The organism is Syntrophaceae bacterium (assembly GCA_013177825.1).
In the GTDB taxonomy this organism is placed as follows: Bacteria; Desulfobacterota; Syntrophia; order Syntrophales; family PHBD01; genus PHBD01.
This window is the reverse complement of the sequence record JABLXX010000006.1, coordinates 230,000-286,607: the sequence shown is the minus strand read 5'-3', so window position 1 is coordinate 286,607 and position 56,608 is coordinate 230,000. Positions and strand designations below refer to the sequence as shown.

Sequence of the window (56,608 nt, the reverse complement as noted above, 5' to 3'; positions counted from 1 at the left end):
TTCCGCGCCTTCATCGCCCAAGAGCTCCGCGTCTCCGTGGACAACATCCATGCGACCGTGCTGGGCGGCCACGGCGATACCATGGTCCCCCTGCCCCGCTATACGACCGTCGCCGGAATTCCCCTGCCGGAGATGCTCCCGCCGGAGAGGATCGAGGCCCTCGTGAACCGGACGAGAAGCGGCGGCGCGGAGATCGTGAATCTCCTCAAGACGGGCAGCGCCTACTACGCCCCTGCCTCGGCGGCTGTGGAAATGGCCGAGAGCATTTTAAAGGATCGGAAAAAGATCCTGCCCTGCTCGGTTTTCCTTGAAGGGGAGTATGGAATCCATGGATTGTTCGTCGGAGTCCCCGTCAAGCTGGGGCGGAGCGGCGTCGAGGAAATCCTCTCCCTCCCGCTGACGGAACGGGAGCGGGAGGATCTGCAGCGGTCGGCCGCGGCCGTCCGGGAACTGGTGGACATTCTCTCCCGTCTGTGAAGCGCGCGGAACAAAGGAATGAAAGTCCCTTGACATTGCCGGTCCGGGCTCCTATAACGCCTTCAACAGAAGGATGGATCCCATGAACACACCCGTCAAGACACGATTCGCCCCCTCTCCCACGGGTTATCTCCATATCGGCGGCGCCCGGACGGCCCTCTTCAACTGGCTGTACGCCCGCCGCCACGGCGGCGTATTTCTGCTGCGCATCGAAGACACGGACCAGATCCGCTCGACGGAAGAATCCACCAAGGCCATCCTGGACGCCATGACATGGCTCGGCCTGACCTGGGACGAAGGTCCTTTCTTCCAGGCGGAGCGCGTCGGCATTCACCGGCAGATGGTCGATAAGCTGGTGGCCGAGGGAAAGGCCTACTGGTGCACCTGCACCCAGGAGGAGCTGGAAGCGAAACGAAAATCGGCCCTGGCCGAGGGCCGGAAGCCGAAATATGACGGCACCTGCCGGGAACGGCACTTGGCTCCAACGCCTGGTGCCGTGGTGCGGTTCCGCTGCCCCGAAGGCGGGGCCACCCGGATGCAGGACCTCATCAAGGGGAACATCCTCTTCCAGAACGAGGAGTTGGACGACCTGATCATCCAGCGGGCCGACGGATACCCTACATACAACTTCGCCGTCGTCGTCGACGACGCCCAGATGGGGATCACCCACGTCATCCGGGGGGACGATCACGTAAACAACACGCCCCGGCAGATCCTCCTCTATGAGGCGCTCGGATTTCCCGTGCCCTTTTTCGCCCATGTCCCCATGATCCTCGGATCCGACAAGGCGCGTCTCAGCAAACGCCATGGTGCGACCTCCGTCATGGCCTACCTGGACATGGGCTATCTGCCGGAGGCCCTGGTGAATTACCTGGTGCGTCTCGGCTGGTCACACGGAGACCAGGAGATCTTTTCCGGAGACGAGCTGACGAGCCTGTTCGACCTGGATGCCGTGGGCAAGTCCCCGGCGGTGTTCAACCCGGAAAAGCTATTGTGGCTCAACCAGCACTACATCCGGTCCTACTCGCCGGATCGGCTGGTGGAAGCCCTCCGGCCCCTCTGGCCGGCGGCATCCGATCCTTCGCAGGAAGCCCTTGTCCGCGGAGTGGTCGGGGATCTCCAGTCCCGAAGCAAAACACTTCTCGAACTGATCGATGGGGCCGCGTTTTACTTTGCCGATGAAGTCACCTACGATCCGAAGGCGGCGGAGAAATTCCTGACGCAGGCATCCGCCGTTCACCTGGAGGCCGTTCTGCAGGAACTGCCCCTTCTCGAGGACTTCTCGAAAGAGGGACTCGAGGCGTTTCTCCGCTCCCTGGCGGAATCCCGCCAGATGAAGCTCAAGGACATCGCCCAGCCGCTGCGCGTCGCCCTGACGGGCAAGGCCGTCAGCCCCGGCATCGACGAGGTCATGGTGACCCTCGGCCGGGAGCGAACGCTTGGCCGCATTGCCCGGGCCTTGTCGTCCATCCGCACCGGGAACTCCTCCTGACATCCGAAACGCCCGGAAGCACTGCAAGGTCCGCGGGAATGGCCGGATTTTCATTGACCTGCCCTGCTGATTGTGGTTATTTAGTTGCCGTTGTTGTTGAACCCATTCACTTTGAATCCCTATTCAAGAAAGGAGATTGGTATTATGAAGAGCCGGTTCGTTCGGACCATGGTGATTCTCGCCTGCCTGGTTCTCCTCTTCACCGTGGGCTGCGCCAAGAAGGCCGTCAAGGAAGACACAGGCATGCAGGAACAAAAGGTCACCGCCCAGGCGACGAAGGCGGATGACGATGCCGCCCGGAAGGCGGCGGAAGCCGCGGCCAGGGAACGCGCTCTGAGGGAAGAAGAAGCCCGCCGGGCCGAACAGGAACGTCTCGCCCGGGAAAAGGCGGAGAAGCTTGCCGCCCTGTTCGCGGACGTCAACTTTGATTTCGACAAGTACAACATCAAACCCGATTTCCGGGATCGCCTGAACGAGCAGGCCGCCTGGCTGAAGAGCAACGCCGCGGACATGCTCCTCGTCGAAGGCCACTGCGACGAACGGGGAACCGCCGAGTACAACTTGGCTCTGGGTGAGAGACGCGCAAACGCCGTCATGAAGTACCTGATCGATCTCGGAATCGACAAGGGACGGATCAAGACGATCTCCTACGGGAAAGAGCGTCCTCTCGACCCGGCTCAGACCGAGGAAGCCTGGGCCAAGAACCGCCGGGCGCACTTCGAAATAAACCCGAAATAACGCTGCAATGTCTCCTCGCTTGAGGAAATTATTTCTTGTTCTTGCTGTTCTGGTCGGTCTGGCCGGGGTGTCCGGTTGCGCCACCTCGAAAGACCTGAGAAGGGTTCAGGGTGAATTGCTGAACCGGATCGAGGCGGCGGAGCAGAAAATCGCCGCCTTGGATCAGACCGACCAGGCCATCAAGGGCGATGCCAGGAGTGTGACGGATTCCGTCGCACTCCTGCAGAAGCGGCAGGCCGAAACGGGCGCTGACCTGGCGGATGCCAGGGATCAGTTGCGGCAGATCCGCGGACTCGTCGACGGCATGAAGAAGGATCTCGCCACCGGCATCGGCCGCCAGGACGAGATGAAAGAAAAGATCGACGCCCTGTCCTTCAAGATCCAGTTCCTTGAAAACTATCTGGGCGTAAGCAAGAAGGACGACGGCAGCGAGGCCGTTCACAAGAACGGAAATAACGGCAAGGAAACGAAAGGCAAATCCGAGCGGGAGATCCTCTACGGGGCGGCCTATGCCACCCTGAAAGAGGGAAAATATGAGAAGTCCCGCGGGGAATTCCAGAATTTCCTCAAGAAATATCCCGGCACGGAGCTGTCCGACAATGCTCAGTTCTGGATCGGCGAGAGTTACTTTTTCGAAGGCAAGTTCGAGAAGGCCATTCTGGAGTACGAAAAGGTCATCAAGAACTATCCCGAGGGGGACAAGGTTCCCCAGGCACTCCTGAAGCAGGGACTGTCTTTCGCCCAGTTGGGGGACAAGACCAGCGCCCGCATCATTCTGCAGCAGATCATCAAGGACTATCCCAACACGAGTTCGGCCCGGACGGCCCGGACGAAGCTCAACGAGTTGAAATAAAAGGGAGAGGTTCAGGCAGGCATCAAAGGAGACGGCGCATCCGCCGGTCTCCTTTTTTTATGGATTCCCGCCGCCGAGTTCCCGGATCTTGCGCAGGAGTTCCACACTCGAGGGGCTCAGACGCAGGGCCTTACGATAGGCCGACAGGGCTTCTTCCTTCTGCCCCGCCTTCGCGAAGGCATCTCCCAGGTGCTCGGCGATGGTGGGATCGTCCGGGACCGCAAGGGCGGCCTGCCGGAGATACTGAATGGCTTTCCCCAGGTCGTTCTTCTTGAAATAAACCCATCCCAGACTGTCGGTGATATACCCGTTGCCGGGCTTGACAGCCAGTGCCTTCCGGATCAGCCGCTCCGCTTCGTCGAGGCGCATCCCCCGATCCGCATAGCTGTACCCGATAAAATTGAGTGCCTCCGCATGATCCGGCTCGATGGCGAGAATGCCCTCCATGAGGGCGATGCTTTCCGAAAACCGGCCGCCCTTCTCGAAGAGCATTCCAAGGCTGTAAGGCAGATCCACGTTCCGGGGGTGGACCGCCATTCCCTGCCGCAGCACCTTTTCCGCAGCCGCCGGGTTCTTCATCTCCTCATGCAGGGAAGCCAGATACAGGAAAAGCCCCGGGTAGTCTTTCCGCTTCTCCAGTGCCTCGCCGGCTGTCCGGAGGGCTTCTTCCTTGCGGCCGGTCTTGTTCTGAAGCATGGCCATCCGGACCCGGGCGTTTCCGAAGAACTCCGATTTTGCTGTCACATCACCATAGGAAGCGATGGCTCGAACCGTATCGCCGCTCTCTTCATAGGCGGATGCCAGAAGATACCGGAGTCGCGCCTCCGCCGGATATTCCTGCACCAGGGTCTCCAGCAGGCGAACGGCCCGGGGATAATCCTTCTTTTCCAGGTAAAGGAGTGCCAGGGTCAGCCTCACATCCCGGTTGTCCCGATCGATGTTCAGGGCGTCCATCAGGGTCTGTTCGGCCTCGTCAAAGCGCTGCAGTCGCAGGAGCATCTCCGCCAGCCGGAGGCGGATTCCAATGCGCATGGGATGCAGCTCCATGAACCGGCGGTAAGTCTCCACCGCTTTTTCCGTCTGTTTGCGAGACTCGTAGAGCTGCCCCAGTTCAATCCAGGCCGCTTCAAAAGCCGGCCTCAGTTCCAGAACCTTCCGAAGCCCCGCTTCGGCCTCGTCATCCCGCTTCAGTTCCCGATGGATCCTCGCCCGGTGGTAAAGGGCCGCCACGTGGTCCGGATGAATCTTGAGGAGGCGATTGTAACAGTCCAGGGCTTTTTCATATTCCCGGGATTCCGTGTACAGGGCCGCCAGATGCAGCCAGGCGGTCTCGTTTTCCCGATCCAGTTCAAGAACTTTCCGGAAAGACCGCTCGGCGGCGACGGCCTCTTTCCTGGAGGCCTGGGCTCCCCCGAGAAGGAGGAAAACCATGGGTTCACGGGGATGCTGGCGCGCCGCCTCCTGAAGGATGGCGGTCACCCTGTCCGAACTCCCCTTTTCTGCATAGAGAACAGCCAGCTCAAGGGTCAGATCGAGGGATTTTTCATCGTAGCGTCGTGCGGTTTCCAGCTCCGCGATGGCCTCGTCCAGCTTCCCGTCCAGCATATACTGAACAGCCACGGAATAATGAAACATCGCCTTGGCGTCGCCCCGACCCGGCGGTATCGCATACCCCCCCTCCCGCAGGGGGGACGTCGCACATCCGCAAAGGGCAAGGAAGCCGCAGATGAACAGAAGCAGCAGTGAAACGGAAAGGGCTTTCTTTTTTTTCATCGCCTCGCTCTGTCGCCGGAATCCACCGGCCGGACCGCTTCCGACGCGGAAACGACCCGGATTCCCTGCCGCTGGAGGAGCGGCAAAACATGCCGGAGGGTGCGGATGGTGTCGGGATAGGGATGCCCGATGATGACCGGGAGCTGTGCAGAATCGGTCGTCTCGGCCAGGTGGCGGATCTGATTCAGGGTGTCGTCATCGGAACGGCCGTCGATAAACAAATCCCGTTTTGCGAAGGGAATGCCCGTCTTCCGGGCCGCTTCCCGAACGCTGCTCCGGGACGACGTCCGGCTGTCGATAAAATAGATCCCCTTTTCCCGGAGCACCTTCAGCACAACAACCATTTTGTCCTGATGCTCCGTGAAAAGGGATCCCATGTGGCTGTTGACGCCGCACGCATAGGGCACTCTTCGCATCCCCTGCTCCAGCCGGTTTCGGATCTCATCATCCTTCATGTTCGTCCGGAGGACCAATGTCCCCGGGTTGGCTCGTGTTTCCGAACGGGGTTCCAGGGGCAGGTGAAGAATCACCTCTCGTCCTTCCCTGTGGATCAGATCGGCGGCCTGCACCGAATGGGCGCTGTCGGGAAGAACGGCAAACGTAAGGGGAACCTTGAGCGACAGGAGTTCCCGGACCGGGGCCAGGTCGTGTCCGATATCGTCAATGATGATCACGACCCGCCGCGAAGCCGCAGGCCTTTCCGGTTCAGGCAAAGCCCGGCCCGTCTCCCGGCGGCTCTTGCCCGTCTCGGCGGGCACGGCTTTCGGAATGACTTTGACCGGAGCGGCTTTGCGCGGGGGGACCTGCGCTCGGCGCGTGTCCCGCTGCCGCTCGTGATGAAGGAAATAGGCGATGGCGACGATGGCCGCGACCGCTGCGAGGAAAGCGATCCACGCCAGCGCCTTTCCTTTCTTCCTGCCTCTTCTGCGTCCCATCCGTCCGTTCCGGCCGCTTCGGCTCCGTCCGCACCGGAGATCTCCCCGAACGGGGCGTCCGGGGGACGTTATCCGTGGTCCTTAACCGCTTCGGGCGCCTTTCCGGAAAAGGTCCCAGCTCTTGAGGATATCGATGGCGCTCTTGAGCTGGTTGTCCTGGGATGCGTCCTCGATCACATCCCGTCTCGACAGGGGCGGCGCCTTTGGTCGGATTGTGTCGTTCTTGCCGTCCTTGACGTCCCCGTTCTCCCGGGGAGATCGGATATGGCCGGCCAGATCTTTTTCCCGCAGCGGTTCCTCTGCCGGTTCCTTACCGTCAGCTGTTTTTGTCCGGCGGATGACGATGTCCGGCTGAATTCCCTCCGCCTGGATGGAGCGTCCCTTGGGCGTGTAATACTTGGCCGTGGTCAGCTTCAGGGCCGATCCATCGTCCAGGGGAATGACCGTCTGCACGGACCCCTTGCCGAAGGTCTGCGTTCCCAGGACAAGGGCGCGGCCGTTGTCCTGAAGGGCGCCGGCTACGATCTCCGCCGCGGAGGCGGTGCCCTCGTTGACCAGGGCCACGATGGCGCAGGTCGGCTCGTTCCCGTTGTCACGGGCCTTCGCCGAGCTCTCCACGGATTTCACGCGGCCCCGGGTGGACACGATGGTTCCCGATTTCAGAAACAGTTCCGATACCTGTACGGCCTGGCTTAGAAGTCCGCCCGGGTTGTTCCGGAGGTCAAGGACAAGCCCCTTGAGGGGATGGGCCTTCTTTTCCAATTCCGACAGGGCCTTGCCCAGGTCTTCCGCGGTTCTTTCCTGAAAAGAGGAAACCCGGACATAGCCGATTCCGTCCTCGAACACCTTGGACCGAACGCTCATGATCTGGATGATGTCCCGGGTGATCGTGATGTCCTGGAGCTTCGTGGTCTCGTCCCGCATGATGGTAATGGTGACGTTGGTTCCTTTCGGCCCCCGGAGCTTCTTGACGGCATCCATGATCGTGATGTCCTTGGTGGACGTGCCGTCGATCCGGATAATCATATCACCCGCCTTGACTCCCGCCCGATAGGCCGGCGTGTCCTCAATGGGCGACACGACCGTGAGGACGTCTTTGCGGATCGTGATTTCGATGCCGATGCCGCCGAAACGTCCCTTCGTCTCCACTTCCAGTTCCTTGTACATGTCTGCCGTCATGTAGGAACTGTGCGGATCCAGGGACCGCATCATGCCGTTGACGGCCCCCTGGAGGAGGGTTTTGGTCTCGACCGGCTCCACATAATTCTTTTCGACGATATCGAGGATTTCGTTGAAGGTCTTGAGGCTCCGATAGGTGCTCCGGTCCAGCGCCGCAACCGGGCTGTCTCCGGCAAGCCCCATGAAGATCGCCAGGGCCGCCAGACCCAGCAGAACGATCCCCGTCTTCACCGTTTTCCGTTTCATGCCTACCTCCACCTGTCCGGAATCTCTATCAGGGATTAAGGTTTGATTCCTACTTCTTTTCCTTTTAAAATTCCATTGCTATTTCAGGGAGGGCCACGCCTTCCGGAACCGTTACCGGGAACGCCGGCCCGGATCCGGTCCCGGCCGGCCCGTGGCCCAGTCGATCTGGCGGCAGATTCCGCGGACGATTTTCACCTCACGGGCATGAAGCTGAACCCTTGAGAAGAGCCGCCGGACATGGAGCATCCAGTATTCGGGGTTCTGCTTGTTGATGAAGCCGATCCGGGTGAGGACGTCCCGCAGGTGCCCGTACATGCCCTCCAGTTCCGCCGACGAGGCAAGCCTCGGCCGGAAGGTGGCTGGAGGAGCGGCGGCGGCGACGAACAGCTCATAACAGAGGATCATCACGGCGTGAGACAGGTTGATGGATCGGAAATCCTCGGAGGTGGGGATGTTGACGATGGTCTGGCAGAGGCGGAGCTCTTCGTTGGAAAGCCCTTTGTCCTCGGGACCGAAAAGCAGGGCGATGCGGTTGTTCCGGCTGAGGTCGGTCATCCGCCGTGCCATCTCCCGCGGAGATACGGCAGGACCGCGGGCGGAGCCGCGGCGGCCGGTCGTTCCCACCAGCCAGGTGAATCCGGCCACGGCCTCCTCCAGATTCTCATGGCATTCCATGGCATCCACCAGGTCCCGTGCAGCATGGGTGGATCGCTGGAGCACCTCTTCCAGGTCGAGTGGCTCCCCCCCGACGACGACCAGCTTGCCGATTCCCATGTTTTTCGCGCACCGGGCGACCGACCCCACATTTCCGGAAAATTTCGGCCGGCAGAGCACAACCGCCACGTTCTCCATCCGCACCCGGATTTCCTGATCCTCTTTCATCTTCTTCCCCGTATCCTTAAGTTTTCGGCGGAGACCTGATACCACAAAACCGGAACGGGCGCATTTTTTGATTGTTCGCATCCCCGGCGTCTGCTATCGGGCACGGGAAAAGGCATTCCTCGCGGCGCGTCCTCGGACGCGCCGGAAACAGTGACCCATAATCCGACACGACCCATGGACGAATCCCATCTCCAGATGCTGGCCGACGGAGCCCGGATCGCCGGCGTCCCCCTGGACACGGCACAGAGGGAGCTATTCCGCCTGTATATCGACGAGCTTCTCCTCTGGAACCGCCGCTACAACCTGGTCGCAGCGGCCGATCCGGAAGAAATCGTCGTCCGGCATGTCCTCGACTCCCTGGCGGTCGTCCCCCTGCTTCCCCGCCGTGACGGGCTCCTGCTGGACATCGGAAGCGGTGCCGGCTTTCCGGGCATCCCCCTCAAGATCGCCTGCCCCTCCCTGGAAGTCCGCCTGCTGGAGGCCTCCAGGAAGAAGTCGTCGTTCCTGAAGCGGGTCGCAGGGATCCTGAACCTGGAAGGAATCGGCGTCCTCTGGGAACGGACGGAGGATTGTCTCCGGCGGGACGGAGTCGCCGGTTCCTTTGACATGGTGATCTCCCGGGCGGTTCTTCCCCTGTTGCGTTTTGCCGAAATCGGCTCCCCGTTCCTGCGCCCGGGAGGATACCTCGTCGTCATGGCCGGACCCGCTACCGACAGCCGGATCTCCCCCCCGGAGAAGGCCGGCCTTTCACCGATTTCGATCCACGAATACAGGCTCCCCCTCTCGGGGGACCGGCGAAAAATTTTTCTCTATAAAAAATCAATGCAAATCAAGTAGTTATCTAAAAAAATCTCCTTTGAAAAAACCTTGATTTGTGTTACCTTTCCGTCGCGTCAGGGGGGTGAAAACGTTCCAGTCCCTTTCCCCAAAATCATGCGTAAAATCATAAGCATCGCGAATCAAAAAGGGGGGGTCGGCAAGACCACCACCGCCATCAACCTGGCGGCGACCCTCGCCGCGGCGGAACGGAAGACGCTTCTCATCGATGCGGACCCGCAGGGGAATGCCACGAGCGGCCTGGGCATCGATCCGGCGGCATTGAAGGAGCGCAATCTTTACGACGCCCTTAGCGGAGAGGGCACCCTGGCCGAAGTGGTCCTGGGCAGCCGCCTTCCCTTCCTCGATGTGATCGGCTCCGACCAGGACCTGACCGGTGTGGAGATCGAGTTTGTCGAAATCGAGGACCGGGAGAAAAAACTTCGCCGGCTGATCCGCTCCGCGGATCTCGGTTATGAATACGTCATTATCGATTGTCCGCCCTCTCTGGGCTTTCTCACCCTGAATGCCCTGGTGGCGGCGGACAGCGTCATCGTGCCTTTGCAGTGCGAGTATTTCGCCCTGGAGGGATTGGGGCGGCTCCTGGCAACGATCAAGCTCGTTCAGGCGCGGCTCAATCCGTCTCTGGCGCTGGGGGGAATCCTCCTGACCATGTTCGACGGGCGGAACATTCTGTCCCGGCAGGTCAGCGAAGAAGTCCGGCGGCACTTCGGGACCAAGGTCTTTCAGACCGTCATCCCGCGGAATGTAAGACTTTCCGAGAGTCCCAGCCACGGTCTCCCGATCATTCTTTACGATGTCCGTTCCCGGGGCGCCATTTCCTACATGGAACTGGCCAAGGAAGTCATGGGGAACGGAGGAAGCGGGTCCTGATGTCGACAAAAACATCCCTTGGAAAAGGCCTGGGCGCCATGTTCCCGGAACTGCTCAAGCAGGTTGGCGAACGGCCTTCCTACATCCTGTGCGGCATCGAGGAGCTCACGCCCAACCGATTCCAGGCCCGGAAATCCTTTCGAGACCAGGAGCAGAAGAATCTGGTCGCCTCCATCCGCAAAAGCGGTGTGATCCAGCCCATCATCGTCCGGCGGGCGCCGGAAGGGTACGAAATCATTGCCGGAGAGCGGCGCTGGCGGGCGGCCCAGCAGGCGGGGCTGAAGGAAGTTCCGGTGGTCATCCGGGAGGCCGGAGACCTTGACGCGGCGGAATGGTCCATTGTGGAAAACATTCAGCGCGAATCCCTCAACCCTGTGGAAGAGGCGGAGGCCTTCCGGATCCTGGCGGATCAGTTCGGCCTTTCCCAGGAGGACATCGCACAGAGGGTCGCGAAAGACCGGTCCACCGTGGCGAATTCACTTCGCCTCCTCCGGCTGCCTTCGGAAATCCTGGATGGCCTCGTGGCAAGGAAGATCTCTTCCGGCCATGCCCGCTGTCTCCTCCCTCTGGAACAACCCCAGACCCAGCTTCAGGCGTACCGGACCATCGTTCAGCGGGCGCTGAATGTTCGGGAGACCGAACGGCTCGTCAAAGGGCTCCTGAAAACAAAGGGCAATAAAGAACGGAAAAAAGAACCCGCCGGCGGACCTCATCTGCGGCAACTGGAAAATTCCCTCACGGAGCGTTTTCTCAGCGCAGTCCGGATCCGGCCCGGCCGGAAAAGCGGGCGGATTGAAATCCGCTTTTCCGGAGAGGAAGAACTCAGCCGGCTGATCCGTCTGCTTCTGGACGGGAAACCCTGATTCGAAAAGCGTCCGGGAAAACTCGAATCCCATTCACTGTCATTTATCCACAGCTGTTGAAAACCTTGTGGATGAGGTAATTAAGTAGTGGATTTAATCTGGGAAAAAGCGACAAATATCATTCGAAAGCAGGTGAGCCAGCAGAACTTCGACACCTGGATTCAGCCGGTTCGTGTCACGGCTGTGGAGGGGAACAGCATTCAGTTCGCTGTGCCCAACAAGTTTTTCAAAGACTGGCTGAACGACAATTACCTGCCCATCATCAAGGAAAGCCTGAAAGAGGTCTCGGGAATCGACCTGAGCGTTCATTTCACCGTCAGCAAGGGAGACGGCCGAGCAGCGGAAACGCCGGCGGAAGCGAAGAAATCGGACGGGAAATCCGAGCGAAAACCTCCGGCTACGAAGTACGAATCGAACCTGAACCCAAACTACAGCTTCGAACGATTCGTCGTCGGCTCATGCAACCAGTTCGCTCACGCCGCCGCCATGTCCGTGGGAGAAATGCCGGCGAAAAACTACAACCCCCTATTCATTTACAGCGACGTCGGCCTGGGAAAGACACACCTGCTCAATGCCATCGGACTGCACACGCTGAATCTCTACCCGGACACGAACGTCGTTTATGTCTCGGCGGAGGAGTTCGTCAACGAGCTCATCGGTTCCATCCGGTACGACCGGACGCCGAAGTTTCGAGAAAAATACAGAAAAATCGACTGTCTCCTGATTGACGACATCCAGTTCATTGCCGGGAAGGACCGGACACAGGAAGAATTCTTTCATACGTTCAACACCCTCCACGATGCGGGAAAACAGATCGTCGTCACCAGCGACAAGTTTCCGAAAGATATCCCGAATCTGGAAGACCGTCTCCGTTCCCGCTTCGAATGGGGGCTCATCGCCGATATCCATCCTCCCGACATCGAGACCCGGATTGCCATCCTGCAAAAGAAAGCCCACGACAACAGCATCCACCTTCCCAGCAACGTAGCACACTACGTGGCGTCCAACGCCCATTCGAACATCCGGGAACTGGAAGGCTTTCTGGTCCGGATCAGCGCCTACGCCTCCGTGACGGGGCGGTCCATCGACATGGACCTGGCCAAGGAAGTCCTCCGGAAAATCGTCCGGCAAAACGAGCGGGAGGACATCACGGTGGACGAGGTCATCCGTGCCTCCTCCGGAAAATTCAACGTGAAACTCTCCGATCTAAAGTCAAAAAAGAAAAGCAAAAACATCGTCCTTGCCCGTCAGTCCGCCATGTTCCTGTGCCGGCGGCTGACAAACGCCTCCTTCCCGGACATCGGAGAAAAACTCGGTGGACGCGACCACTCCACCGTGATTTACGCCGTCAACAAAATCAGCGCTCTGATCGAGAAGGACTCAGCCCTGAAAAAAACGATCCAGGACATTGAAGACACACTTCAGCAGTCTTCATAACAGCGGCATCAACGGACTATCCACAACGGCATGATCGATTATATATATGATGTCATTCATAAATTTCAATTTGATCAAGGTATCAACAGCCCTTACTGTAACTACTGATTCAATCTAATAGAGAAAAAAAAGAAAGGGAGAGAAATATGGATTTCTGTATCAAGCGGGAACTTCTTTTGGCCGGAATGCAAAGGACCGCGGGAATCGTAGAAAAGAAAACGACCATGCCGATCCTGAACAATGTCCTGATTGCCGCCCAGCCGGAGAAGGTCACCATCAGCGCCACGGATCTGGAAATTGCCGTGATGGTGGGATACGGAGCGGACGTCAAAACGGAAGGCCGGGTGACCCTTTCCGCCCGGAAGCTTCACGAACTGGTCCGGGAAACCCAGGGCGAAACGGTTCATTTCGTCAAGAACGAGAAGGAACTGGTCACGATCACGTGCGACAAAGCCGTTTACCGAATCCCCGGTCTGGGGGCGGGAGAATATCCGAATGTTGCTGAAGAAGAAGGAATCCAGTACTTTGCGATCTCTTCAGAGGATGTCCTGGAGTTGATCAGGAAAACCTTTTTTGCCATTTCCACGGATCCCCTCCGCAAGAATCTGACGGGGGTTCTTTTCGAGTCGCAGAAGAAGGAGTCGGGGACGGAGATCCGCATGGTGGCGACGGACGGTCACCGGATGGCGATGGCCTGGACCCTGATGGACCCGGAGAAGGCGTTTCTGGAGCTGGAAAAAGGAATCATCCTGCCCAGAAAGGGACTCGGAGAGATCCGCAAGCTTCTGGACGATTCGAACGGCGAGGTTCGAATGGGAGTCCACCAGGGAATGTGCGTCTTCAAGACGGAAAATACGATCCTGAAAGTGAGGCTCATCGACAGCGACTATCCCGATTACCGGCGGGTCATTCCCGTTGAGAAGGGATACATCGTCCGGTTCGAGCGGGACAGGGTTCTTCATGCCCTGCGGAGAATGAGCGTCATTTCCAGCGAGGGTTACAGCGGGGTCATCGTAAAGATGACGACGGACAGGATGGTGCTTCACTCCACGAATCCGGACGTCGGTGAGGCCAGCGAGGAGGTGGAGGTTTCCTATCAGGAGCCGAACGTGGAGGTGGCCTATAATGTGAATTTCCTGATCGATGCCATCGAGGTGATCGGAGAAGGAGACGGAATGTTCGAGATCGGCGGGGCAAAAAAGCCGGGAATCGTCCGTCCGTCCGATTCGGACCGCTACCTGTGCATTATCATGCCTCTGAAGTTCTGAGACATTGATTCTATTCATATTGATTCGTTTTAGAAGGAGCGAAACAGACAGTTTATGGCGGAAAATTACGATGCGGAAAGCATAAAGGTTCTGGAGGGACTCGAAGCGGTGCGCCGGAGGCCGGCCATGTACATCGGGTCCACCGGCAAGGAAGGCCTTCACCATCTCGTCTACGAGGTGGTGGACAACAGCGTGGACGAGGCCTCGGCCGGATACTGCGATACGATCGTCGTCAAAATCCGGTTGGATAACAGCATCCTGGTATCGGATAACGGGCGGGGAATTCCCGTGGACATGCATCCCACGGAGGGCGTATCCGCCGCCGAGGTTGCACTGACAAAACTGCATGCGGGAGCGAAATTTTCCAACGAGAGCTACAAGATATCCGGCGGTCTTCACGGCGTCGGTGTTTCCGTGGTCAATGCCCTATCCGAGTACCTGGAACTGGAGGTTCGCCGTGACGGCTACCTCTGGACCCAATCCTATGCAACAGGAATTCCCAAGGCTCCTCTGGAAAACATCCGGAAGTCGAAGGGCCGGGGAACAACGGTCACCTTCAAACCGGATCCACAGATCTTTGAGGAAACGGAGTTCAGCTTCGATATCCTGGCCAACCGGCTCCGTGAACTGGCCTTTCTGAATTCAGGCATCCGGATTACGCTGACGGACGAGCGGGACGAGCGGACCAGCGAGTTTTATTACAAGGGCGGCATCGTATCGTTCGTGGAGTACCTGAATCGGCACAAGAAGGTTCTTCATGCCAAGCCGATCTACGTGGACGGTGCCCGGGAAGACTGCCAGGTTGAAGTGGCCATTCAGTACAACGACACCTACGCGGAAAATATTTTCTCCTATGCCAACAGCATCAACACGACGGAGGGCGGAACCCACCTGAGCGGCTTCCGCTCCGCCCTGACGCGGGCCTTCAACAACTACGGAACGGCCAGCAACATCCTCAAAAACGGGAAAGAATCCCTGAAAGGGGAGGACCTGCGCGAGGGACTCACCTGCGTCATCAGCGTGAAGATCCGTTCGCCCCAGTTCGAGGGGCAGACGAAGACCAAGCTGGGAAACAGCGATGTGAAAGGACTCGTGGAAGGGATCGTCTACGAGAAGATCAGCACCTATCTCGAGGAGAATCCCTCCGTCGGCCGGCAGCTCCTCGGAAAATGCCTGGATGCCTCCCGCGCCCGGGAAGCGGCCCGGAAAGCCCGGGAACTGACCCGGAGAAAAAGCGCCCTCGAAGTCGGAGCCCTTCCGGGAAAGCTGGCGGACTGCCAGGAACGGGATCCGGCCCTGAGCGAGATTTTCTTTGTCGAGGGAGACTCGGCCGGAGGCTCCGCCAAGCAGGGCCGTGACCGGAAAAACCAAGCCATTCTGCCGCTCCGGGGAAAAGTCCTCAACGTCGAGAAGGCCCGATTCGACAAGATGCTCCAGAACGAGGAGCTCAAGGTCATCATCACGGCCCTGGGAACCGGAATCGGACAGGAGGACTACGATGTGACCCGGCTGCGGTACCACAAGGTGATCATCATGACCGACGCCGACGTGGACGGCCTCCATATCCGGACGCTCCTGCTCACGTTCTTCTTCCGCCAGATGAGGGAACTGATCGAGCGGGGCCACCTGTATATCGCACAGCCGCCCCTGTTCCGGGTCGTCGACAAGAAGCGGGAGATCTACATCCACAACGAAGAAGAGATGCGGAATTTCGTTCTCGAGAACGGCGTCGAGCGGATTCGCCTGGTTACCGAAAGCGGAGCCGTCTTCACCGGGGGAAGGCTTCTGGCGATGATCCGGAAAATCATGAGGATCCAGAGCATCGGCGAGCGCTTCGAGAAAGACGGCGTCGACCACGACGTGATCCGTCTCCTGGCCGCCGATTCTGCTCTCTCCTCCGGTTCCTTCCGTTCCCAGGAGTCCCTCCGGGAAATTGGAGACCGCCTGTCCGCCCGGCTGGGGGGAGACGGCTGCGACATCTCGTTCGTGGGCGATCCCGAACAGGAAGACAACGCCCTGGGGCTCCGGATTGTCCGTCCGGGAAGGAAAAACGCCACTCTGCTCCAGCCGGAGATCGTCAAGTCAGCGAAGTTCATCGAGCTCAAGAACCTGCTCAGCCAGGTGACCGCCCTCGGGGAACCTCCGTTCAAGCTGTCCCTGGAAGGTGACGAGGCGGGGACGGTGGAGCTTCCCTCTCTGGATGCCCTGGTGGAGAGCGTCATGGCCGCCGGGAAAAAAGGCTTTGCCGTGCAGCGCTACAAGGGCCTGGGCGAGATGAACCCGGAGCAGCTCTGGTCGACCACCATGAACCCGGAAAAGCGGACGCTTCTTCAGGTTCGGGTGGATGACGCCATCGTGGCCGATGAAATATTCACCACCCTCATGGGGGATCAGGTCGAGCCGAGACGGGAATTCATCTACCGGAACGCCCTGTACGCGTCGAACCTGGACGTATAGCGGGCGAGAGCCCGAGTTTTCCGACAGGTCAGGACCGAAACGGTTCTGGCCGCGTTTTTTTCAAGAGGATCAAGAGGATAACGAGGAATGGAACAGTCTTTCCTGCAGAAGAGCCTTCCCATCAATATCGAAGACGAGATGAAGAAGTCCTACATGGACTACGCCATGAGCGTTATCATCGGGCGCGCCATTCCGGACGTCCGGGACGGGCTCAAGCCGGTCCACCGGCGGGCCCTGTTCGCCATGCACGAGATGGGGAACCGCTGGAACAAGGCCTACAAGAAATCGGCCCGCATCGTCGGGGACATCATCGGAAAGTACCATCCCCACGGAGATTCCGCCGCCTATGACACCGTCGTCAGGATGGCCCAGGATTTCTCCATGCGCTACCCCCTCGTCGACGGCCAGGGAAACTTCGGCTCCATCGACGGGGATCCCCCTGCGGCCATGCGCTATACCGAGGTCCGCATGTCCCGGATCGCCGAGGAACTCCTGGCGGACCTGGAAAAGGACACCGTCGATTTCACCCCCAATTACGATGAATCCCTGGAAGAGCCGACGGTCCTGCCCGCCAGGATACCGGAGCTCCTTCTGAACGGAAGCGCAGGCATCGCCGTGGGGGTGGCCACGAACATCCCTCCCCACAACCTGGGGGAACTGGTGAACGGCATCATCGCCCTGATGGACCGACCGGATATCACCGTGGAAGAACTGATGCGGATCATCCCGGGGCCCGACTTCCCGACGGCCGGTTTCATCAACGGACGGGACGGGATCCTCGACGCATATCGCACCGGCCGGGGGATCATCCGGCTCCGGGCCCGGGCCCTCATCGAGCGGAACGCCCGGACGGACCGCGAGAGCATCGTTGTGACGGAGCTGCCGTACCAGGTCAACAAGGCAAACCTCATCGAAAAGATCTCCGAGCTGGTAAAGGAGAAAAAGATAAGTGGAATAGCAGACTTAAGGGACGAATCCGACCGGGAGGGCATTCGTGTGGTCATGGACCTCCGGAAGGACGAAATCGCCGGGGTCGTCCTGAACCAGCTCTACAAGCACACGCAGATGGAGAGTTCCTTCGGCATCATCCTCCTGGCCATCGACGCGGGGCAGCCCCGCGTGTTCAACCTCAAGGAAATCCTTGAGCGCTTCGTCGATTTCCGCCGGGAAGTGGTGATCCGCCGGACCACCTTCGATCTGGCCCGGGCCAGGGAGCGGGCCCACATCCTGGAGGGGCTCCTGATCGCCCTCGCCCGGATCGACGAGGTCATCGCCGTCATCAAGGCCTCCGGCAGCCCCGCCGAGGCGTCCGACGCCCTGGTCGGCACCTTCGGTCTCTCGGAGGCACAGGCCAAGGCGATCCTGGAAATGCGGCTCCAGCGGCTCACCGGCCTGGAGCGGGACAAGATCCAGCAGGAATACGACCAGACGATGACCCTGATCGGCGAGCTCCAGGCCATTCTCGACGATCCGGCAAAGGTCCTGGAGGTCATCGAGAAGGAGCTGGTGGAGATTCGCGACCGTTTCGGCGACGAGCGGCGGACGGAGATCGTGGCCAGCGTGGACGATATCGACGTGGAGGACCTGATCGTCGAGGAAGACATGGTCGTCACCGTTTCCAAATCAGGCTATATCAAACGGAACGCCGCGACCCTCTACCGCAGCCAGCGTCGCGGCGGACGGGGCAAGGTAGGGATGGCCACGAAGGAAGAGGACTTCGTGGAGAACGTCTTCATCGCCAACACGCACCACTACATCCTGATTTTCTCGACCCAGGGCAGGGTCTACTGGCTCAAGGTCTACCAGATCCCCCAGGCGGGCCGGGCCGCCAAGGGCAAGGCCATCGTCAACCTGATCTCCATGTCCCAGGAAGAGAGGGTGGCGGCGATCCTGCCGGTGCGCTCCTTCGAGGAAAAGAAGTCCGTGGTCATGGTGTCCAAGAAGGGGGTCATCAAGAAAACGGAGCTGGAGGCATTTTCCAACCCCCGCTCGACAGGGATCATCGCCGTCTCGGTCGATGAGGGGGACGAGCTGATGGACGTGAAGCTCACCTGCGGCGGGCAGGACATCTTCCTGGCCACCCTGCGGGGGATGTCCATCCGTTTCCAGGAAGACGAGGTCCGCGACATGGGGAGAACCGCCCGGGGAGTGCGGGGAATCCACCTGGAGGAAGACGACGAAGTGGTAGGCGTCGACATCCCCGTCGAGGGCAGCACGATGCTCACCGTTTCCGAGAAAGGCTACGGGAAGCGGACGGACATCGCCGAATACCGGCTTCAGGGACGGGGAGGACGGGGGACCATCAATCTAAAGACGGTGCCCCGGATCGGGAACGTCTCGGGGATCCTGCAGGTGATGGGAACGGAGGACATCGTGCTCATCTCCAGCGCCGGCAACATCATCCGCGTGAAGGTGGAGGAGATCCCCGTCATCGGCCGTTCCACCCAGGGGGTGAAGCTGATCGACCTGGCCCCGGAGGAAAAGCTCGTCGGCATAGCCAGGGCGGACAAGGAAAGCGACGAGAAGGAAGAGGGAGACGGGAACAGCTTTGCCGGAAACGGCGAGAACGGCCATGACCTGCCCGGTGAGGGTGCATGAAGCGACAATCCCGGTCGTCCGTGCGTCCGAACCGGATGATTTGAGACGGCCGGGAATCGGCGGTGCAAAGCAGTGTCTTCCCAACCGCCGCCATGCTCCTTTCCGTGGCCGTCCTGACCGGACAAGATACCACTGTTTTTCAGCGGGTCGGCGTCCGAGACCGAATGGATGGTTTTTTCGTCGATGCGGTCCGACCGATCCTTCCCTGAGGCAGGATGAAAAACCGACTGTGGTGGAGGCTGATTCTCCTGGCGGTCCTGGTGGCCGCGGCGGCCTGGATTTTTATTCACTTCAACCTGGCCGCCTTTTTCGGAGACCGGCAGCGGACGATCCGCCTGCTGGAGTCCTACGGGCCTCTGTCGGTGGTCGTTTTTATCGTTCTGCAGGTCCTGCAGGTCATCCTGGCGCCGATCCCCGGGGAAGTGACGGGATTCATAGGAGGCTTCCTCTACGGCCCCGTCCTGGGCACAGTCTACTCGACCATCGGACTCACCATCGGTTCCTGGATGGCCTTCGGGCTGGCCCACTGGTTCGGGCTGCCCCTGGTGGAGCGGTTCGTCAAGCCCTCCCTGATTCAGCGGTACGACAAATTCATGGCACGCCAGGGGACGGCGGTAGCCTTCTTTCTGTTTCTGATCCCCGGATTCCCGAAAGATTCCCTCTGCTACATCCTGGGTCTCAGCCACATGAAGGCGGGACCCTTCCTGGTCATTTCCACGGTCGGCCGGCTCGTCGGCACCATCGGACTGTCCATCAGCGGCATGATCGCCCGGGATCCCTGCCGGGAAAACGTGCCGTGGATGATCGCCCTGGGGGTCGGATCGCTCCTGTTTCTCCTGGCCTATTTCTGGCGGCACGAGATCATCCGCTTCGTCCGGCGAGCGAAGCCGCCGGCCCCCCCGCGGGGGACGCCGTGAGCTTCTACCGGATCATCGACCATACGGCGGATCTGGGAATCGAGGTTTCCGGGAACACCCCGGAAGACGTCCTGGCCCGGGCTGCCGAGGCCCTTTTCGACCTGCTGGCGGAGCGGGACGGGATCCGCGAAGCCGAATCCCGGGTGATTCGCGTCGATGGGGAGGATCCGGCGGATCTCCTGGTCAACTTTCTCCGGGAGTGCCTCTATCTCTATTCGGGGGAGGGGTTCCTCATCCGGACTGCCCGGGTCCGGATAGGGGAGAAGACGACCCTGGAGGCCGAGCTGAGGGGCGAGCCGTACGATCCGGGACGCCACCGGATCCGGATGGAGATCAAGGCCGTAACCTGGCACTGCGCCTCCCTGGAGGAGATGCCGGGAGGACCGGCGGGATGGAAGGGAAGGGTGATCTTCGATGTCTGAGATCCCGCTGAAGCAAATCGACGCCTTCCGCTGGATGATCGAGCCGACCGGCGGCATGCGGGTTCCCGGGATCATCTATTCGAGCCGGGAGCTCTTGAAGACCGCCGATGAAGGGGTCCGCCAGGTGGCCAACGTGGCCCATCTCCCGGGGATCGTGAAGGCCTCCCTGGCCATGCCGGACATGCACTGGGGATACGGATTCCCCATCGGCGGCGTGGCGGCCTTCGACCTGGAGGATGGCGTCGTGTCCCCCGGGGGGGTCGGCTACGACATCAACTGCGGCTGCCGCCTGGTGGCCACGCGCCTGTCCTTCCCGGAGATCCGGGATTCCCTGAAGGACCTGGTGGCGGCGCTCTTCCGGAACATCCCCTCCGGCGTGGGTTCGACGGGCGTCCTGAAGCTTTCCGAGAAGGAAGAGCGGCGCGTCCTGGTGGAAGGAGCCCGCTGGGCCGTGGGGCAGGGATACGGAACCGAGTCGGACCTGGAAACGACGGAAGACGGAGGATGCCTGGCCGGGGCCGATCCGGACCGGGTGAGCCCCCGGGCGCTGGAGCGGGGGAGACCGCAGCTCGGGACCCTCGGCTCGGGGAACCATTTCCTGGAAATCGAGGTCGTGGAGGATATCTTCGACCCCGAGGCGGCCCGGTCCTTCGGCCTGGAGCGGGGGCAGGTCGCCGTCATGATCCACAGCGGATCCCGGGGCCTGGGTTACCAGGTCTGCGACGACTTCCTGTCCCGGCTGGTGAAGCACGTCCGGACCCTGGACCTGAACCTCCCGGACCGCCAGCTCGCCTGCGCCTACATCCGCTCAAGGGAAGGAAAGGACTACCTGGCCGCCATGGCCTGCGCCGCCAATTATGCCTGGGCGAACCGCCAGATGCTCATGCACTGGACCCGGGAGACCTTCGAGCGAACCCTGAAAAAAAGCCCCCGCGAGCTGGGAATGCGTCTCCTCTACGATGTCTGCCACAACATCGCCAAGATCGAGACCCTCCCGGTGGAGGGCCGGGAACGGACCCTGTGCGTGCACCGGAAAGGGGCCACCCGGGCCTATCCGCCGGGCCATCCGGACCTGCCGGACCGCTATCGGGCGGTGGGCCAGCCGGTCCTGATCCCGGGGGACATGGGAACCGGATCCTATGTCCTGTCCGGTACGAAAAGGGCCATGGCGGAGACCTTCGGAAGCTCCTGCCATGGCGCCGGTCGGGTCATGAGCCGCACCCAGGCGGTCCGGTCGAGCCGCGGCCGGGCCGTCGCCCGGGAGCTGGCCGAGCGGGGCATTCTGGTCATGGCCAGCGGAAAAGGGACCCTGCAGGAGGAGATTCCCGAGGCCTATAAAGACCTGGAGGCCGTCGTGGACGTGGTCCACCGGGCGGGGATCGCCCGCAAGGTGGCCCGCCTGCGCGCCGTCGGCTGCATCAAGGGATAGGGTCAGGAGGGACCCCGGGCCGGCTGATCCTTCCGGCTCGACCCGGGGCGAGGGGGGTCATCGCCTGTCGCTTCCCCGGCGGACGGGCCGTCCTGACCCGCCCGCCGGGCAATCACTTTTTCCTCTTTTCTTCGAATTCCTTCTTCATCAACTCTTCGAACTTCTGGACAAGGATGTACACTGCGTAGTCGAACATCAGGATCGTGCGGCTCTGGCTTTCCGCCGCGTGGTGGTGCTCCACCGCCGTGATGAAGACGGCCTGGGATGTGGAGAACAGCCACATGTGGCGCCGCATGAGCGTCATGGCGTAGACGGCCTCGGGGAGGGGGATTTTCTCCCGGTAGCGGGCCTCCGCATACTTGGAGAACAGATCCTGCGCCTCCTCGAAGGGATTGTCCGAATAGAAGAGCTTCCGGAAATTCGTGTAAAAGTACATCGCCTGCTTCTTGGCCTCGTCCTCCGGGATCTTGTGGTACGAAGGCGTCCGGGGATTCATTCTCACGTTATTATACCATTGCTGGGCGATCGTCTCGGCGTTGCGCTCGGTGATCTCGATCAGCTTTGTGGCATAGGATGTGGTCATGGCCTGCCCCTCCTTTTCTCGGGAAATTGTCGTATGCGGAAAAACGGATCTGCCGGGCCGCCTCCCGTAGCATCGTGCCGGATCATTTCTTCACCCGGGCCGCCTTCTTCAGGCTTTCTTCCGCTTCTTTCTGCTCCGTGATGTCCTCCAGCGTCTCCACAGCCCCGACGAGGTCCCCGTGGGAGTCACGGATCGCCGCGGCGGTGAAGCGGAGCCAGCGTCCCTTCTTTCCCAGGACGGGGAAGAAGTCCGTCGCCTCGTAGGACTCCTCGATCAGGTCCGATTTCCGATACTTCCCGGAGTACCATTTCGGGACCTTGGCCAACGCGCTGTCCACCAGGAGGTCCGCCATGCAGGGCCGCTCCTTGTCGTAGAAGGCCCGCCAGTGCTGGTTGGTTCCGATGACCTCCGAGGCGGGGATCTTGCTCAGCCTCGCCAGGGCCCGGTTCCAGTAGAGGACCTTGTGGTCTTTCCCGATGACGAAGGCGGGAATGGAAAAGCCCTGGATCACGCTGTGAAGCCGTTTTTCGCTGTCGATAAGCGACTGCTCGATCCGCTTGCGATCGGTGATGTCCTCCAGGGTCTCGATGGCCCCGAGAAGGACTCGCTGGGAGCTGCGGATGGGGACGGCGATGAAGCGGAGCCAGCGGCCGCCGATGCCCAGATCGGGGAAGAAGCCTTCCGCCTCGTAGGTCTCGTCGAGGAGTTGCGATTTCGACACCCCCCGGTACCATTCCTGGATGATTTCCGGCGTTTCGTTGACCAGGAGGTCAGCCATGCAGGGCCTTTCCTTGGCGTAGAAGGCCCGCCAGTGGCCGTTCGTGCCGATCATTTCCGCCGCGGGAAGCTTGCTCAGCTTTTCCAGGGCCCGGTTCCAGTAGAGGATTTTGTGGTCCAGGCCGATCACGAAGGTGGGCATGGGAGATCCCTCGATGACGTGGAAGAGCCGCTGTTCGATTTCCCGCTGGTTCAGTTCGGCAACCTTCTGCTCCGTGATGTCCTCCAGCGTCTCCAGGGCCCCCACGAGCTTGCCGCCCTCATCCCGGACGGCCGCCGCGGTGAAGCGGAGCCAGCGGCCGTCCTCCCCCAGGTCGGGGAAGAAGTCCGTCGCCTCGTAGGCCTCCTCCAGGAGGTCCGATTTCCGGTACTTGCCGGCGTACCACTTGGGGATCCGCTCGTTGATGCCGTTGAGGATCAGGTCGGCCATGCAGGGCCGCTCTTCGGCGTAGAAGGCTCGCCAGTGCTGGTTGGTGCCCACGATTTCCGAGGCGGGGATGTTGCTCAGCTTTTCCAGGGCGCGGTTCCAGCAGAGGACCTTGTGGTCCTTCCCGATGACGAAGGCGGGAATGGAGAACCCCTGGATGACGCTATGCATAAGGCTCGACACCGCCGGAACGGTGACGGCCTTGCCCTGGCGTTTCGCGCTTTCTTTCCCGCCGGATGTCCGCTTGGTCACGGATTTCCCTTTCATGAAGCCCTCCTTTCTTGAAACGACCATCAACTGCGACAAGGACCGCGTTGAGAACCCGATTCGATCCCGTCCGGGCAATCGCCGGTCGGCGGATCACGCCGCGCGCCGCGTGGCCGGCGGGCACCGTTCGGGCCAGGAAATGCCCCGGGTCGGCGAAGGCCGGCGGCCGGCCCGGGGGTGGTGCCGGGGATGGCGCAACCCCGGCGGGATTACGGAAACTTGGCCCGGAAGGACGCCTTGACGATCTCCGTGGCCTGGTCTACGGAAAGGCCTGCCGTGTTGAGGACCAGGTCGTAATGGGACGGGTCGGCGATATCCTCCCGGAAATATTTCTTGATGAAGGCGGCCCGGTCCGCATCGGCCTTGATCACGTAGCTCTCCGCATCGTCCCGGCTGCATTTCCGGTCTTTCATGATCTTGGCAATGCGTTGCTCCAGGGGGGCGATGAAGCGGACCCGGAAGAGCCTCTCCGGCGGCAGAATGAACTGGGCGCCCCGGCCGACGATGAGGGCGTTGCCGTGCTCCCCGATCGTGCCGATGACCTTCGTCAGGTGCTTCAGGTAGACGTCGGGCCAGAGGTGGCGGGCCGTGAAGAGCGATGTGAGCCAGGTGTCCAGCGTGGTCACGCGCTTCTCGTCCAGGGTGGCCACGACCTTTTCGCTCATGCCGGTGCTTTCGGCCACCCGGGAGATGATCTGGCCTCCCATCAGGTCCATCTTGAGGTCGGCTGCCAGTTTCCGGGCGATCTCGCTCCCTCCCGCGCCGGGCTCCCGCGAGACGGTAATGCACGGGCGGGGGCCCGCCAGCCCTTCCTTGCGCCACTTGTCCAGGACGGCCTCCACGACCTGCTTGTCCGCTTCCAGGTCTCGGATAGTATAATCTCTCGTGAAATCGGGGCAGTGGATGTTGAGCGACCCGTTATAGGTTACGCTGAAACGCTTCTGGCAATGTTCCCGCCAGGCACAGATCACGCACAACCGTCTTTCCGTCGTCATGATGTGGTCCCTCCTTTCCGGGACGCCACCGGTCCGTCCCCGACCTTGACTTCCTTCATTGCTTCAAATCCGCTCACGATATCGAGCAATTCCTCCGTGATGGTCATCTGGCGCTGGCGGTGGAACTGGACGTGGAGTTCCTCGAGACGCTCCTCGATGTTCTTTTCCGCGTTCTGCATCGCCGCGAGCCGGCTTGCGTTTTCACTGGCCAGCGAGTTGGCGAAGGCCTGGTAGAGGGAGACGAACAGGTATTCCCGGATCATGGCCCGGAAGAGGGGCTCCCAGTCCATGGTGAACAGCGGGAGGGTGCGGGATTCCCATTTCCGCTTCCGGATGTTCGTCAGCCACTCCTTGTCGACCGGAAGGAGCTTCAACGTCCGCGGCTGGTAGTTGGCCCCGGAGACATATTCGTTGTAGTAGAGAACCATGTTTTCCACCTGGTTCCGAAACCGCCAGGTCTCCAGGAAGAGCGTGATGTCCTGGACCATCGGCGTGATCCCCGCCGTCGAGCCCGGCGTCGCCAGGGTCTCGAAGACCCGCTGTCCTCCGTCCTCCAGCAGGTCCGTGGTCTTTATCCCGATGGCGATGACGATCCGATTCTCCCTCGGGATGCCCGTCCGGTCCATCTCTTCCAGGGCATGCTGGACAATGATGTTATTGAGCTGGCCGCAGAGCCCCTGGTCGGTACCGAAGACGATCGCCCCGAGGCGGGGGACCTTGGAGTGGGACGACGACAGGGCGTCGCGGCGGTCCTTCAGGAGAATCTGCAGGCCCATCTCGACGGTCCGGTTGTAGTCCATCAGGGACTCGACGGCCCGCTGGTACTGGCGGATGCTAACGGCCGCCAGGGCCTTCATGGTCTTCACAACCCCCAGGAGATCCTGGGCGCTCTGGATCCTGCGCTTCAGGGCTTCAGCGGTCAGCACGTTCGGGCTCCTTCCGGAAACAGACGGCCGTTTCCCGGGCCACGCAGACGATCGCTTCCCGGTCCTTGTCGCTGAATTTCTCTCCCTCGCTGATACGGGAGCAAAAACCGGCCTGATTCTCCGCCACGTCCTTCCGGAGCTTGTCTTCGGCCGTCCGGATGTCCTCCACGGCGACGGAGTCGAACTGCCCCGACGTGACGGCCAGGATCGCCGCGACCTGCTCGGCCACCGGGATCGGCTTGTACTGGGGCTGCTTCAGGATTTCCCGGAGCCGCCAGCCCCGGTCGAGTACCTTCCGGGTCGCTTCGTCGAGGCGCGTTCCGAAGCGGGAAAAGGTCTCCAGCTCTTCAAACTGGGAATAGGAGATCCGGACGTCTCCGGCGACGGCCCGGTATGCCGGAAGCTGGGCCTTGCCCCCCACGCGGGACACCGACTTGCCTACGTCTATGGCGGGGAGAATCCCCTTCTGGAAGAGGCGGGGCGACAGGTAGAGCTGCCCGTCGGTGATGGAGATCAGGTTCGTCGGGATGTAGCCCGAGATGTCCTGGGCCTCCGTCTCCACGATGGGGAGTGATGTCAGGGACCCTCCGCCATACTCCTTCCGCAGGTGGGTCGACCGCTCCAGGAGGCGCGAGTGGATGTAGAAGATGTCTCCCGGGAAGGCCTCCCGGCCCGGGGGCCGCCGGAGCAGCAGGGACAGTTCCCGGTAGGCCCGGGCGTGGCTGGTCAGGTCGTCGTAGATGATCAGGACGTCCCGCCCCTGGGCGATGAAGTACTCCGCCATGGAGGTGGCGGCGTAGGGGGCGATGAACTGGAGGCCCGGCGGGTCTTCCGCGCTGGCGACGACGACGGTGGTGTAGGCCATGGCGTTGTGCTGCTTCAGGTCGGCGATGACCTTGGCCGTGTCGGAGGTCTTCTTGCCGATTGTGCAGTAGATGCAGAGAACGTCCTTGTCGGCCTGGTTGATGATCGCGTCGAGGGCAATGGCCGTTTTGCCCGTCTGGCGGTCGCCGACGATGAGCTCCCGCTGTCCCCGGCCGATCGGGAAGAGGGCGTCGATCACCTTGATGCCCGTCTGGAGCGGCACCGTCACCGGATCCCGGGCCATGACGCGGGGCGCCTCGCGCTCTACGGGGAGCCGCTTCACCGTCCGGACCTCTCCCCCGTTGTCCAGGGGCCGCCCCTGGGCGTCCACGACCCGGCCGATGAGGGATTCGCCCACGGGGACATCCAGGACCCGGCCGGTTCGTCTCACTTCGGCCCCCGTCGAAAGGTGTTCGCTGGGCCCGAGAAGAATGACGCCGATCTCGTCGGGGTCGATGTTGAACACCAGTCCCTGCAGATTCCCGGGAAACAGGACCAGTTCGTCGGCCCGGATGTTGGGCAGGCCGCTGACCTGGACGATTCCGTACCCGACGTACGTGACCGTCCCGATCTCGAGGTCCTTCAGTTCCGCCTCCTGGTTGGCGAGGACGGCGTCCATGGTCCGGAAGGTCCCGTCCAGAAAGGCCTTCATCTGTTCTTTTTCCGGTGTCGTATCCGTCATGATGTTTTCTCCTTGGACCGGTTTGGAGCCCTGTTACCGTTCCGGCGTGTCCTCGTAGAGCGCCGTGTAAAAGCTCTCCTCCAGGGTGTCGATGTAGTCCTTGATGCTCCAGGCGATCTTGTGGCCGTCCGACCGGAGCTCGCAGCCGGAAAGGATGTCGTCGGACTCCTCGTAGACCAGCTCGATGTCGGGGGCGATGTGCCGCCGGAGCGCGGCGGACAGTTTTTCCCTTCTTTCCGGGGAGAGGTCGAAGGCGCTCGTGACGGTGACGACGCCTCCGTTCTCCAGGGGTTCCCGGAACTTCAGCCGCTCCCGATCGTCCATGGAGGCGATCCGTTCCGCCAGGATCTCCACGATCCGCTCCTCCAGGTCCAGCTCCGCCAGGTCGTAGAGTACACGACGGGTGATGGCGTAGGTCTGCTTCCCCGCCAGGTGCCGCAGCTCCCGGAGGAAGTTCTCCCGCTCCGACTTCACCGCGTCGGTCCATCGGTTCTTCAGGAAGTCCGTCTCCTCCCGGGCCTTCTCCTCGAGCCGCTCCCGGAACTTCTCCGCGTCCTGGCGGGCCTTCTCGGTCATCGCCTCGTAGCCCTCGTCCAGTTCCCGGAGCTTCCGCTCGTGGGTCAGGGCCGCGGTCTCGGCCTCCCGGCGGGACTGCTCGGCCTCCTCGAAGAGGGCCGCGATCTTTGCCTCCCGGGCATCGATGGCCCCGATGATCCGCCCGTAGAGAAATTTCTTCAGCAGGAACATCAGGATCATCAGGTTGACGATCTGGGAGAAAAAGACGAACCAGTCGATGTGCATGGAATCATCCTCCCGCCTTCTTGATGACGTAGGCCCAGAAAGGATTCGCGAAGACCAGGATCATGGAGATGACGAAGCAGTAGATGGCGATGGATTCGATCATGGCGAGACCGACGAAGAGCGTTCTCGTCAGGGAATTCCGCTCATCCGGCTGCTGCGCGATCGATCCCAGGGCGCCCTGTACCGCCCGCCCCTGTCCGAGGGCGGGGCCGATGGCGCCGATCCCCATGCAGATGCCTGCGGTAATGATCGAGGCCATTGCTATGATTGTCACGCTGTCCATACCGATACCTCCTCTGGTTTTGATGGTTACGATGGCGTTTTGGGAGGATGCTCCCCTTCCTCGTGCGTCTGGGTGGCGGACGCAATGTAGACCATGGCAAGAACCGCAAAGATGTAGGCCTGGATGAGCCCGATGAGAAGGCCCAGGGCCTGCATGACGATGGGAAAGAACAGGGGGGTCACGGCCAGCAGGATGGCGATGACCTTCTCGTGGCTCATCAGGTTTCCGAAGAGTCGGACCGCCAGTGCCAGGGTGCGGGACAACTCGCCCATGACGTGAAAGGGGAAGAAGATGGGGTTCGGGCGGATATACTCCTTCAGGTATTCGATGATTCCCTGCTTGCTGATCCCGTAGATCGGCACGGCGAAGAAAACCAGGATCGCCAGGGCCGAGGTCGTCGTGAGGGACGAGGTCGGGGCGACGTAGCCCGGGATGAACGTGAGCAGGTTGGAGAGCAGGATGAAGAGAAAGATGGTGCCGATGAAGGGGAAGTACGTGTCCACCCCGTCCTTCACCATCTCCCGGATCTCTCCGCGGATTCCCGTGACGATCACCTCCATCAGGTTCTGCCACCGGGACATGGTCCGTTCCGTGGACAGGTTCCGGGTGATGAGGACCGACCCGACGACCAGGACGCCCATGATGAGCCACGTGTACAGGAGGGTGGCGTTGATGGTGACGAACTTCCAGGCGAAGAAGATGACCTGATCGGGACTGATCTGGTTGATGGCTACGATTTCCATGCCGGGACTCCTTTCGGCGGAGGGGGGATCTTCGGGCCGAGGCCGCGGACCATGACGGTACGGAGCGTGAGGAAGCCGATTACGGCCGCCACCGGGCGCTCCCAGGAACCGTCCATGAGCAGGTAGAATCCGCCCAGCGTGGACGCCAGCCTGGCGGCGTAGCTGACGACGAGGAGCCGCCAGGGATGCCGGGCACCGGGGAGGCGCTTCACCGTCTGCCAGAGGCCGGTGAAGTAGAAGAATCCGAGCAGGCACCCCGCCAGGAACGGAACGATCAGCGTCGACAGCGAATTCATGGACTGCACCTCCCGCGTTTCGTCGTCTGCCTGGAAACCGTGCGTTATCGGTAATGTACGCCGGTCAGTCCTTGATGATGTTCTCCCGGGCCTTCTTCACCCAGTACCAGGCGTTGAGGCTTCCCAGGGACACTCCCAGGATCAGGAGCATCAGGGTCCAGGAAAACCGGCTCGGCCAGGACTTGTCGATCCAGAGCCCGATGGCCACCCCGATGAGGGTGGGAATGGCCACGGACCAGCCGACGACGCCGATCATCCCGAGGCCGAACCAGACCGTTTCGTCCTTGTGGGTCTTGCCCTTGATGCGCCGCTTCTCCTTGGTCCCCACCTGCCTGGTGAAGTCCTCCTCCTGCTTGCGGCGCCTTTCTCTCGGGGTCAGCTTGTCTTCACTCATGTCTCAGCTCCATGAACCTGCGCAGCAGGTCTATCTCCAGCCGGGCGGCGGCGGCGCGGGCCTTCTTCTCCCGCTCGTCGATCTCCTCGAACTGGCGGATGACCACATCCTTCAGGTGACCCAACTCCGGGCTCTGGAAGGCGCTTCGGGTCGAGACCAGGATCTCGCCCCCCTTTTTGACCAGGGTGCCAACGTCGACGGCCAGGTAGTGCTCCCCGCCGTCGGCGGCGGTATAGGAAAACACGCTGGGGACGAGAGCGGCCGTGAAGTCGACGTGCTGGGGCATCAGGCAGAAGAATCCGTTTTCGGCCTCGGCCACCACTTTGGTCACCTCCGCGGTGAGAAAGACTTCCGACGGGAGCAGGACCTTCAGTTTCATGACGCTTCTTCCTTCTGTTTCAGGGCCTCGTCGATGGCGCCGATCATATAGAGGACATTTTCCGGGGTGTCGGCGAACTCGTCGTTGAGGATTCGCTCGCAGCCGTCCAGGGCGTCCTGGAGGGAGACGGTCTTGCCCGCCTTGCCGATGAACTGCTCCGTCACATGGAAAGGCTGGGTGAAGAACCGCTCCAGCCGGCGGGCCCGGTAGACGGTGCGCTGGTCTTCCCGGGACAGTTCGTTGATCCCCAGCATGGCGATGATGTCCTTCAACTCCTCGTAAATGGTGAGGTTTTTTCTGATTTCCTGGGCGATCCGGTAGTGCCGCTCGCCGGCGATGTTGGGCATGAGCATTTTCGATCCGGACTGGAGGAGATCGATGGCCGGGTAGAACCCCTCGCTGGCCCGCTTCCGGGACAGCACGATGGAGGCCGTCAGGTGGCTGAACGTGTGGGTGGCCGACGGGTCGGTGAAGTCGTCGGCGGGGACGTAGACGGCCTGGATCGAGGTGATGGCCCCGGTGGTGGTGTTGCAGATTCTCTCTTCCAGCGCCGCCAGGTCCGATGCCAGGGTGGGCTGGTATCCGAGGCGGGAGGGGAGAAGCCCCATGAGGCCCGAGACCTCCTGGCCCGCCTGGATGAAGCGGAAGATGTTGTCGATGAGGAGGAAGACGTCCTGTCGCTCCTCGTCCCGAAAGTATTCGGCCATGGTGAGTCCCGTATGGCCCACCCGGTAGCGGGCCCCCGGCGGCTCGTTCATCTGGCCGAAAACCATGACGGTGTTGGGGAGGACGCCGGCCTCCTTCATCTCCCGGTAGAGTTCCTCGCCCTCGCGGCAGCGCTCGCCGATACCGCAAAAGATGCTGATGCCGTGGTGATGGCCCACCATGTTGTGGATCATCTCCGTCAGGAGGACGGTTTTGCCCACGCCGGCGCCGCCGAACAGCCCCGCCTTGCCGCCCCGCTCCAGAGGACAGAGGACGTCGACGGCCTTGATCCCCGTTTCGAAAATCTCCGAAACGGTGGACTGCTGGGTGATCGGAACGGGAACTCCGTGAATGGAGCGGACCTCGCCGCCACCCTGGAATTCGAGGTTGTCGATGGGTTCGCCGAAAACATTGAAAACGCGCCCCAGAAGTTCCTTGCCGACGGGGATCATGAAGGGGCTGCCCATGTCGGTGATGGTGGAACCCCGGGCCAGACCCTGGGTCGGCATCAGGGAGATACCCCGCACGATTTCCGCGTTAAGCTGGACCATGACCTCGATCCGGGTCCGGCCGTCATCCCCGGTCGTGAGGACGTTGCCAATGGACGGAAGATGGCCCGCCGAAAAGCGGGCGTCCACGACGCTTCCCCGGATGGACAGAATGACCCCTTCGTTTGCTTCCCGTTTCATCGATTTGTTCCCTCCGCGCTTCGGGATTGGTCGTCCGGTTCCGCCATCGCGGACACCGATGCTACATGGCATTGAGCCGATAGATTTCTTCCGCCGAGGTGATTCCTTCGCTCAGGAAGGCCACCACCGTTCCGATCACCAGGAACATGGCCGCCCGGACCACGTCGTCGGAGAGGGGCGTTCCCCCGAGAAAGACGAGGTGGCTCAGGATCAGGAAGATCCCCAGGATCGCCGCCACGACGATCCCCGTGCGCTTCCACCAGATCCCGCTCAGGACGACGGGGATGTAGAACAGGTGGGTGAAGATCACGTTGGATCCCATCACCGCGTGGTAGTAATACGTCAGGAGGAACGAGCCGATCAGGAGGATCGTCATGATGGCCGTCCGGTACGGGGAAAGACGTGTTCCGAGAGGGCTCTCCAGGCGGATCATGTTGAGGAGCGCCAGCCGGTCGTTGAGTTCGCCGCGGATCAGCCCCTGGTAACTCTGGCTCAGGAAGGTGATGGCGTAGTCGAACATCAGGATGGTCCGGACCAGGCTGTCGACGGCCTGCTTCTGCTCCACGGCGGTGATGAAGATGACCTGGAACTCGGCGTAAAGCCAGATGTGGCGGCGCATCAGGATCAGGGCGTAGATGGCCTCGTGAAGGGGGATCTTCGTAGTGTACTGTTCTTCCGCATATTGGAAGAAGAATTCCCGGGAGGTTTCCGCCGGCTTGTCGGCATAGAACATCTTCCGGAAATTGTCGTAGAAGCGGACGGCCAGGGGAACGAGCTTTTCCTCCGGCATGTTGTGATAGGATGCGGTCCGGGGATTCCTGCGCACGTCCTTCGCCCAGGCGCGGGCGATGGGATCGGCGTGCTTCTCGATCAGTGCGATCAGCTTCAGCGATCCGGTCATGGCCTGCCCTCCTTGTATCCCTCGGCATCGCGAGGACGAGGGGGGTGCCCCGGGTACCGGCGGTCGGCCGGCCCCGAGGCGGGGGGATTACGTGTTGGGGGCCTCGAACCACTCGAGCTTCATCAGCTCCCGGTATCGCTTGGAAATGAAGTAGACGGCGTAATCGAACATCAGAATGGTCCGCGTGATGCTTTCCACGGCCAGATTCTGTTCCACGGCGGTGAGGAAAAGCACCTGGAACTCGGCGTAGAGCCAGATCTGCCGCCTCATCAGGATCAGCGCGTAGAGGGCCTCGTGAAGGGGTACGCCCTGCCGGTAGCTCTCCTCGGCATAGCGGGTGAAGTACCCCTTGGATGCCTCCACCGGCTTCGGCTCCATGAACAGGTTGCGGAAATTCGTGTAGAAAACCTCCGCCTGCGGAACCAGCCTCTTTTCCGGTACGTTATGATAGTAAGGGGTGAACGGGTTCTTCCGCACGTTTTTGGCCCACTGCCGGGCAATCGGTTCCGCGTGCGTCTCCACCAGGTCGATCAGCTTCATCCCCATGTACATGTCCGCCACCTCCTCTCTCAGATTTTGTCCTTTGCCCTTTACAGTGCAACGGACATGCCAGGGACAGCCCATCGACCGCGGGTGCATAGCAAACTGAATTTACTGTGGAATATGTTTTGGCTGCTGGGCCGGACGAAAAGGGCATTCCGGTCTCCGCTGCTGCTCCCGGAGATCAGACAGTTGTCGAACAGGCACCAAAGGAAGCTAACAAGTTGAAATAAAAGAAACAAAAAGGGGCGACGAAAAGGTCGCCCCTTTGGTGACGGAAAGGTCGCCGAAATCAGGGGGCGGAGCTGTCGTCCAGGTAGGCCTGCCACCCCGTGTCCCGTCGCATCTGGGCGAGCTTTCTCTGGAGCTGGCGGACGGTGATCCCGAGGATCCGGGCGGTCTGTTTCCGGTCTCCGCCGGTATTCATGAGGACGTAGGCCACGTGGGCCTCGTCGTTTTCCTTGAGGGTGCACAGGCGCCGGGCGAAGGGTGCCGGCCGGAGTGCCGCCGCTCCCAGATGCCGGGGCAGGATCCAGGGCGTATCGGCCAGCAGCACGGCGTTCTCCACCGCCTGGGCCAGCTCCCGGACGTTTCCCGGATATTGCCCCTGCATGAGAATTTCCATGGCCTCAGGGCTGAACCCCGAGATTTCCTTGGCGTATCGTCGACCGGCCTCTTTCAGGAAATGGTTCGCCAGGAGGGCGATGTCCCCTTCCCGTTCCCGGAGGGGCGGAAGGTGGATGTGGGCCGACTTGAGTCGATAGAAAAGATCGAGGCGGAAGCGACCTTCCTGGCAGGCCCGGTCCAGGTCCATGTTGGTCGCCGAAATGACCCGGACGTCCACCTGGACGGCCCGGCTGCTTCCCAGGGGGGTGAAGGTCTTGTCTTCGAGGACGCGCAGGAGTTTTGCCTGGAGACCCGGGGGCAGCTCGCCGATCTCGTCGAGAAAGAGGGTTCCCCCGTCGGCCTGCTCGAAGAAGCCGCGGTAGCTCGACTCGGCCCCGGTGAAGGCCCCGCGGGCATGGCCGAAGAACTGGGTCTCGAACATGGTCGTGGGGATGGCGCTGACGTTGACGGCGACGAATGGGCCCTCGGGCGACGGACCCGCCCGGTGGATGCCCTGGGCCACCAATTCCTTCCCGGTTCCCGATTCCCCGGTGATCAGGACCGGGTTGCCGCTCCGGGCCATGACCTGGGCGTAGGCAAGGAGCGACCTCATGCGCGGGCACTTCGTGACGATCGCCGTGAAGGCCTCCGGCGTGTCGGAGACGCGGCCCGCCGCTACGGGGGCCAGGCTGTTCAGCAGCCCCCTTCGCTCGAAGGCGCGCTGGATCGTGAGGATCAGAAGCTCGTTGTCCACGGGCTTCACCAGGTAGTCGTAGGCCCCCGTCCGGATGGCCCTGACCGTTGTCGACAGGTCGTCCACGGCGGTCAGGATGATGAACTCCGTTTGCGGCAGGTAGGGCTTTACCGTTTCCAGAACCGTCAGCCCGTCCACCTCCGGCATCAGGAGGTCCAACAGGACGATGTCGAAGTCCTCCATCCGGAGCCGGCGGATGGCTTCGGCGCCGCTGCGGCAGGTCTCGACATCTTTGTAACCGCGCCAGTTCAAAAGCCTTTTGATCGAGGAGAGAGAGATCTCCTCGTCGTCCACGGCCAGGATTCTCACAGTCTCAACCTCCCCTTTTCTTCCAGGATTTTCTGCAGCCGCCTCGCCGCGGAGGGCTTGGCAAGAATCTCTCCGGTGGCTCCCTCGGCGGACAGCTGCCGGACCTCCTCCTCGGAGGCGCAGAGCAGCACCTCCACCAGGGGAAACCGGTTCCGGACGGCCTTGACCAGATCGCGCCCGTCCAGATCCGGGAGGTTCCGTTCCGTGACCACCGTGTCCACTTCCGGGTGCTCATCCAGGTATTTCAGGACGGTGGGTGCGCCGATCCCGGAACCGGCCTCCCAGGTTTCCACCTCCACCAGGGCGGCCTTCAGGGTGCCGAGAAATTCAAGGTCCGTTCCCAGGCACAGGATGGACGGCAGGACCTTCGGCAGGGTCTTGCCCTCGACGGGCAGAAAGACGGAAAAACGGCTCCCCGCACCGGGCCGGGAGAGAACGCCGATGAGGCCGTTGTGCTCCCGTACGAGGCCGTAGGAAATGGACAGGCCCAGCCCGGTTCCGCCCGAATCCCGCCGGGTGGTGAAGAAGGGATCGAAGAGGTGCCCCAGGTTTTCCCGGGGGATGCCCCGGCCGTTGTCTTCCACCTCGAGGAGGACCGCGTCCAGACGGGGAACGGAACGGGCCGAGACGGTGATGCGGCCCTTCCGGCCGCCGCCCGGCATGGCCTGGTGGGCGTTGATGAGCAGGTTCGTCAGGACCTGCTCCAGCTTCTGGATGTTTCCCAGGATCGGGGGCAGGTCGGGCTCGATGCGCTGCTCGATCGTGGAGACGGTCCGGCGGATCTGGCCGCCGACGATCAGGAGGGCTCCCTGGACGGCCTCTGAAACCTGCAGGGGCTTCATCCGGGTGGAGCGCTCGTCGGAGCGGGAAAACTCCTTCAGGTTCGTGATGACCCGGCTGATCCGGTTGGAGGCGACGCGGAAGGCCTCGATGATCTCCCGCATGTGCCGGATGATCTCTTCGGGCTTGACGTCCCGGTTCTTCCAGCGCGGGTCGATCTCTCCGAGGCGGTGGATACTGGGCTCGACGGCGCTCCAGATCTCCTCCAGGAGGGGAATGTTGTAGGAGATGAAACTGACCGGGTTGTTGATCTCATGGGCCACCCCGGCCACCACCTCGCCCAGGGCGGTGAGCTTGTGGGTCTGGATCATCTGCTGGAGCCTGAGTTCCGCTTCCTGCCGCATCCGCTTCTCTTCCGTCACGTCCTGCCAGACGCCGGCGATCTGGGGAGGCGGTCCCCCGGAGTGGCGGAGCAGGCGCCAGTAGTCGGAGAACCATCGGTAGCTTCCGTCGGCGATGCGGAAGCGGTACTCCGATCGGCCCTGATGCCGACGCGCCTTCGGCACCTGCGGAAGCCGTGCCCGGTCGTCCGGATGAACGCGGCTTTCCCGGAATCCCGGGTCCTCCAGGAAGCGCTCGGGGTCGAAACCCGTCATTTCCCTTGCCGTGGCGCTCACGTACGTGAGGGCGAAGGGTGGCTCCGCCTGGCGGCTGTATGAGACGATCGGCAGGGACTCGAGGATCAGGGAGAGATGCTCCGTGGTCTCCTTGAGGGCGAGGTTGGCCTTGGCCAGCTCTGCGGTCCGATCCCGGACCCTCGATTCCAGTTCCTCGTGGGCGGCACGAAGAGCTTCCTCGGCCTGGCGCCGCTCCGTGATGTCCTCCAGGGTCTCCACGACCCCTACGAGACTGCCCCCGGCGTCGCGGAGTACGGCGGCGGTGAACCGCAGCCAGCGCCCCTCTTCTCCCAGTTCGGGAAAGAAGTCCGTGGCTTCGTAGGCCTCGTCGATGAGCTTGGAGGGAATGTATTTCCCGGTGTACCAGGTGGGAATGGCCTTCAGGGCACCGTCCACCAGGAGGTCCGCCAGGCAGGGCCGTTCCCGGGCGTAGAAGGCCCGCCAGTGCTGGTTTGTGCCCACGACCTCGTCGGCGCGGATCCGGCTGAGCTCCTCCAGGGCCCGGTTCCAGTAGAGGATCCGGTGGTCCCGCCCGATGACAAAGGCCGGAATCGGGGAGCCGCCGATGATGCTGGCCAGGAGGGCCTCGCCGGCGTGGCGGACCTGTTCCGCTTTTTCCAGGTCCGCAATCCTTCGCCGGAGGCCGGCCAACTCGTCCGCCGGATTCTGCTGTGCCGTGTTCTTCGCCACGAGGGATTCCTGCCGCCTTTCCGGGGCTTTCCCGCCGAATGGTTGCCGCCATTCTGACGTTTTTCCCCCGGGCCGTCAACCGGTTTGGGACGGCACGCTTTCCCGGAGAGACGAAAATGCCCCGGATTCCTTCCCGGAATCCGGGGCGCGTGTCACACCCGGGTTGAACGGCCGGAACTTCAGCCGGCGAGCTTCCGCCACGCCGCATAAGCGGATTTGACGCTCTCCACAACGCCATCGATGCCGAGGCGGCTCGTGTCGAGGATCATGTCATAGTGGGCGGGGTCGCCGATGTCGGCATGGAAATATTTCCGCACGAAGGCATTCCGGTCCGACTCGGTGCGAACGACGTATTCCTCCGCCTCGCTCCCGGAGACCTTTTTGTCTTTCATGACCCGGGCGATGCGGGCCTCCAGGGGACCGATCAGGCGGATCCGGAAGGTCTCCTCCGGCGGGAGCATGAAATTGGCGCCCCGGCCTAGGATGACCGCGTTTCCGTGCCGCCCGACGGTGCCGACGACTTTCGTCAGATGGCGGAGATAGCTGTCCGGCCAGAGGTGGCGGACTTCGAAAAGGGATGTCAGCCAGTCGTCGCGGCGGGTGACCTGTTTTTCGTCCAGGGAAGCCACGACCTTTTCGCTCATCTCGGCGCTGTCCGCCACCTTCTGGATGATCTGGCCGCTGACCAGGTCCATGCCGAGCGCTGATGCCAGCTTGCGGGCGATGGCTGTGCCCCCGCATCCGGGTTCCCGGGAGACGGTGATGACGGGAGCGGGTCTTTCCTTCGTTTTCCTGGTCTGAACCGGCAGGCCGTTCCATTTGTCAAGTTGCTCTTTCACCAGTTGTTCGAGGGAGCGGGGCTTGGCTTTCATGGGACCTCCTTTCGCGGGCATGTTCTGCGGGCCGTGCAGGGGCGATGTCCCTGTACGGCGTGGCCGTTTCATCCCTGTCGGCCGGCAAGGACGACAAATCCCTGCCGTGGCGGGTTCACATGGAGTAAAGCTTTTCTCCCGAGAGGACGGAGAATCCCTTCTTCTGAAGGACTTCGATGGCCCGGTCGGGGTTGTCGTACCGGAAGATGATGACGGCGTTTTCGCCGCTTTTCTCCACGAAGGCGTAGAGGTACTCGATATTGATGGCCTCGCCTCCAAGGGCTTCCAGGATGGAATGCAGCCCTCCCGGCCGGTCCGGCACCTCCACGGCCACCACCGTGGTGCGGCTGACCCGGAATCCCTTGGCCTTGAGGATCGTGCTGGTGGCCGTGACGTCGTTGACGATGAGCCGGAGAATGCCGAAATCCGATGTGTCGGCCAGGGACAGGGTGCGAATGTTGATGTTGGCTTCCTTGAGCGCCTTCATCACCTCTTCGAGCACCCCCGGCTTGTTTTCCAGAAATACGGAGATCTGTTCCACCTTCATGAAGACACCTCCCGTCAGATTTTCCGTTTGTCGATGACCCGGCTGGCCTTGCCCTCGAAGCGCTGGAGGGACTTCGGTTCCACCAGTTTGACCTTGGCGGAGATGCCGAGATAATCCTTCAGGTCCTTCACGATCCGCCGCTCGGTCCGTTGGAGAACCTTTACTTCATCGGCGTTGGCGAACGCCTCTTCCCTGACCTCGACCTGAACTTCCAGTGTGTCCAGGGTGCCTTCCCGATCCACCAGGAGCTGGTAATGCGGCTCCAGCCCGTCGATGCCGACGAGGACGGCCTCGATCTGGGAGGGGAAGACGTTGACGCCGCGGATGATGAGCATGTCGTCGCTCCGTCCCATGACCCGGTCCATCCGCACGTGGCTGCGGCCGCAGCGGCAGGGGTCCTGGACGAGGCGCGTAACGTCCCGGGTCCGGTACCGGACGAGGGGGAAGGCCTCCTTCGTGAGGGTGGTGAAGACCAGTTCGCCCTCTTCCCCGGGCGGCAGGACCTCACCCGTTAAGGGGTTGATGATCTCGGCGAGGAAATGGTCCTCGAAGATGTGCATTCCCTGGCGGCCCTCGGTGCACTCCATGGAGACGCCGGGGCCCATGACCTCCGACAACCCGTAGATGTTCATGGCCTGGATGTCCAGGGCGTCCTCGATCTGGTTGCGCATCTCGTCGCTCCAGGGCTCCGCCCCGAAGACGCCGACCCTGAGCCTCAGGGACCGCATGTCGATGCCCATGGCCTTTCCCTGTTCCGCCAGGTTCAGCGCGTAGGAAGGGGTGCAGCAGATGGCGGTGGGGCCGAAGTCCTGGAGGATCATGATCTGCCGCTTCGTGTTGCCCCCCGAGATGGGGATGACGCTGGCTCCCAGCCGCTCCGCTCCGTAGTGGGCGCCGAGGCCGCCCGTGAAGAGGCCGTAACCGTATGCGTTGTGGATGATGTCGTTTTTCGTGAGCCCGGCGGCGACGAAGCAGCGGGCCATCAGCTCCGACCAGTGCTCGATGTCCCGCTTCGTGTAGCCCACCACGGTGGCCCGGCCGGTCGTTCCGGAAGAGGCGTGGAGACGGACGACGCTGCTCATGGGGACAGCGAAGAGGCCGAAGGGATAATTATCTCGCAGATCCTGTTTGGTCGTGAATGGAAGTCGCTGGAGGTCCGAGAGGCTCTTCACGTCCTCGGGCTTCACCCCGGCCTCGTCGAAGGCCTTCCGGTAAAACCCGACTGTATGATAGACCCGCTGGACGACCTGCCGGAGCCGCTTGAGCTGCAGCGCTTCCAGAGCCTCCCTCGGCAGCGTTTCGAACTCTTCATTGTAGATCATGCATCATGCCTCCCTGGGGTGGTTTCCGTGCCGGGCCTTGCGGACTTCGTCAGAAGACGGGCGCTTCCGGCATATGGGATATTAAAATAGCAGAAGACGCCGGCTGGGGCAACCCGCAAGTGCCCGCCATTTCCCCGGGATTCGGACGTTTTTGGCCTTCAGGAGGAATGGGGGATCCGCCCCGACAGCCGGTACCACAGGCGGATGAGCCAGACCGTGAGGATCGCAGCCACGAGCCGCGGCAGGTAAAGCCAGACGGGATTGAGGCCGAGGGCGATGAAATAGGACGGATCCTCCACCATCGAGTGATTCATGCCGATGGAAAGATGCAGGGTCTCCAGGTCTTCCCGGGTCAGGTGGCCCTGCCGGGCCTCCTCGACGATGACGGCTCCCCCGTAGGAGAGGCCGAAGACAATGGCCGTCATCCACAGGATCCCCACCTTTTCATCGAGGCCCATGAGTCGGAGGATCGGCACGCAGGCCCGGACGATGGGGTGAATCCAACCCAGGCTTTTCATGATTTCCAGGACGGAGAGAAGGGCCATGATGACAACGAAGATGATCGCCGTCAGCTTCACCGTTGAGACCAGCCACTCCAGCAGGGCCTGGCCCAGGGGACCTCGCACGGAAGCAGGGCCGGCGAGAGCGGCCGCCTCCCCGGACGGAGCGTATCCCATCAGCGCCGCGACGGCCATTACGGTCAGGCAGGCGGAGACCAGGCGGAAGAGGGTTGCCTTGAACGGGTGGATTCCCGACCGGGCCTGAATGATCCCTTCCTGGATGAGGTTGTGGGCCATCAGGGCAAAAATCGCCACGAGGGTCATTTCCGCCTGGTTCATCGGCAGGACGGCCATGGCCGCGATGGCGCCGTAGATTCCCGCGAACATGCCGATCACCAGCGGCAGGGCCGCCATGGCCGGGAGGCTGATGGCGTTCATGAGGGGCCGGACGATGAAATCGATCTCCCGGAGCCAGCCGCTCCAGGCCAAAAGCGACGTCAGCAGGGAGACGGGTACAATGATCTGGATCATCCAGACGAAGCCGTCCCATCCCTTGCCGAGGCCGTTTCTGAACCCCTCCCGGATTGCCGCGTTCATTTTGCTGCCTCCGCGGCTCTTGTAGCAGAGGCCGGCAGGCAGGAAAAGAGCAATTTCACGATTGCCTACGCTGCGGGGATATGATACGGATTGGCCTATTTTCAAAGGCTTCCGGACGCGTTCATGAAACTGACCATCCGCCGAAAACTGCTTCTTGGCTACTTCGCCATGGCCTTTCTGACGGTCCTGGCCAGTCTCTACGCCGTGCTCAGCCTCGGGCGGCTGAGCGATCTGGCCTACCTGATCATCAATGAGGACGTTCCGGTGGTGGAGACCGCCAAGGGCCTCTCGGAGACACTCCTGGCCCAGGAGAGCGCGGAAAAGAAGTTCCTGATCCTCAAGGATCCCCAACTGACGGAGATCTTCTGGAGCCTGAGCCGGGAATTCAAGACGGGCCTGGAATCCATGGGGAAGAACCGCTCGACGACCATCACGAAGCGGGTATCCCTGATCGGCCTTCTCCACCGGCAGTACGGGGAGATTTTCCAGAAAGAGATTGCCCTCGTTCAGGAAAACAAGGTCGACGAAGCCCGGGTCCTGTCGGAGCAGGAGGGCAAGCCGCTTCTGGACCAGATGGCCTCTTCTCTGCGGGACTGTCAGAAGCGGGGGGAACGGGACGTCGACTCCCGAATGAACCTGATCAATGAACAGGGCCTCCGGGCCTCGCGAATCACGATCCTGCTCAGCCTCGTCAGCCTCTTGGGCGGGATGATCGTCGCCCTGTTTATTACCTACAACATATCGATTCCGCTGAGGAAACTTGAGAAGGCCACGGGGGTGATCGCCGAGGGGAACTTCGACCCGGCCATTCAGATGGAGCGGGACGATGAGATCGGCTCCCTGGCCCAGGCCTTTGGAGTCATGACGGAGCGACTGAAGGAACTGGAGGCCCTGAATCTTGACGCTTCGCCCCTGACGGGGCTCCCAGGGAATCTGGCCATCGAACGGGAACTGGAACAGCGAAGGGGGGAAGGAAAAATGTTCTCCCTCTGCCACGTGGACCTTGACAACTTCAAGCCCTTCGCCGACAAGTATGGATACGCGTGGGGCAGCGAGGTCATCAAGGAGGTGGCCAAGATCCTGACACAGCATCTGGATGCGGCGGGCGAGGAGGAAGTCTTCGTCGCCCATATCGGCGGGGACGACTTTGTACTCATTGCCGAGCCGGTGGTCGCCGAGGCGATGAGTCGCCAGCTCGTGGAGGAATTTGAGGGGCACATCCAGTCCTTCTACAGCGCCGAGGACCGGGAGCGCGGCTCCATCGAAGGGAAAGACCGAAAGGGACAGGCTCAGAAATTCCCCCTGATCACCGTGAGCGTGGCCATCGTTACGGACGACGGAAGCCGTTTCCCGAGTGCGCTGTCGATGGCGAAAAAGGCGGCGGAGCTCAAGGAGTACGCCAAGACACTGCCGGGAAGCAACTACGTGAAACAGGAGACATTGGGAAAGGCGATCTCATGAGACCGTGCATGCGGACGATAGCCGTTCTTCTCCTGCTGCTGGGAATCGCCGCTTGCGCCCCGTCAGCGTCGGTGGTGACCGAAACGCCCGTTCCCAAGCCGCCTTCTTCCGACACGGAGCTTTTTGAGGCGGGACTCATGGCCCTCGAGGCAGGCGGACCGGAAGCGCCGGTCCGGGCGAGAAACATGTTTGCGGAGCTGACGCTGACTTACCCCGAGAGCCGCTGGGTAAGGACTTCGGAAGTTCTGGCTCGCCTGCTCGACGAGCAGGAACGCCTGAACGAGTCGATCCATGCAGGAACCCGGACGGCCGCCGAGACGGTGGCGGAGAACAAGCGCCTCCATCGGGAGAACGAGCAGCTCCGCAAGGAAATGAACCAGGTCAAAGAGCGCCTCCAGACGGAACTGGGGACGCTCCAGCAGGAAAACGAACAGCTGAGGAAAGACCTGAAGCTCCTCAAGGAACTGGAAATCCAGCTTCACCAGCGGAACCGGACGACACGGTAAGCCGTACGATCCCCCCTTTCCGGCGCTTCGCGCTGATTCCTTTCCAATCGTCCCGCCGGCCGAAGGCCTTCCCAGGGCACGGGTTGACTTCCGTTGCCCGTCAGGGGTCTTGAGGCCTCACTCCTGTTTTCCCGGGAGTAAACGCAGGATCGTCCGGGCGTTTTCCCGGATTTTCCGGTCGCTGAACCACCAGGAACGCACCTCCCCATTCATGAAGGGTTCCACCTGGTCCTTGCTGTGAGGGTCGAAGAGGCGGCCGGAGACGCCACCGGGAAGAACGGCCATGACCTTGTCGGGATCCCCCAGGTCCATGACCATGCGCAGGGACGCGGAAAGTGTTACGTCATGGGGATGGTTGTAATCGTAGCTGGCGCGGTAGAGGGTTTCCTGGGAGCCGCCCATGGCATGGGACCCGCCGCCCAGAAGGGCCGCCGCAAACCCCTCGCGGCGGATCGGAGACACCAGGGTCAGGCGATGCATGCGGCCCCACCGCCACCCTTCCGGGTCGCCGCCGTAAATAGGACCCAGTTCCCGCATCGCCTCCAGCCCGGCGCGGTGCAGGAGGTCGTCCCTCGTTTCCCTGACGGCGGGCGTCGAGACGTCGTCGAACCAGGGCGATTCCCCGGCCAGGACCATTTTCTGGAGGGATTCCTGCCAGAAGTAGGGATTGTCGGCCAGGAGTTCCGTGAGAGATGGTCCCAGCTCGTCCCGGTAAACGGCGAAGAAAAACCGGCGATACACCGCCTGGAAAACGGCCGGCGCCGCCTGGTCCGGATCGTCGACAAAATCCCAGTGGCTGAGGATGCGGCCCAGGGTTTTCGTGTCCTCGTGCTTAAGCAGGGCATCCGACATGACGGGCGCGATCCGCCGGGCCATCAGGTTCATGGCGTCCCGCTGGAAGCGCCAGTGGTCCTCCACCGTCTTCTTCCCCGGCGCGTCCAAAAGTTCGATCAGCCGCCGGTAGCGGTAGGAGGCCGACACGTGAGACGTGTAGTAGTGAGGATAATCGCAAGGAACCGCGTGATGATTGCAGGTTCCCACCCAGCCTCTCGGCGGATTGTAGGAATGGGGCATCGTGTCGAAGGGGATCCAGCCGGTCCAGTCGTCGCGGTCGTCCGTAACCTTATGGGGAACAACCCCCTCTCCCCGCGCCCGGATGGGCAGGCGGCCCGTCGTCTGCCAGCCGAAATTCCCGTCCACGTCGGCAAAGACGAAGTTCAGCATGATGATCGTCAGGCCGCGCAGGCTTTCCCGCACCTCCTCGACGTTCCGGGCCTTCAGCAGGCGCTCGGTACCCAGGGAGGGCGCCATCGTCTCGAAGGGCGACCAGCGCAGGCTGACGACATGATCGTTGGCGATGCCTTTCAGGACACCGGACACGACGGGGCCCCGCTTCGTGAGGCGGACGAGGACCGTTTCCTCCCGGAAACCGCCGGCGGCGCTCCTGTCCTTTATTTTCAGCGTCTCCGTGATCGTCTCGAAGGGAAGGGACTTCCCGCCTTCGAGGTAGCGACCGGGGTTGCCCGGATCAACCGTCTCGATGTAGAGATCCTGGGCGTCGCTGTAGGAGTTGGTCACCCCCAGGGCGATGCGGTCGGTCCGGCCGATGCTGAGGCCCGGCACGCCCGGGATGGATGCGATCACCGCCCTCGAGGAGGGAAGGATCAGGCCGCAGGGATACCAGGGACCCGGGAGCAGGCGGGCGTCGAGGTGCGGATCGTTGGCGACGATGGGCTTGCCGCTTGGGGAAAGGGCGGCTCCCGTCGCCCAGTTGTTGCTTCCCACGCGCCATCCCGCGGTCTGATCCGCCGACAAGGCCATCAGGGTCCGGTCTGAGGCAAGATCGAGATGGCGTTTTGCCGGCAGGGAGCCCTGCCGGATCCTGTCCGACGCCGGGCATTCACGTGCCTCGTCGGGATTGATATTCAGGGGAAAAAGCTCCCGCGCCCGCTCGGGCCCCAGTTTTTCGACCAGCGTCTGGGCGATGATTTCATCCTTGAGATTCGCCGCCGAACCCCAGCCCATGAAGTAGGCGATGGCGAGGGAATCCTCGATGGCCCAGGGCGTCGGCCGGATGCCCGCCAGTTTGAATTCCAGCGGCCAGTCCGGTGGGCGCGCGATGAAGGCGTTCACGCCGTCCAGATAAGCCTGCATGGAACGCTTCGCCTCGCCGCTCAGGATGGCTGCATGTTTCCTCCCCTGCCGGAGGAAGCCGATGGTCCGCATGCGGACATCCGCTTCCCGGCCTGCCGGACCCGCCAGCTCGGAGATGCGGCCGGAGGCGAGGAGACGGATCAGCTCCATCTGGAAAAGCCGGTCCTGGGCCGTCACGAAACCTTGCGCCCAGAGCAGATCGTGGTCGTCGGCCGCATAGAGGTAAGCCATCCCCTTTTCGTCGCGGACCACCTCCACGGGGGCCTTCAAGCCGTCCGCGCGGATGTCTCCCTCCCTCTGGAAGGAGTTCAGCCGGGCGCAGCCCATGGCCGTGAGAATCGGGGCGGCCATGACCACAAGGACCAAAACCTTCAGTCTTTTCATAATGATGTCCATTTTGGAAGGCATCCGTTGAACGGCAGGTACAGGGGTGCGAAGCGTTGGTCGGTGGAGGAGACGGAGGGACGGCGCGTCGGCTTCATCGGCTCGGGCGGCCGGTCTGGTTGAACCTGTTTTCGTCAGTTCGTCTTGATGGTTGCCAGGAGCTGTTCCTCAACCGATTCCCTGGACTGGGCGCCCACCAGCCGCTGCACCACCACCCCGCCCCGGAAGAACAGGAGCGTCGGGATGCTCCGGATGGTGTACTGGGAGGCCGTCAGAGGGTTTTCGTCGACGTTGAGTTTGGCGATCTTCACCGCGCCGCCGTACTTCACGGCCAGATCTTCCATAACGGGTTCCATGGTCCGGCAAGGGCCGCACCAGGGGGCCCAGCAGTCCACCAGGACGGAGCAGGCCTCACCCACGACCTCACGGGAGAAGTTCTGGTCGTTCACATCGACGGGATAGGCGGGGGCGTGGCATATGATCAGCGGGGTCTTGCAGACACCGCAGAGGGGGCGGTCGTGAATCCGGTTTTCCGGCATGCGGTTCTTGGCGCCGCAGTGGAGACACCGGATGATCATTTCATCCAGCGGGGCATGGCAGCTCCCGCAGGCGGGGCGGTCCTGGAGGCGGACCCGGGGGATGCGGTTCTTGACCCCGCAATGGAGGCACCGGACGATCATCTGCTCTTTCTGCTGCTTCCGTTCCTTCGGCATGACGCGCCTCATTCAATGGCGACCTGCACGGCGACCGGGTTGAGGACTCGGATCAGATCGGCCGGCGACATCTCCGCCAGGATGCCCCGGCCACCCGCGTTAATGAGGATCCTTGGCAGGCCGGCAATGCTCTCTTCGAGATAGATTTTCAGTGGTTTCCGGGTTCCGAAGGGGGATGTTCCCCCCACCTTGTAACCGGTGTGCCGCTCCGCCGTTTTCGGTTCACAGGGTGACACGCTCTTGACTCCCAGCTGCCTGGCGAAGGCCTTGGTTGAAACCTGCCGGTCCCCGTGCATCAGGATGATCAGCGGGGCGCCGCTCTCGTCTTCCATGACCAGCGTCTTGATGATCTGGTGTTCGCTGACGCCCAGCTCCCGGGCGGATACGCGCGTCCCGCCGTGCTCCTCGTAACGGTAGGGACGAAGCTTGAAATCGATTCCCCGTTCCCTGAGGAAACGGACCGCGGGAGTCGCCGGGATCTTGTCCTTGGACATGCCCTCCTCGCAAAGAAAGTCTTGGCTTCAAGATAATGAATCCGGCAGAAAAAGTAAAGGGATCGGGCGGCGGCGATCGAATCTTCGTGCTTTATACCGCCGGTGCGCCCGGAAGAATGCCTTCAGCGGGACGGCCGGAGAACCTGGACGGCCGGGAACAGCAGCCGGTCTGCCTTGGAAAAGGCCAGACCGTTCATCTCCTCGAAGGTGGCCCATTGCCGGCCGGGGCCTTCGGGAGGCGCGCTCCCGCCGCCCCGCTTCCGGCAGTGGAAGGCCGTCAGGAGGAGGCGGAAGTGGGAATAGACGGTGTTCACCGAAACCAGCTCCTCGAGGATGCTGACCCGGATCCCCGTCTCTTCCCGCACGGTTCGCCGGAGCCCCTCACGGAGATCCTCGCCGGGCCGGAGGAAACCGCCGGGGAACTTCCACAGCCCGCCCAGGAATCCACGTGGCGGCCGCCGGACAACCAGGAAGCGGCCGTCCCGGTCCCGGAGAACGGCCGCGACGGCGGATTCGCAGGGCAGGGTCTTTTTCGGGGACGTCACGGGCAGCGCTTCCTGGCGGCCCTGCCGGAAGGCTTCGCAGACGTCCGCCAGGGGGCATTCGGGACAGCGGGGAAAGGCGGGGGTGCAGATTCCGGACCCCAGGTCCATCAGGGCCTGGTTGAAGGCCCCGGGATCCTCCGGGGAGACGAGTCCCGCCGCGAGCGCCCGGATCCTCGATTTCCCGGTGCCGGTAGCGACGGGCTCCCCGATGGCGTATACCCTTGCCAGGACACGGCGGACGTTGCCGTCCACCGCCGGGACGGGGAGGCCGAAGGCGATGCTCCCGATGGCGCCTGCCGTGTATTCGCCGATTCCCGGCAGGCCCGCCAGGTCCTCCTGCGGCTCCGGAAGCAGGCCGCCGTGCCGGGCCGCCACGATCTTCGCCGCTTCGTGGAGGTTCCGGGCCCGGGAATAATAGCCCAGGTTTTCCCAGACCTTCAGGACTTCATCGGGCGAGGCGTCCGCCAGGGATGCGGCGTCGGGGAAACGCTCCATGAAGCGCCTGTAGTACGGGATGACCGTTTCCACCCGGGTCTGCTGGAGCATGATCTCCGAGACCCAGACGGCGTAGGGATCCCGGGTTTCCCGCCAGGGAAGAGCCCGACGGTTTTTCCGATACCACCGGAGAAGCTTCCGCCGGATCAGGGGCGTACGCTCGTCCGGCCCGGCGGACCTGCGGGGCCGGGGGCGCTCCATCTGCAGAGACGGTCCGGGATGGGTTGCTTTTCTTGGGGATTTCTGTTTCATTTGAAATCAAAACGAAGCGGTCCGGGAGGCGACATGCTGGAGCGGATGAAGGAACTGCTGAAACGGAAGGACCTGTGCGTCATGGCCACGGAGTCGGAAGGGCTTCCGCATTGTTCGCTCATGTCCTACGCGGTCTCCGACGACGGACGGGAAGTCTGGATGCTGACCCTGATGGGGACCAGAAAATACCGGAACCTGCTTGCGAATCCGAACGTCAGCCTGCTGGTGGACACGCGGGAGGACGCCCGGATGCCCGGCCGGCCCCGGCCAGTGGCCCTTACCATCAACGGCTGCTTCCGTTCTCCCGATTCACCCGAACGGGAGGCCGGCATTCGCCGCCGCCTTGTCGAGCGGCACCCCGTCCTGGAGGATCTGGCGAAAAATCCGGAGGCCCGGGTTCTGGTCGTCCGGATTCGCTCCTTCCAGCTTCTCGACGGGATCGCCGAGGCCCATTTCCTGGAGATCGATTGAAGCGGGACGAGCCTGGAACCTTTCCACCTGCGACCCCGGTGCCGTTTCCTACCGGACCTTTCCTCCCGTCAGGGCGGACCGGTCGAAGCTCACCAGCGTCAGGCCCTCTTCGCTGTCCGTCGCCAGGAGCATCCCCCGCGACTCGACGCCCATGAGCTTCGTGGGCTTGAGGTTGACCACGACGACAATCGTTTTCCCCACCAGCTCTTCCGCCTTGTAGTCCTTGGCGATGCCGGCGACGATGGTCCGCTCCTCGCCGATGTCGATTTTCAGCTTGATGAGCTTGCTGGACTTCGGAACCGGTTCCGCTTCCAGGATCTTCGCGGCCCGGAGGTCGACCTTCTCGAAATCCTCGTAGGAAATTTCAGGCTTTATGGGTGCCAGGGGGGCTTTTTTCGTCTCCACGGGCTGTTCCTCCTTGCTGTAAGTGATGCGCGGGAAGAGCGACTCACCACGCGTTAGGGCCAGCCCGGGAGCCAGGCCGCCCCATGTCCTGATGGTTTCCATGGTCTGCCGGGCCGGATCGACGATGCCGATCTGCCGGAGAATCTTTTCCGCCGATCCGGGCATGAACGGCATCACCAGGACGGCGACGATCCGCAGTGTTTCCAGGAGGTTGTACAGAATGGTCTCCAACCGGGCCTTCCGGTTGGAATCCTTGGCGAGGTTCCAGGGCTCCCGTTCGACGATGTATTTGTTCGTGACGCCGATGAGTTCCCAGATGGCGATCAGGGCCTTGTGAAGGGCCAGTTCACCGAAGCAGGTCCCCACCTCGGCAAGGGTCCGGGCGGCGGTCTCCTGCAGAATCCCGTCTTCCTCCGGAACGATGGCCGTCGGGGCCGGGACTTTTCCCGCTCCGTACTTGATGGCCATGGTTACCGACCGGCTCACCAGGTTTCCCAGGTCGTTGGCCAGGTCGGAGTTGGCCCGCTGGACGAAGGCCTCTTCGCTGAAGCTCGAATCGAGTCCGAAGACCATGTCCCGAAGGAGGAAGTAGCGGAAGGCGTCCAGGCCGTATTTGTCCTTCAGGTCCAGGGGCTTGACCACGTTGCCCAAGCTCTTGGACATCTTGCTCTGATCGACGTTCCAGTAGCCGTGGACGTTCAGGTTCCGGTAGGGCTCGATCCCCATGGCCTTCAGCATGGTGGGCCAGTAGATCCCGTGGGGCTTGAGGATATCCTTGGCGATGAGATGCTGGGCCGCCGGCCAGAAGGTCCGGAAATTCTCCCCGTCGGGGTAGTCGACGCCGGTCACGTAGTTGATCAGGGCGTCGAACCAGACGTAGGTCACATACTTGTCGTCGAAAGGCAGGTCGATGCCCCAGGTCAGGCGGGTCTTCGGCCGGGAGATGCACAGGTCCTCCAGGGGCTCCCGGAGGAAAGCCAGGACTTCGTTCCGGTACCGCTCAGGGCGGATGAAGTCGGGGTGCTCCTGGATGTACTGGATCAGCCAGTCCTGGTAGGCGCTCATCTTGAAGAAGTAGTTGCTTTCCTTGCGATGCAGGGGAGGGGTCTGGTGGTCGGGGCAGTTGCCGTCGACGAGTTCCTTCTCCGTGTAGAAGCGCTCGCAGCCGACGCAGTAATAGCCCTCGTAATGCCCGAAATAGATGTCCCCCTGGTCGTAGACTTTCTGTAGGAGGGCCTGGACGGTCCGGACGTGGTTCTTGTCGGTCGTGCGGATGAAATAGTCGTTGGTAACCATGAGCTCGGGCCAGAGATCCCGGAACTGGGCGCTGATCCGGTCGGTGAATTCCTGGGGGCTGATGCCGGCCTTGGCGGCGGCTTCGGCGATTTTGTCCCCGTGTTCGTCCGTTCCGGTGAGGAAAAAGGTCCGGTAGCCGAGGTTTCGGTAATAGCGGGCCATGACATCGGCGACAATGGTGGTGTAGGCGTGGCCGATGTGGGGTGAGGCATTGACGTAATAAATGGGCGTGGTGATGTAATAGGCCTTTTCCATGTGCGATTCCTCTGACAGGTTGCTCGAAACGTCGTTGGGCGGGCTTTTCCGGCAGTCCGCTAATCGTTGTCCTTGATGCTCAGGGTCACTTCCTTCCCGTCTTCCAGCTGGACCATGACGTCCCCCTTGAGAACGTTCTGCCGGACGACCTTGCCGGGGCCCCCTTCGGTCTGGACGATCTTGCCGCACTTGGGCAGTTTTTTCTTTCTCTCCGCATAGCTGTCGTATTCATAAGCCAGGCAGCACATGAGCCGCCCGCAAAGCCCGGAGATCTTTTCCGGGTTGAGCGACATGCCCTGCTCCTTGGCCATCTTGACGGTAACCCGATCCAGATTGGAAAGGAATCCCGCGCAGCAGACCTCCCGCCCGCAGATGCCCATTCCCTTGATCAGACGCGTTTCCTGTCTCGCTCCGATCTGGCGGAGCTCGATGCGGATCCGGAAACGCTGGACGAGATCCTTGACAAGTTCCCGGAAATCCACCCGGTTTTCGGCGGTAAAGTAGAAGATCACCTTGCTCCGGTCAAAGAGGCATTCCGCCTCGATGAGCTTCATGGGCAGGGCCCGCTCGGCAATCCGCTCCTTGCAGAACTGGTGGCACTCCTGCTCGAACCGCTGCAGATCCATCCGGACCTGCAGGTCATCGTCCGTCGCCAGCCGGAGTACTTTTTTCAGGGCCGTCGGCGGTTCGACCAGAGGGATCATGCTGGAGGTCGTCGCCACCAGTCCGAGGGCCGGACCGAACTCCGTGTCCACCACGACGGCATCATCCCGGTTGAGGGACAGTCCGGCGGCGTCAAAGAGGTATGTCTTGCCTTCCTTCCGGAATCGTACACCGACAATCCGGGGTTCGGCTGCTGCTTCTTCCATGACATTCACTTTCTGAAACCGTTCTTCAGGCCGCCCCGGACCACTGAAGGATCATCGCTTCCAGAACGAGGGGGCGGTTCGCGTTCTGTTCCACGGCCCGTTGGGTCCTGCTCACAGCGTCCAGCCTTGCGAGGAGCTCCCGGCCCGAAAGCGTCTCCGAGAGGGGGCCGATCAGGTCCAGGCGGTCGCCGTACAGGAGAAGGTCGCGGCGCCCCGTTTCTTTCCACACGATCAGGTCCCTGAGGAACAGTCGGACCATCTCCAGGCGCCGGAGAACTTCCTCCCGCTCTTTTCCCAGCGAGGCCGGAAGGGTCGTGCGCAGCGGGGAGGTACGATTCTGAAGGGTCCCGGCAACGGCATCCATGAGTCCGTCGCGGACCTTGATGTCATCTTCCCGGGCCATTTCCAGTGCCCGGCCGATGCTGCCGCCCGCGGAGGAGGCCAGCGTCGCCGCCTGGGCCTCTGAAAAATCCATATGTTCGCGCAAGAATAGGGCAATCGCCTCCGTTTGTAAAGGGTTGAATGGGAGGTGCTGGCACCGGGACAAAATGGTGGAGGGGAGACGGTGGGGCCGGCTCGTGACGAGGATCAGGTGATTCCGGGAGGACGGTTCCTCCAGGGTCTTGAGCAGGGCGTTTGCCGCCGGCTCGTTCATCCGGTCCGCTTCCATGACAAGAAAGACCCGACGTCCTCCTTCGAGGGGGCGGAATCCCATCTGATCCTGGAGGGTGCGGATATCGCCGATGCGGATGAAGGGACCCACCGGACGGATGGTGACGACATCGGCATGGTTCCCGCTGTCGAATTTTCGGCAGGAGGGGCAGTCGCCGCAGGCGTCGTCTTCCATCCGGGTACAATTGAGGGCTTTGGCGAAGGTTTCCGCCACGGTTCGCTTCCCGATGCCCTCCATGCCCCGGAAAAGGTAGGCATGGGCGATCCTGCCGGAGGCAAGGGCCCGCTTCAGGATGGCGATGGGTTTTTCATGGCCGCAGATGTCCCGGAAGGGCATGGATCTCCTGCATTCGGGAGGAGGGCGTCCAGATGTGTGCAGACCTCCCGATGAATTTCCTGAATGGTCCGGCCGCCATCGATCACCCGGAAGCGTCCCGGTTCCTGCCGGGCCATTTCGAGATACCCGGAGCGGACCCGTTTGTGAAAAGCCAGCTCTTCGTGCTCGAAACGGTCTTCCGCGGGGCCGGACTGCCTGGCCGCACGGGCGAAGGCCCGGTTCAGGCCTGTCTCGACGGGCAGGTCGACCAGGATGGTAAGCCGGGGAACCAGGCCGCCGCCGGCAAAGGCGTTTACATTCCGGACGAACGAGATGTCCAGCCCGCGTCCGAATCCCTGGTAGGCAACCGTGGCGTCGGAGAAACGGTCACAGAGGACCCAGCAGCCTTCCCGAAGGGCCGGCAGCAGCACCTGCACGTGCTGGCTCCGGGCGGCGGCGAAAAGGAACAACTCCGACTCGGCTCCGATTTCAACGGGACCCCGGTTCAGGAGCAGCTCCCGGATCCTGATGCCCAGAGCCGTTCCTCCGGGCTCGCCGGTGACCCGTGTCCGGATTCCCCGTTCCTCAAGGTATTGTGCGGCCAGTTGGATCTGGGTGCTCTTTCCCGATCCCTCGATGCCTTCAAAGGTGATGAAGGGCCCCATGGAGGACTCCCGCCAGGAGAAAGCCTGACCGCTCCGCCGGATGACGGCCTGAAAATACGAGAGGGGAAACAACCGGGCCGGAGGGGCCGGTGGCTTCCCCTATTCCCTTCCGTCCGGACGTTTGTCCGCTATTTCTCTTCGCCCGGAAGGATCGCTTCCACCGGGCACTGGTCGGCACAGGCCCCGCAGTCGGTGCAGAGACCCGGATCGATTACGTATTTGTCATCCCCTTCGGATATGGCCTCGACGGGGCACTCGCTTTCGCAGGATCCACAGGCGATACAGTCATCGGTTATCACATAAGCCATTTTGAAAAGCTCCTTTTGATTTTGTTGCCTTTTCAACCCTTCCATCCACCCGCCGGGTCCGGGTCTATACGGAAACGACTTCCTTCACTTCCGGAACCTCCCGCTGGAGATAACGCTGGATTCCCATCTTCAGGGTCATCTGGGACATCGGGCATCCCTTGCAGGCGCCCGTCAGACGAACACGGACCACCCCTTCTTCGGAGACGTCCACCAGTTCGACGTCTCCTCCGTCCGCCTGTAGGCTGGGTCGAACCTTTTCCAGTACGGCCTTGACACGGTCTTTCATGGCATCCTCCCGCCCGCGGCGCTCGTCAGTGGGGCATCTCACCGATCATGGTCTTGAACAGGCTTTCCGCCACGTCTTTCAGGTCCGGCTTGATAAGATAATATCTGGAAGCCTCATGATGTCCCGCCTTCCACATGATCTTTCCGGTGGAGGCCTCCACCATCTTTACACCCAGGCCCACTTTTCCGATTTTCTTCTCGCCTTCCGTTGTGTAATTCCAATAATCCACGTTGACCACCAGGAAGGCGTCCACCCGGCACAGTTCCCCAATGCGGCGGCTCAGCGCGGGATCGGAGAAGTTCACCGTTCGTAGTTTGGTCAGATATTCCAGGACGACCTTGCGGAGTTCGTCATTGGACTGGATCTGCCGGTTGATGGACTCTGCGGCCACCACGTCGGCGAACCACTTCTTGTTCACCAGGACGGCGGCGATGACCGAATCCGCGGTTCCCCGGGCTTCTTCGTACGGCCCCGTTTCGACAGGCAGGACGCCGATCCGCTGGGGATGGAAATCCTTGGCGTCAGGGGCAACCTGGGAATAACGGAGTCCGCCGCATCCGGCAAGCAGGAGAACCAGGAACAGCACCCATACGACTCCGGCGGTTTTTTTCATGATTGTTCCTCCACGATTCCATGTCAGACAGACCGGCCGATCCCCAGCCAAAGCAGGGCGGCCAAACCCGCAATGAAATAGCCCGTTTCCAGCAAACCCTCCAGAACTACACCGGAAAGTCCGGACCTTCTATCACAAAGGCGGAAACAAATCCACAGGTAAAAGGGACAGGATACGAGGAGCCAGGCGAAGGGGGTCACCCAACCCGCGGCCGCGGCCGCGACGAGGAGCAATATCAGCAAAAAGGAGAAAGAGTTCAGAAGCTTCTGGGTCATTTCCTGTCCGATCACGACGGGAATCGTTTCCCGTCCCAGAAGCCGGTCGCTCTGCAGGTCCTGCAGGTCCGAAAGGGCCGAGCGGACCACGACCAGGGCAAAGACGAACAGGAAGGAAACGATCCATCCCGGTTCCAGGGAAAGCCCGTCCCGGAGGGTCGGCAGAATGGCCGTGACGGCGGCCCAGGCTGTCGCCATGGAGACGTTTTTCGATCCCGGGATGTCCCGGAACGTTTCGAACCGCCATCGGTTGGGCCAGATGCGGACGTTGTAGAGCATTCCGAAAACGGAAAGGGTCAGGAGGAACAGGAAAGAGGATGTTCCCGCCAGAAGGGCTCCCACCAGGGCGAGGACCATGGAGGCGAAGCCAAGCTGTCCGTAGAGGCGGCGATGGCGACGGTAGGAGGCCTCCCGGAACGTTCCCAGGATGGAGCTGGTGCGGGTGTCGAGGACCCGGTTGAGGGTGTGCATCGCATAGACGTAAAGAGCCGCCGTCCAGACGGGAAGGAGTTCCGGGGGACGTCCCTGCAGGAGCAGGCAGGCCAGGGTCAGGATTCCGGCGCCGAGAGAGGAGAAGACGTCTGTCTTGACCAGGAGAATCCATCCCTGGAACAGGCTGCGCAGCAGACCCTTGCGGCGGTCCTGTTCCTTCCGGAGGCTTTCCACGACCCGGTCGATGATCCAGTTCGGCGTGGAGGCGCCGGCGGACACGCCGATCCGGTCGTAACGGGCGAGGTCGATTCCCGCCAGTTCATCCGCCGTTTCGATATGGAAGGTCGGTGTTCCCGTCTGGGAGGCCAGGGCCGCCAGGCGCAGGGTGTTGGCGCTGTTCCGGCCGCCGACGATGAAGAAGGCGTCCACCTCGGCGGCCATGGTCTGGATCTCCCGCTGCCGTTCCTCCGTGGAATTGCAGATGGTATCGAATACGAGCGTCTCGGGGAAGCGGTCCTGGACCCGGCGGACGATCCGGTGGAAGGTGTCCAGGCTCTGGGTCGTCTGGGCGACGACGCACACCTTGCGGAGATCCGGCAGGGAGGCCACCTCTTCTTCGCTCTGGACGACGATGCCCCGCTCGCCGGCGAATCCCAGGAGCCCGTTCACCTCCGGATGATGGGGGTCCCCGATGAGGAGGATGTCGTAGTCCCGGGAGGCGTGTTTCTTGATGATCGCCTGGACGTGGCCTACTTTGGGGCAGGTGGCGTCGACGATTTTCAGGCCCGATTCCTTGATCCTTCGTCTCTCCTCCGGCGAGATGCCGTGGGCGCGGAGAATGAGGGTGGCCCCTTCCCGGGGCTCCTGGATCTCCTCGATCGTCCGGATGGGCTGAAACCCTCTCTTCTCGAGCAGTTCAACGGTCTGGGGATTGTGGATGAGGGGGCCGTACGTGTAAAAATGGACCTTGCCCTGGGGAACGGGCATGTCGAGGACCATGTCCACGGCCCGTTTGACGCCCATGCAGAAGCCGGCGGTTTTCGCCAGTCTAACGCTCATGACTCTTTCGGCGTCCTGCCGCCGTTCTCCATGGCTTCCTCCGGCTCCGCCCCGACCGCCGGCGGAGGGGCTGCCGCAAGGATAAAAAACTCGCGGTTTCCGGCGGGGCCCGGGAGGGACGATTCGCAGGTCCCCCGGACGGCGAGGCCCTCGCCACGACAGAACCGTTCCGTTTCCTCCACGACCTCCCGGTGGGTGACGGGGTCCCGGATGACGCCGCCCTTTCCGACCCGTTCCCTGCCCGCTTCAAACTGGGGCTTGATCAGGGCCAGGAGGATGCCTCCGGGTTTCAGCCAGCGCAGCGCCGCCGGGATGACCAGCTTCAGGGAAATGAAAGAGGCGTCGATGGTGATCAGATCGACCGGTCCTTCCAGGTCCCCGCCGTTGTAGAGCCGTATGTTCGTTCGCTCAACGGGCACGACTCGCGGGTCCTGCCGGAGTTTCCAGGCCAGCTGTCCATAGCCCACATCCAGGGCGTAGACTTTCCGGGCTCCCGCCTGGAGGAGGCAATCGGTGAACCCGCCGGTGGAGGCCCCCACGTCGAGGCAGATCATATCCCGGACGGAGAGGGAAAACGTTTCGAGGGCGCCCTGGAGCTTCACCCCTCCGCGGCTCACGTAAGGATGGTCGGCGGTCCGGAGGCGGACGACGGCGTCGGGAGACAGGAAGGAGCCGGGCTTGTCCGTCGGCATTTCCTCCACCAGGACAGCCCCAGCCAGGATCAGGGCCCGGGCTCGTTCGCGGCTGGTGCAGAACCCCCGTTCGACGAGAAGCGCATCCAGACGCACTCTGGGCTTTTTTTCTTTTTTCATGGCTGCCTGCCGGAAGGAAATCAGCCGCCGGAGCGGGCCAGGGATCGGGCCGCCCGAAGAATCCCCTCTTCGTCGACCCTGTAAAGGCTCCTCAGCTCCGCCATGGTGGCCTGCTCGACAAACGTATCGGGGACCCCGAGGCGCACGACGGTGACGTTTCGGATTCCTTTTTCCTGGAAAAGCTCCAGGACGGCGCTGCCGAAGCCGCCCATGAGGACATTTTCCTCGACGGTAAGCACTTTCCCGGTCCGGGCGGCGGATTCACACAACAGCCCCGCATCCAGAGGC

The 56,608-nt window shown here is 62.0% G+C and carries 55 protein-coding genes and 2 pseudogenes (2 of these 57 cut by a window edge); 17 read left to right on the top strand and 40 right to left on the bottom strand.

The features are described from left to right. The 4 genes from mdh to ybgF form a co-directional block, all read left to right on the top strand. Positions 1–477: the 3' portion of a malate dehydrogenase gene (mdh, locus tag HPY65_14295; protein ID NPU85642.1), read on the top strand. The gene continues 453 nt to the left of window position 1, outside the view; 477 of the gene's 930 nt are visible here — the last part of the coding sequence; its start codon lies beyond the left edge, outside the window; its stop codon occupies positions 475–477. An 82-nt stretch (positions 478–559) separates the two neighbouring features. After that, complete coding sequence (gene gltX, locus HPY65_14290; GenBank protein NPU85641.1) at positions 560–1,969, top strand: glutamate--tRNA ligase; 1,410 nt, start codon at positions 560–562, stop codon at positions 1,967–1,969. Between the two features lie 144 nt (positions 1,970–2,113). Next, complete coding sequence (gene pal / locus HPY65_14285; GenBank protein ID NPU85640.1) at positions 2,114–2,707, top strand: peptidoglycan-associated lipoprotein Pal; 594 nt, start codon at positions 2,114–2,116, stop codon at positions 2,705–2,707. Between the two features lie 19 nt (positions 2,708–2,726). Continuing rightward, positions 2,727–3,560: a tol-pal system protein YbgF gene (gene ybgF, locus HPY65_14280; GenBank protein NPU85639.1), complete on the top strand. Its 834-nt coding sequence runs from the start codon at positions 2,727–2,729 to the stop codon at positions 3,558–3,560. Positions 3,561–3,617: 57 nt separating this feature from the next. Here the strand turns inward: ybgF and HPY65_14275 are convergent, their stop codons facing one another. From HPY65_14275 to HPY65_14260, 4 genes are all read right to left on the bottom strand, one after another. Beyond that, positions 3,618–5,333, bottom strand: a complete 1,716-nt coding sequence (locus tag HPY65_14275; GenBank protein ID NPU85638.1) for a tetratricopeptide repeat protein — start codon at positions 5,331–5,333, stop codon at positions 3,618–3,620. After that, entirely contained in the window at positions 5,330–6,268 is a 939-nt protein-coding gene (locus tag HPY65_14270; protein ID NPU85637.1) for a divergent polysaccharide deacetylase family protein, read from the bottom strand. The genes HPY65_14275 and HPY65_14270 overlap by 4 nt, the downstream gene beginning before the upstream one ends. Before the next feature lie 81 nt (positions 6,269–6,349). Beyond that, on the bottom strand, positions 6,350–7,693 hold the full coding sequence (locus HPY65_14265; GenBank protein ID NPU85636.1) for a S41 family peptidase: 1,344 nt from the start codon (positions 7,691–7,693) through the stop codon (positions 6,350–6,352). Positions 7,694–7,804: 111 nt separating this feature from the next. Next, positions 7,805–8,575: an RNA methyltransferase gene (locus tag HPY65_14260; GenBank protein ID NPU85635.1), complete on the bottom strand. Its 771-nt coding sequence runs from the start codon at positions 8,573–8,575 to the stop codon at positions 7,805–7,807. 174 nt (positions 8,576–8,749) lie between these two features. On the opposite strand from HPY65_14260, the gene rsmG reads away from it, so the two are divergent. The 10 genes from rsmG to HPY65_14210 all read left to right on the top strand — a co-directional run bounded on the left by rsmG (position 8,750) and on the right by HPY65_14210 (position 21,676). Beyond that, positions 8,750–9,412: a 16S rRNA (guanine(527)-N(7))-methyltransferase RsmG gene (gene rsmG / locus HPY65_14255; GenBank protein ID NPU85634.1), complete on the top strand. Its 663-nt coding sequence runs from the start codon at positions 8,750–8,752 to the stop codon at positions 9,410–9,412. Between the two features lie 96 nt (positions 9,413–9,508). Beyond that, complete coding sequence (locus HPY65_14250) at positions 9,509–10,285, top strand: ParA family protein (protein ID NPU85633.1); 777 nt, start codon at positions 9,509–9,511, stop codon at positions 10,283–10,285. Then, positions 10,285–11,148 (top strand): ParB/RepB/Spo0J family partition protein, encoded by an 864-nt coding sequence (locus tag HPY65_14245; GenBank protein ID NPU85632.1) that lies wholly within the window; start codon positions 10,285–10,287, stop codon positions 11,146–11,148. Before HPY65_14250 ends, HPY65_14245 begins: the two co-directional genes overlap by 1 nt. A gap of 87 nt (positions 11,149–11,235) precedes the next feature. Next, positions 11,236–12,585: a chromosomal replication initiator protein DnaA gene (gene dnaA / locus HPY65_14240; protein ID NPU85631.1), complete on the top strand. Its 1,350-nt coding sequence runs from the start codon at positions 11,236–11,238 to the stop codon at positions 12,583–12,585. A 146-nt stretch (positions 12,586–12,731) separates the two neighbouring features. Further along, on the top strand, positions 12,732–13,853 hold the full coding sequence (gene dnaN, locus HPY65_14235) for a DNA polymerase III subunit beta (GenBank protein NPU85630.1): 1,122 nt from the start codon (positions 12,732–12,734) through the stop codon (positions 13,851–13,853). A gap of 54 nt (positions 13,854–13,907) precedes the next feature. Beyond that, positions 13,908–16,310: a DNA topoisomerase (ATP-hydrolyzing) subunit B gene (gyrB, locus tag HPY65_14230; GenBank protein NPU85629.1), complete on the top strand. Its 2,403-nt coding sequence runs from the start codon at positions 13,908–13,910 to the stop codon at positions 16,308–16,310. Between the two features lie 87 nt (positions 16,311–16,397). Further along, positions 16,398–18,908, top strand: coding sequence for a DNA gyrase subunit A (gyrA, locus tag HPY65_14225; GenBank protein ID NPU85628.1), 2,511 nt, complete (start codon positions 16,398–16,400; stop codon positions 18,906–18,908). Positions 18,909–19,123: 215 nt separating this feature from the next. After that, positions 19,124–19,825, top strand: a complete 702-nt coding sequence (locus tag HPY65_14220) for a TVP38/TMEM64 family protein (protein NPU85627.1) — start codon at positions 19,124–19,126, stop codon at positions 19,823–19,825. After that, positions 19,822–20,247, top strand: a complete 426-nt coding sequence (locus HPY65_14215) for an archease (protein ID NPU85626.1) — start codon at positions 19,822–19,824, stop codon at positions 20,245–20,247. The genes HPY65_14220 and HPY65_14215 overlap by 4 nt, the downstream gene beginning before the upstream one ends. Further along, entirely contained in the window at positions 20,240–21,676 is a 1,437-nt protein-coding gene (locus HPY65_14210) for an RtcB family protein (protein ID NPU85625.1), read from the top strand. Before HPY65_14215 ends, HPY65_14210 begins: the two co-directional genes overlap by 8 nt. A 112-nt stretch (positions 21,677–21,788) precedes the next feature. Here the strand turns inward: HPY65_14210 and HPY65_14205 are convergent, their stop codons facing one another. The 22 genes and pseudogenes from HPY65_14205 to HPY65_14100 all read right to left on the bottom strand — a co-directional run bounded on the left by HPY65_14205 (position 21,789) and on the right by HPY65_14100 (position 40,582). Then, positions 21,789–22,259, bottom strand: a complete 471-nt coding sequence (locus HPY65_14205; GenBank protein NPU85624.1) for a hypothetical protein — start codon at positions 22,257–22,259, stop codon at positions 21,789–21,791. Between the two features lie 82 nt (positions 22,260–22,341). Then, complete coding sequence (locus HPY65_14200) at positions 22,342–22,812, bottom strand: PAS domain-containing protein (protein ID NPU85623.1); 471 nt, start codon at positions 22,810–22,812, stop codon at positions 22,342–22,344. After that, a pseudogene (locus tag HPY65_14195) lies at positions 22,813–23,178 on the bottom strand (PAS domain-containing protein). A gap of 54 nt (positions 23,179–23,232) precedes the next feature. Then, positions 23,233–23,634: pseudogene (locus tag HPY65_14190) on the bottom strand (PAS domain-containing protein). A 305-nt stretch (positions 23,635–23,939) separates the two neighbouring features. Then, positions 23,940–24,725, bottom strand: a complete 786-nt coding sequence (locus HPY65_14185; GenBank protein NPU85622.1) for a cytidylate kinase-like family protein — start codon at positions 24,723–24,725, stop codon at positions 23,940–23,942. After that, complete coding sequence (locus HPY65_14180; protein ID NPU85621.1) at positions 24,722–25,651, bottom strand: F0F1 ATP synthase subunit gamma; 930 nt, start codon at positions 25,649–25,651, stop codon at positions 24,722–24,724. Before HPY65_14180 ends, HPY65_14185 begins: the two co-directional genes overlap by 4 nt. After that, positions 25,638–27,197, bottom strand: coding sequence for an alternate F1F0 ATPase, F1 subunit alpha (locus tag HPY65_14175; GenBank protein NPU85620.1), 1,560 nt, complete (start codon positions 27,195–27,197; stop codon positions 25,638–25,640). Before HPY65_14175 ends, HPY65_14180 begins: the two co-directional genes overlap by 14 nt. A gap of 33 nt (positions 27,198–27,230) precedes the next feature. Further along, positions 27,231–27,998, bottom strand: coding sequence for a hypothetical protein (locus tag HPY65_14170; GenBank protein ID NPU85619.1), 768 nt, complete (start codon positions 27,996–27,998; stop codon positions 27,231–27,233). Positions 27,999–28,002: 4 nt separating this feature from the next. Beyond that, on the bottom strand, positions 28,003–28,281 hold the full coding sequence (locus HPY65_14165; GenBank protein ID NPU85618.1) for a F0F1 ATP synthase subunit C: 279 nt from the start codon (positions 28,279–28,281) through the stop codon (positions 28,003–28,005). Between the two features lie 26 nt (positions 28,282–28,307). After that, positions 28,308–29,024 carry a F0F1 ATP synthase subunit A gene (locus HPY65_14160; GenBank protein NPU85617.1) on the bottom strand — a complete coding sequence of 239 codons (717 nt, stop codon included), beginning with the start codon at positions 29,022–29,024 and terminating at the stop codon, positions 28,308–28,310. Continuing rightward, positions 29,012–29,320: an ATP synthase subunit I gene (locus HPY65_14155; protein ID NPU85616.1), complete on the bottom strand. Its 309-nt coding sequence runs from the start codon at positions 29,318–29,320 to the stop codon at positions 29,012–29,014. The genes HPY65_14160 and HPY65_14155 overlap by 13 nt, the downstream gene beginning before the upstream one ends. 64 nt (positions 29,321–29,384) lie before the next feature. Continuing rightward, on the bottom strand, positions 29,385–29,714 hold the full coding sequence (locus HPY65_14150; GenBank protein NPU85615.1) for a hypothetical protein: 330 nt from the start codon (positions 29,712–29,714) through the stop codon (positions 29,385–29,387). Then, positions 29,707–30,093: a F0F1 ATP synthase subunit epsilon gene (locus HPY65_14145; protein ID NPU85614.1), complete on the bottom strand. Its 387-nt coding sequence runs from the start codon at positions 30,091–30,093 to the stop codon at positions 29,707–29,709. Before HPY65_14145 ends, HPY65_14150 begins: the two co-directional genes overlap by 8 nt. Then, complete coding sequence (locus HPY65_14140; protein ID NPU85613.1) at positions 30,090–31,487, bottom strand: F0F1 ATP synthase subunit beta; 1,398 nt, start codon at positions 31,485–31,487, stop codon at positions 30,090–30,092. Before HPY65_14140 ends, HPY65_14145 begins: the two co-directional genes overlap by 4 nt. A gap of 61 nt (positions 31,488–31,548) precedes the next feature. Continuing rightward, complete coding sequence (locus tag HPY65_14135) at positions 31,549–32,388, bottom strand: hypothetical protein (protein NPU85612.1); 840 nt, start codon at positions 32,386–32,388, stop codon at positions 31,549–31,551. Between the two features lie 87 nt (positions 32,389–32,475). Beyond that, a complete protein-coding gene (locus tag HPY65_14130) occupies positions 32,476–32,940 on the bottom strand; it encodes a hypothetical protein (protein NPU85611.1) in 465 nt (154 codons plus the stop codon). Between the two features lie 280 nt (positions 32,941–33,220). Further along, complete coding sequence (locus HPY65_14125) at positions 33,221–34,597, bottom strand: sigma-54-dependent Fis family transcriptional regulator (GenBank protein ID NPU85610.1); 1,377 nt, start codon at positions 34,595–34,597, stop codon at positions 33,221–33,223. Then, entirely contained in the window at positions 34,594–36,744 is a 2,151-nt protein-coding gene (locus HPY65_14120; GenBank protein NPU85609.1) for a PAS domain S-box protein, read from the bottom strand. Before HPY65_14120 ends, HPY65_14125 begins: the two co-directional genes overlap by 4 nt. Positions 36,745–36,923: 179 nt before the next feature. Then, on the bottom strand, positions 36,924–37,616 hold the full coding sequence (locus tag HPY65_14115; protein ID NPU85608.1) for a cytidylate kinase-like family protein: 693 nt from the start codon (positions 37,614–37,616) through the stop codon (positions 36,924–36,926). 115 nt (positions 37,617–37,731) lie between these two features. Beyond that, the gene (locus HPY65_14110) at positions 37,732–38,163 is read right to left on the bottom strand and encodes an ACT domain-containing protein (GenBank protein NPU85607.1); all 432 of its coding nucleotides are present in this window, start codon (positions 38,161–38,163) and stop codon (positions 37,732–37,734) included. Positions 38,164–38,177: 14 nt separating this feature from the next. Then, a complete protein-coding gene (locus HPY65_14105) occupies positions 38,178–39,485 on the bottom strand; it encodes a phenylacetate--CoA ligase (GenBank protein NPU85606.1) in 1,308 nt (435 codons plus the stop codon). A gap of 158 nt (positions 39,486–39,643) precedes the next feature. Next, positions 39,644–40,582 (bottom strand): iron transporter, encoded by a 939-nt coding sequence (locus tag HPY65_14100; GenBank protein NPU85605.1) that lies wholly within the window; start codon positions 40,580–40,582, stop codon positions 39,644–39,646. A 123-nt stretch (positions 40,583–40,705) separates the two neighbouring features. Here HPY65_14100 and HPY65_14095 point away from each other — a divergent pair, with 123 nt between their 5' ends. Next, positions 40,706–42,043: a diguanylate cyclase gene (locus HPY65_14095; protein ID NPU85604.1), complete on the top strand. Its 1,338-nt coding sequence runs from the start codon at positions 40,706–40,708 to the stop codon at positions 42,041–42,043. Positions 42,044–42,051: 8 nt separating this feature from the next. Continuing rightward, positions 42,052–42,549 (top strand): hypothetical protein, encoded by a 498-nt coding sequence (locus HPY65_14090; GenBank protein ID NPU85603.1) that lies wholly within the window; start codon positions 42,052–42,054, stop codon positions 42,547–42,549. Positions 42,550–42,666: 117 nt separating this feature from the next. On the opposite strand, the gene HPY65_14085 is transcribed toward HPY65_14090, so the two are convergent. The 4 genes from HPY65_14085 to mutY form a co-directional block, all read right to left on the bottom strand. After that, positions 42,667–45,099 (bottom strand): penicillin acylase family protein, encoded by a 2,433-nt coding sequence (locus tag HPY65_14085; protein NPU85602.1) that lies wholly within the window; start codon positions 45,097–45,099, stop codon positions 42,667–42,669. 122 nt (positions 45,100–45,221) lie between these two features. Beyond that, positions 45,222–45,767 (bottom strand): thioredoxin, encoded by a 546-nt coding sequence (gene trxA / locus HPY65_14080; protein ID NPU85601.1) that lies wholly within the window; start codon positions 45,765–45,767, stop codon positions 45,222–45,224. A gap of 41 nt (positions 45,768–45,808) precedes the next feature. Further along, positions 45,809–46,294, bottom strand: coding sequence for a Cys-tRNA(Pro) deacylase (ybaK, locus tag HPY65_14075; GenBank protein NPU85600.1), 486 nt, complete (start codon positions 46,292–46,294; stop codon positions 45,809–45,811). Positions 46,295–46,416: 122 nt separating this feature from the next. Continuing rightward, positions 46,417–47,535, bottom strand: a complete 1,119-nt coding sequence (mutY, locus tag HPY65_14070; protein ID NPU85599.1) for an A/G-specific adenine glycosylase — start codon at positions 47,533–47,535, stop codon at positions 46,417–46,419. A gap of 84 nt (positions 47,536–47,619) precedes the next feature. On the opposite strand from mutY, the gene HPY65_14065 reads away from it, so the two are divergent. Beyond that, entirely contained in the window at positions 47,620–48,057 is a 438-nt protein-coding gene (locus tag HPY65_14065; protein ID NPU85598.1) for a pyridoxamine 5'-phosphate oxidase family protein, read from the top strand. Between the two features lie 48 nt (positions 48,058–48,105). On the opposite strand, the gene metG is transcribed toward HPY65_14065, so the two are convergent. The 10 genes from metG to HPY65_14015 form a co-directional block, all read right to left on the bottom strand. Then, a complete protein-coding gene (gene metG, locus HPY65_14060) occupies positions 48,106–50,013 on the bottom strand; it encodes a methionine--tRNA ligase (protein NPU85597.1) in 1,908 nt (635 codons plus the stop codon). 59 nt (positions 50,014–50,072) lie between these two features. Continuing rightward, positions 50,073–50,882: a stage 0 sporulation protein gene (locus HPY65_14055; protein ID NPU85596.1), complete on the bottom strand. Its 810-nt coding sequence runs from the start codon at positions 50,880–50,882 to the stop codon at positions 50,073–50,075. 25 nt (positions 50,883–50,907) lie between these two features. Further along, positions 50,908–51,891 carry a DNA polymerase III subunit delta' gene (gene holB / locus HPY65_14050; GenBank protein NPU85595.1) on the bottom strand — a complete coding sequence of 328 codons (984 nt, stop codon included), beginning with the start codon at positions 51,889–51,891 and terminating at the stop codon, positions 50,908–50,910. Further along, positions 51,843–52,535, bottom strand: coding sequence for a dTMP kinase (tmk, locus tag HPY65_14045; protein ID NPU85594.1), 693 nt, complete (start codon positions 52,533–52,535; stop codon positions 51,843–51,845). Before tmk ends, holB begins: the two co-directional genes overlap by 49 nt. 128 nt (positions 52,536–52,663) lie before the next feature. After that, positions 52,664–52,843: a 4Fe-4S binding protein gene (locus HPY65_14040; protein NPU85593.1), complete on the bottom strand. Its 180-nt coding sequence runs from the start codon at positions 52,841–52,843 to the stop codon at positions 52,664–52,666. A 64-nt stretch (positions 52,844–52,907) separates the two neighbouring features. Next, positions 52,908–53,129: a NifU family protein gene (locus HPY65_14035; protein ID NPU85592.1), complete on the bottom strand. Its 222-nt coding sequence runs from the start codon at positions 53,127–53,129 to the stop codon at positions 52,908–52,910. A gap of 25 nt (positions 53,130–53,154) precedes the next feature. Then, the gene (locus tag HPY65_14030) at positions 53,155–53,742 is read right to left on the bottom strand and encodes a hypothetical protein (GenBank protein ID NPU85591.1); all 588 of its coding nucleotides are present in this window, start codon (positions 53,740–53,742) and stop codon (positions 53,155–53,157) included. A gap of 23 nt (positions 53,743–53,765) precedes the next feature. Then, entirely contained in the window at positions 53,766–55,508 is a 1,743-nt protein-coding gene (gene ispH / locus HPY65_14025) for a 4-hydroxy-3-methylbut-2-enyl diphosphate reductase (protein NPU85590.1), read from the bottom strand. Continuing rightward, positions 55,505–56,320, bottom strand: coding sequence for a TlyA family RNA methyltransferase (locus HPY65_14020; protein ID NPU85589.1), 816 nt, complete (start codon positions 56,318–56,320; stop codon positions 55,505–55,507). The genes ispH and HPY65_14020 overlap by 4 nt, the downstream gene beginning before the upstream one ends. Positions 56,321–56,340: 20 nt before the next feature. Beyond that, positions 56,341–56,608: the final stretch of a 1-deoxy-D-xylulose-5-phosphate synthase gene (locus HPY65_14015; protein NPU85588.1), read on the bottom strand. The gene runs 1,646 nt beyond the window's last position; the window shows 268 of its 1,914 coding nt (coding positions 1,647–1,914); its start codon lies beyond the right edge, outside the window; its stop codon occupies positions 56,341–56,343.

Excerpts from the sequence above, each read along its gene's own strand:
- gltX (NPU85641.1), top strand. The coding sequence starts at position 560 with ATGAACACACCCGTCAAGACACGATTCGCCCCCTCTCCCACGGGTTAT.
- pal (NPU85640.1), top strand. The coding sequence starts at position 2,114 with ATGAAGAGCCGGTTCGTTCGGACCATGGTGATTCTCGCCTGCCTGGTT.
- HPY65_14275 (NPU85638.1), bottom strand. The coding sequence starts at position 5,333 with ATGAAAAAAAAGAAAGCCCTTTCCGTTTCACTGCTGCTTCTGTTCATC.
- HPY65_14270 (NPU85637.1), bottom strand. The coding sequence starts at position 6,268 with ATGGGACGCAGAAGAGGCAGGAAGAAAGGAAAGGCGCTGGCGTGGATC.
- HPY65_14265 (NPU85636.1), bottom strand. The coding sequence starts at position 7,693 with ATGAAACGGAAAACGGTGAAGACGGGGATCGTTCTGCTGGGTCTGGCG.
- HPY65_14260 (NPU85635.1), bottom strand. The coding sequence starts at position 8,575 with ATGAAAGAGGATCAGGAAATCCGGGTGCGGATGGAGAACGTGGCGGTT.
- rsmG (NPU85634.1), top strand. The coding sequence starts at position 8,750 with ATGGACGAATCCCATCTCCAGATGCTGGCCGACGGAGCCCGGATCGCC.
- HPY65_14250 (NPU85633.1), top strand. The coding sequence starts at position 9,509 with ATGCGTAAAATCATAAGCATCGCGAATCAAAAAGGGGGGGTCGGCAAG.
- HPY65_14245 (NPU85632.1), top strand. The coding sequence starts at position 10,285 with ATGTCGACAAAAACATCCCTTGGAAAAGGCCTGGGCGCCATGTTCCCG.
- dnaN (NPU85630.1), top strand. The coding sequence starts at position 12,732 with ATGGATTTCTGTATCAAGCGGGAACTTCTTTTGGCCGGAATGCAAAGG.
- gyrB (NPU85629.1), top strand. The coding sequence starts at position 13,908 with ATGGCGGAAAATTACGATGCGGAAAGCATAAAGGTTCTGGAGGGACTC.
- gyrA (NPU85628.1), top strand. The coding sequence starts at position 16,398 with ATGGAACAGTCTTTCCTGCAGAAGAGCCTTCCCATCAATATCGAAGAC.
- HPY65_14220 (NPU85627.1), top strand. The coding sequence starts at position 19,124 with ATGAAAAACCGACTGTGGTGGAGGCTGATTCTCCTGGCGGTCCTGGTG.
- HPY65_14210 (NPU85625.1), top strand. The coding sequence starts at position 20,240 with ATGTCTGAGATCCCGCTGAAGCAAATCGACGCCTTCCGCTGGATGATC.
- HPY65_14205 (NPU85624.1), bottom strand. The coding sequence starts at position 22,259 with ATGACCACATCCTATGCCACAAAGCTGATCGAGATCACCGAGCGCAAC.
- HPY65_14185 (NPU85622.1), bottom strand. The coding sequence starts at position 24,725 with ATGACGACGGAAAGACGGTTGTGCGTGATCTGTGCCTGGCGGGAACAT.
- HPY65_14175 (NPU85620.1), bottom strand. The coding sequence starts at position 27,197 with ATGACGGATACGACACCGGAAAAAGAACAGATGAAGGCCTTTCTGGAC.
- HPY65_14170 (NPU85619.1), bottom strand. The coding sequence starts at position 27,998 with ATGCACATCGACTGGTTCGTCTTTTTCTCCCAGATCGTCAACCTGATG.
- HPY65_14165 (NPU85618.1), bottom strand. The coding sequence starts at position 28,281 with ATGGACAGCGTGACAATCATAGCAATGGCCTCGATCATTACCGCAGGC.
- HPY65_14160 (NPU85617.1), bottom strand. The coding sequence starts at position 29,024 with ATGGAAATCGTAGCCATCAACCAGATCAGTCCCGATCAGGTCATCTTC.
- HPY65_14155 (NPU85616.1), bottom strand. The coding sequence starts at position 29,320 with ATGAATTCGCTGTCGACGCTGATCGTTCCGTTCCTGGCGGGGTGCCTG.
- HPY65_14150 (NPU85615.1), bottom strand. The coding sequence starts at position 29,714 with ATGAGTGAAGACAAGCTGACCCCGAGAGAAAGGCGCCGCAAGCAGGAG.
- HPY65_14145 (NPU85614.1), bottom strand. The coding sequence starts at position 30,093 with ATGAAACTGAAGGTCCTGCTCCCGTCGGAAGTCTTTCTCACCGCGGAG.
- HPY65_14140 (NPU85613.1), bottom strand. The coding sequence starts at position 31,487 with ATGAAACGGGAAGCAAACGAAGGGGTCATTCTGTCCATCCGGGGAAGC.
- HPY65_14135 (NPU85612.1), bottom strand. The coding sequence starts at position 32,388 with ATGACCGGATCGCTGAAGCTGATCGCACTGATCGAGAAGCACGCCGAT.
- HPY65_14130 (NPU85611.1), bottom strand. The coding sequence starts at position 32,940 with ATGTACATGGGGATGAAGCTGATCGACCTGGTGGAGACGCACGCGGAA.
- HPY65_14115 (NPU85608.1), bottom strand. The coding sequence starts at position 37,616 with ATGAAAGCCAAGCCCCGCTCCCTCGAACAACTGGTGAAAGAGCAACTT.
- HPY65_14110 (NPU85607.1), bottom strand. The coding sequence starts at position 38,163 with ATGAAGGTGGAACAGATCTCCGTATTTCTGGAAAACAAGCCGGGGGTG.
- HPY65_14105 (NPU85606.1), bottom strand. The coding sequence starts at position 39,485 with ATGATCTACAATGAAGAGTTCGAAACGCTGCCGAGGGAGGCTCTGGAA.
- HPY65_14100 (NPU85605.1), bottom strand. The coding sequence starts at position 40,582 with ATGAACGCGGCAATCCGGGAGGGGTTCAGAAACGGCCTCGGCAAGGGA.
- HPY65_14095 (NPU85604.1), top strand. The coding sequence starts at position 40,706 with ATGAAACTGACCATCCGCCGAAAACTGCTTCTTGGCTACTTCGCCATG.
- HPY65_14090 (NPU85603.1), top strand. The coding sequence starts at position 42,052 with ATGCGGACGATAGCCGTTCTTCTCCTGCTGCTGGGAATCGCCGCTTGC.
- HPY65_14085 (NPU85602.1), bottom strand. The coding sequence starts at position 45,099 with ATGGACATCATTATGAAAAGACTGAAGGTTTTGGTCCTTGTGGTCATG.
- trxA (NPU85601.1), bottom strand. The coding sequence starts at position 45,767 with ATGATCGTCCGGTGCCTCCATTGCGGGGTCAAGAACCGCATCCCCCGG.
- ybaK (NPU85600.1), bottom strand. The coding sequence starts at position 46,294 with ATGTCCAAGGACAAGATCCCGGCGACTCCCGCGGTCCGTTTCCTCAGG.
- mutY (NPU85599.1), bottom strand. The coding sequence starts at position 47,535 with ATGGAGCGCCCCCGGCCCCGCAGGTCCGCCGGGCCGGACGAGCGTACG.
- HPY65_14065 (NPU85598.1), top strand. The coding sequence starts at position 47,620 with ATGCTGGAGCGGATGAAGGAACTGCTGAAACGGAAGGACCTGTGCGTC.
- metG (NPU85597.1), bottom strand. The coding sequence starts at position 50,013 with ATGGAAAAGGCCTATTACATCACCACGCCCATTTATTACGTCAATGCC.
- HPY65_14055 (NPU85596.1), bottom strand. The coding sequence starts at position 50,882 with ATGGAAGAAGCAGCAGCCGAACCCCGGATTGTCGGTGTACGATTCCGG.
- holB (NPU85595.1), bottom strand. The coding sequence starts at position 51,891 with ATGCCCTTCCGGGACATCTGCGGCCATGAAAAACCCATCGCCATCCTG.
- tmk (NPU85594.1), bottom strand. The coding sequence starts at position 52,535 with ATGGGGCCCTTCATCACCTTTGAAGGCATCGAGGGATCGGGAAAGAGC.
- HPY65_14040 (NPU85593.1), bottom strand. The coding sequence starts at position 52,843 with ATGGCTTATGTGATAACCGATGACTGTATCGCCTGTGGATCCTGCGAA.
- HPY65_14035 (NPU85592.1), bottom strand. The coding sequence starts at position 53,129 with ATGAAAGACCGTGTCAAGGCCGTACTGGAAAAGGTTCGACCCAGCCTA.
- HPY65_14030 (NPU85591.1), bottom strand. The coding sequence starts at position 53,742 with ATGAAAAAAACCGCCGGAGTCGTATGGGTGCTGTTCCTGGTTCTCCTG.
- ispH (NPU85590.1), bottom strand. The coding sequence starts at position 55,508 with ATGAGCGTTAGACTGGCGAAAACCGCCGGCTTCTGCATGGGCGTCAAA.
- HPY65_14020 (NPU85589.1), bottom strand. The coding sequence starts at position 56,320 with ATGAAAAAAGAAAAAAAGCCCAGAGTGCGTCTGGATGCGCTTCTCGTC.